The 46,119-nt window shown below is 42.8% G+C and carries 42 protein-coding genes; 20 read left to right on the forward strand and 22 right to left on the reverse strand.

The genetic code is table 11. From position 1 onward, the window contains the following. The 8 genes from H6G83_RS29565 to H6G83_RS29600 all read left to right on the forward strand — a co-directional run. On the forward strand, window positions 1-1,664 hold a 1,664-nt coding region (locus H6G83_RS29565; RefSeq protein ID WP_190478761.1), incomplete at its 5' end, for a hypothetical protein. 31 nt (window positions 1,665-1,695) lie between these two features. Then, window positions 1,696-2,208, forward strand: a complete 513-nt coding sequence (locus tag H6G83_RS29570; RefSeq protein WP_190478763.1) for a CIS tube protein — start codon at window positions 1,696-1,698, stop codon at window positions 2,206-2,208. Between the two features lie 42 nt (window positions 2,209-2,250). Beyond that, window positions 2,251-4,017: a VgrG-related protein gene (locus H6G83_RS29575; RefSeq protein WP_190478765.1), complete on the forward strand. Its 1,767-nt coding sequence runs from the start codon at window positions 2,251-2,253 to the stop codon at window positions 4,015-4,017. Between the two features lie 354 nt (window positions 4,018-4,371). Beyond that, window positions 4,372-4,884, forward strand: coding sequence for a PAAR domain-containing protein (locus H6G83_RS29580; RefSeq protein ID WP_190478767.1), 513 nt, complete (start codon window positions 4,372-4,374; stop codon window positions 4,882-4,884). A gap of 229 nt (window positions 4,885-5,113) precedes the next feature. Beyond that, the gene (locus tag H6G83_RS29585) at window positions 5,114-5,527 is read left to right on the forward strand and encodes a GPW/gp25 family protein (RefSeq protein ID WP_190478768.1); all 414 of its coding nucleotides are present in this window, start codon (window positions 5,114-5,116) and stop codon (window positions 5,525-5,527) included. Then, complete coding sequence (locus H6G83_RS29590; protein ID WP_190478770.1) at window positions 5,524-7,725, forward strand: putative baseplate assembly protein; 2,202 nt, start codon at window positions 5,524-5,526, stop codon at window positions 7,723-7,725. Before H6G83_RS29585 ends, H6G83_RS29590 begins: the two co-directional genes overlap by 4 nt. 220 nt (window positions 7,726-7,945) lie before the next feature. Continuing rightward, window positions 7,946-8,977 carry a phage tail protein gene (locus H6G83_RS29595; RefSeq protein ID WP_190478771.1) on the forward strand — a complete coding sequence of 344 codons (1,032 nt, stop codon included), beginning with the start codon at window positions 7,946-7,948 and terminating at the stop codon, window positions 8,975-8,977. A 337-nt stretch (window positions 8,978-9,314) separates the two neighbouring features. Then, the gene (locus H6G83_RS29600) at window positions 9,315-10,523 is read left to right on the forward strand and encodes a DUF4159 domain-containing protein (RefSeq protein ID WP_190478774.1); all 1,209 of its coding nucleotides are present in this window, start codon (window positions 9,315-9,317) and stop codon (window positions 10,521-10,523) included. 180 nt (window positions 10,524-10,703) lie between these two features. Here H6G83_RS29600 and H6G83_RS29605 read toward each other — a convergent pair whose 3' ends face one another. Further along, on the reverse strand, window positions 10,704-12,299 hold the full coding sequence (locus H6G83_RS29605; protein ID WP_190478775.1) for an acyl--CoA ligase family protein: 1,596 nt from the start codon (window positions 12,297-12,299) through the stop codon (window positions 10,704-10,706). 166 nt (window positions 12,300-12,465) lie between these two features. Between H6G83_RS29605 and H6G83_RS29610 the strand changes: the two genes are divergently transcribed. Then, window positions 12,466-13,632: a pyridoxal phosphate-dependent aminotransferase gene (locus H6G83_RS29610; RefSeq protein WP_190478777.1), complete on the forward strand. Its 1,167-nt coding sequence runs from the start codon at window positions 12,466-12,468 to the stop codon at window positions 13,630-13,632. A gap of 494 nt (window positions 13,633-14,126) precedes the next feature. On the opposite strand, the gene H6G83_RS29615 is transcribed toward H6G83_RS29610, so the two are convergent. From H6G83_RS29615 to H6G83_RS29625, 3 genes are read right to left on the reverse strand one after another with little or no spacing between them, the layout of a single operon-like run. After that, on the reverse strand, window positions 14,127-14,507 hold the full coding sequence (locus H6G83_RS29615; protein WP_190478779.1) for a helix-turn-helix domain-containing protein: 381 nt from the start codon (window positions 14,505-14,507) through the stop codon (window positions 14,127-14,129). A 13-nt stretch (window positions 14,508-14,520) separates the two neighbouring features. After that, a complete protein-coding gene (locus H6G83_RS29620; RefSeq protein ID WP_190478781.1) occupies window positions 14,521-14,814 on the reverse strand; it encodes a type II toxin-antitoxin system HigB family toxin in 294 nt (97 codons plus the stop codon). 14 nt (window positions 14,815-14,828) lie between these two features. Then, a complete protein-coding gene (locus H6G83_RS29625; protein ID WP_190478783.1) occupies window positions 14,829-16,016 on the reverse strand; it encodes a glycosyltransferase in 1,188 nt (395 codons plus the stop codon). Between the two features lie 391 nt (window positions 16,017-16,407). Here H6G83_RS29625 and H6G83_RS29630 point away from each other — a divergent pair, with 391 nt between their 5' ends. Beyond that, window positions 16,408-17,082, forward strand: coding sequence for a carbonic anhydrase (locus H6G83_RS29630; protein WP_190478785.1), 675 nt, complete (start codon window positions 16,408-16,410; stop codon window positions 17,080-17,082). A 443-nt stretch (window positions 17,083-17,525) separates the two neighbouring features. Here the strand turns inward: H6G83_RS29630 and H6G83_RS29635 are convergent, their stop codons facing one another. From H6G83_RS29635 to H6G83_RS29665, 8 genes are all read right to left on the reverse strand, one after another. Continuing rightward, window positions 17,526-19,595: an FHA domain-containing protein gene (locus tag H6G83_RS29635; protein WP_190478787.1), complete on the reverse strand. Its 2,070-nt coding sequence runs from the start codon at window positions 19,593-19,595 to the stop codon at window positions 17,526-17,528. Continuing rightward, window positions 19,592-19,774 (reverse strand): DUF6760 family protein, encoded by a 183-nt coding sequence (locus H6G83_RS36305; RefSeq protein WP_313937384.1) that lies wholly within the window; start codon window positions 19,772-19,774, stop codon window positions 19,592-19,594. The genes H6G83_RS29635 and H6G83_RS36305 overlap by 4 nt, the downstream gene beginning before the upstream one ends. Further along, window positions 19,738-20,121, reverse strand: a complete 384-nt coding sequence (locus H6G83_RS29640; RefSeq protein WP_190478789.1) for a phage tail assembly protein — start codon at window positions 20,119-20,121, stop codon at window positions 19,738-19,740. The genes H6G83_RS36305 and H6G83_RS29640 overlap by 37 nt, the downstream gene beginning before the upstream one ends. 90 nt (window positions 20,122-20,211) lie before the next feature. After that, complete coding sequence (locus H6G83_RS29645) at window positions 20,212-20,568, reverse strand: hypothetical protein (protein ID WP_190478840.1); 357 nt, start codon at window positions 20,566-20,568, stop codon at window positions 20,212-20,214. 141 nt (window positions 20,569-20,709) lie between these two features. Further along, window positions 20,710-21,201, reverse strand: coding sequence for a phage tail protein (locus tag H6G83_RS29650; protein ID WP_190478791.1), 492 nt, complete (start codon window positions 21,199-21,201; stop codon window positions 20,710-20,712). Between the two features lie 124 nt (window positions 21,202-21,325). Beyond that, entirely contained in the window at window positions 21,326-21,781 is a 456-nt protein-coding gene (locus H6G83_RS29655; RefSeq protein ID WP_190478793.1) for a phage tail protein, read from the reverse strand. A 59-nt stretch (window positions 21,782-21,840) separates the two neighbouring features. Beyond that, window positions 21,841-23,502, reverse strand: coding sequence for a phage tail sheath family protein (locus H6G83_RS29660; RefSeq protein ID WP_190478795.1), 1,662 nt, complete (start codon window positions 23,500-23,502; stop codon window positions 21,841-21,843). A 15-nt stretch (window positions 23,503-23,517) separates the two neighbouring features. Beyond that, a complete protein-coding gene (locus H6G83_RS29665; protein ID WP_190478797.1) occupies window positions 23,518-24,357 on the reverse strand; it encodes a Pvc16 family protein in 840 nt (279 codons plus the stop codon). A 27-nt stretch (window positions 24,358-24,384) separates the two neighbouring features. On the opposite strand from H6G83_RS29665, the gene H6G83_RS29670 reads away from it, so the two are divergent. After that, complete coding sequence (locus tag H6G83_RS29670) at window positions 24,385-24,639, forward strand: hypothetical protein (protein ID WP_190478800.1); 255 nt, start codon at window positions 24,385-24,387, stop codon at window positions 24,637-24,639. A gap of 346 nt (window positions 24,640-24,985) precedes the next feature. Here the strand turns inward: H6G83_RS29670 and H6G83_RS29675 are convergent, their stop codons facing one another. Beyond that, window positions 24,986-26,956, reverse strand: coding sequence for a serine/threonine protein kinase (locus H6G83_RS29675; RefSeq protein ID WP_190478801.1), 1,971 nt, complete (start codon window positions 26,954-26,956; stop codon window positions 24,986-24,988). Between the two features lie 501 nt (window positions 26,957-27,457). On the opposite strand from H6G83_RS29675, the gene H6G83_RS29680 reads away from it, so the two are divergent. The 5 genes from H6G83_RS29680 to H6G83_RS29700 all read left to right on the forward strand — a co-directional run bounded on the left by H6G83_RS29680 (window position 27,458) and on the right by H6G83_RS29700 (window position 32,201). Further along, complete coding sequence (locus H6G83_RS29680) at window positions 27,458-28,726, forward strand: DUF4255 domain-containing protein (protein ID WP_190478803.1); 1,269 nt, start codon at window positions 27,458-27,460, stop codon at window positions 28,724-28,726. Beyond that, window positions 28,723-30,711: an ATP-binding protein gene (locus tag H6G83_RS29685; protein ID WP_190478805.1), complete on the forward strand. Its 1,989-nt coding sequence runs from the start codon at window positions 28,723-28,725 to the stop codon at window positions 30,709-30,711. The genes H6G83_RS29680 and H6G83_RS29685 overlap by 4 nt, the downstream gene beginning before the upstream one ends. A 360-nt stretch (window positions 30,712-31,071) precedes the next feature. After that, complete coding sequence (locus tag H6G83_RS29690) at window positions 31,072-31,218, forward strand: hypothetical protein (RefSeq protein ID WP_190478808.1); 147 nt, start codon at window positions 31,072-31,074, stop codon at window positions 31,216-31,218. A 174-nt stretch (window positions 31,219-31,392) separates the two neighbouring features. After that, window positions 31,393-31,869: a hypothetical protein gene (locus H6G83_RS29695; protein WP_190478810.1), complete on the forward strand. Its 477-nt coding sequence runs from the start codon at window positions 31,393-31,395 to the stop codon at window positions 31,867-31,869. A gap of 56 nt (window positions 31,870-31,925) precedes the next feature. Then, on the forward strand, window positions 31,926-32,201 hold the full coding sequence (locus H6G83_RS29700; RefSeq protein WP_190478812.1) for a hypothetical protein: 276 nt from the start codon (window positions 31,926-31,928) through the stop codon (window positions 32,199-32,201). A 43-nt stretch (window positions 32,202-32,244) separates the two neighbouring features. On the opposite strand, the gene H6G83_RS29705 is transcribed toward H6G83_RS29700, so the two are convergent. Beyond that, window positions 32,245-32,388 carry a hypothetical protein gene (locus H6G83_RS29705; protein WP_190478814.1) on the reverse strand — a complete coding sequence of 48 codons (144 nt, stop codon included), beginning with the start codon at window positions 32,386-32,388 and terminating at the stop codon, window positions 32,245-32,247. On the opposite strand from H6G83_RS29705, the gene H6G83_RS29710 reads away from it, so the two are divergent. The 3 genes from H6G83_RS29710 to H6G83_RS29720 all read left to right on the forward strand — a co-directional run bounded on the left by H6G83_RS29710 (window position 32,382) and on the right by H6G83_RS29720 (window position 35,383). Next, window positions 32,382-32,927, forward strand: coding sequence for a HEAT repeat domain-containing protein (locus H6G83_RS29710; protein WP_190478816.1), 546 nt, complete (start codon window positions 32,382-32,384; stop codon window positions 32,925-32,927). The genes H6G83_RS29705 and H6G83_RS29710 overlap by 7 nt on opposite strands. Before the next feature lie 117 nt (window positions 32,928-33,044). Beyond that, complete coding sequence (locus H6G83_RS29715; RefSeq protein ID WP_190478817.1) at window positions 33,045-33,512, forward strand: hypothetical protein; 468 nt, start codon at window positions 33,045-33,047, stop codon at window positions 33,510-33,512. Between the two features lie 626 nt (window positions 33,513-34,138). Then, window positions 34,139-35,383 (forward strand): hypothetical protein, encoded by a 1,245-nt coding sequence (locus tag H6G83_RS29720; protein ID WP_190478819.1) that lies wholly within the window; start codon window positions 34,139-34,141, stop codon window positions 35,381-35,383. Window positions 35,384-35,512: 129 nt separating this feature from the next. Here H6G83_RS29720 and secA read toward each other — a convergent pair whose 3' ends face one another. The 8 genes from secA to surE form a co-directional block, all read right to left on the reverse strand. Continuing rightward, the gene (gene secA / locus H6G83_RS29725; protein ID WP_190478822.1) at window positions 35,513-38,305 is read right to left on the reverse strand and encodes a preprotein translocase subunit SecA; all 2,793 of its coding nucleotides are present in this window, start codon (window positions 38,303-38,305) and stop codon (window positions 35,513-35,515) included. 403 nt (window positions 38,306-38,708) lie between these two features. Then, window positions 38,709-39,251, reverse strand: a complete 543-nt coding sequence (locus H6G83_RS29730; protein WP_190478824.1) for a cytochrome C — start codon at window positions 39,249-39,251, stop codon at window positions 38,709-38,711. 56 nt (window positions 39,252-39,307) lie between these two features. Next, entirely contained in the window at window positions 39,308-39,673 is a 366-nt protein-coding gene (locus tag H6G83_RS29735) for a type II toxin-antitoxin system RelE family toxin (RefSeq protein WP_190478826.1), read from the reverse strand. Beyond that, on the reverse strand, window positions 39,663-39,920 hold the full coding sequence (locus tag H6G83_RS29740; RefSeq protein WP_190478828.1) for a type II toxin-antitoxin system RelN family antitoxin: 258 nt from the start codon (window positions 39,918-39,920) through the stop codon (window positions 39,663-39,665). The genes H6G83_RS29735 and H6G83_RS29740 overlap by 11 nt, the downstream gene beginning before the upstream one ends. Window positions 39,921-39,955: 35 nt before the next feature. Further along, the gene (locus H6G83_RS29745; RefSeq protein ID WP_190478829.1) at window positions 39,956-40,864 is read right to left on the reverse strand and encodes an AAA family ATPase; all 909 of its coding nucleotides are present in this window, start codon (window positions 40,862-40,864) and stop codon (window positions 39,956-39,958) included. A gap of 422 nt (window positions 40,865-41,286) precedes the next feature. Further along, on the reverse strand, window positions 41,287-42,375 hold the full coding sequence (locus H6G83_RS29750; protein ID WP_190478831.1) for a bifunctional riboflavin kinase/FAD synthetase: 1,089 nt from the start codon (window positions 42,373-42,375) through the stop codon (window positions 41,287-41,289). A gap of 303 nt (window positions 42,376-42,678) precedes the next feature. Continuing rightward, window positions 42,679-43,575 (reverse strand): MBL fold metallo-hydrolase, encoded by an 897-nt coding sequence (locus tag H6G83_RS29755; protein ID WP_190478834.1) that lies wholly within the window; start codon window positions 43,573-43,575, stop codon window positions 42,679-42,681. Window positions 43,576-43,958: 383 nt separating this feature from the next. Continuing rightward, window positions 43,959-44,756: a 5'/3'-nucleotidase SurE gene (gene surE / locus H6G83_RS29760; RefSeq protein ID WP_190478836.1), complete on the reverse strand. Its 798-nt coding sequence runs from the start codon at window positions 44,754-44,756 to the stop codon at window positions 43,959-43,961. A gap of 228 nt (window positions 44,757-44,984) precedes the next feature. On the opposite strand from surE, the gene pheS reads away from it, so the two are divergent. Continuing rightward, entirely contained in the window at window positions 44,985-45,977 is a 993-nt protein-coding gene (pheS, locus tag H6G83_RS29765; RefSeq protein ID WP_190478838.1) for a phenylalanine--tRNA ligase subunit alpha, read from the forward strand. The last annotated feature ends 142 nt before the right edge of the window (window positions 45,978-46,119 follow it).

Here is a 46,119-nt window from a genome sequence, read left to right on the forward strand (position 1 = left end):
CTGAGGAAGATACCACATCAGAATTAACCAATATTCAACCTAAAATAACCTCAAATACAGCACCAGAAATTGAAGAGACTCAGCCAACAGAATTGGCAGAAATTCCGCCTGTGTCTACATCAACCTTATCACCACAATCTGAGGAAGATACCACATCAGAATTAACCAATATTCAACCTAAAATAACCTCAAATACAGCACCAGAAATTGAAGAGACTCAGCCAACAGAATTGGCAGAAATTCCGCCTGTGGCTACATCAACTTTATCACCACAATCTGAGGAAGCATTCACACCAGAGTTAACGAATATTCAATCTAAAATAACCTCAACCACAACACCAGAAATTGAAGAGACTCAGCCAACAGAATTGGCAGAAATTATGCCTGTGGCTACATCAACCTTATCACCACAATCTGAGGAAGCATTCACACCAGAGTTAACGAATATTCAATCTAAAATAACCTCAGCCACAACACCAGAAATTGAAGAGAATCAGCCAACAGAATTGGCGGAAATTCAGCCTGGAGTTCCAACACAAGATGCAAATATAATTGAACCAGAGACTGCTGATATACCATTAGCAGATGTCACTGATAAATTGCCGATTCTCCCCAAGATTACTAACAATGAACAAGCGATTCCATCACAGTCGAGTTTAGTATTCAATAACCTTGATTTATCAAACGCCAATACTTTAGATATATCAGAAGATACATCTTCTGCAAACAATGTTGACATTGAGCCAGCCGCTATCTTAAATAATTTACCAGCACCTAAAGGTTATGCTACTGGTGGTCAAGTTACCGCTACCTCGGTAGAAAATCATCAACCTGTAGCACCTTCTGATACTGTACCTGCGATGTTGACACCTGGAGAATTTGTCATCAACGCTAAAGACGCACAAAGAAATCTCCAGATTCTTCAGCATATCAACACTGGAGGTTCACCAGAGGAGGTGATATCGCCTAGTTTGGAGGTAACTACTGTCCAAAAACAGGAAAGCAACTCGTTACCATCTACGACTTTAGTCGATTCTTTTGGGGGGACTCCATTACAACGCCAAAGTGCTGAAACGGATACATTTCCAGAACCGACTCCTTTGAGTTCTCCTTCCTTGGGTGTGGAAGTCGGGAAACAAAGGCGATCGCTTCTCAACCATCCCCAAGATACAATAGACAACACAACTCATGTTTCTCCATCCTCACCCCATTACTCATCGCCTTCCCTGATTTTCCGCAAGACTCATTCAACTCCCAACAGCCAAACCCCCTCTCAATGGTCTAGTGTGGAAGAATTATTAAATTCTCATCATGATGAGTTGACTAACTTTAACTTTGGTGGTGTAGAGAATAACTGGCAAAATTCCCCATCTTCTCAGTTTGCATCATCCTCAACGCCATCACCAATTTTTGCCCAGCGACTTCCTTCACCCCAAGGTTTTGCTAACGGGGGAGAAGTTATCGCACCCGATATCTCAAGGGATATTGCACCTGTTACTGAGACTATACAAAATCCTTACGCATCTTCACCAACAGAGGGAAATGATGACAAGGATGATGGAAAACTTGAGGCTTTAGCCCAGGAGATTTATTCCAGATTAAGACAAAGAATCGAAATAGAAAAAGAACGTCAAGGCATATATGTAGGTCGTCTACCTTGGTAAAGTATTTAATAATTTTAGGAGCAATATTTTCATGGCAAACCAAAATCTTGTAAAAGCAAAACTCGTAGCTTATAACGGTGAAGCTCCAGATATTGAATTAATGTTTAATCCTACTGATATTAGCTTTTCCCGAACTGTAAGTTGGTCAAGTAGTGAAGGGAATAGAGGAACTACTTTACTCCCTAAAGTTAACTTTTCTGGTGTTGAACCTTACAAATTTACTTTAAAACAATTAGTTTTTGATACTTATGAAACTAAAGAATCAGTAATGAAGAAGTACATAGACACGATAAAGAAGGGCGTAGAAACTATTAATGGTTCCCCAGACCAACGTCCACCAGTTTACATATTCACCTGGGGAAGTGAATATTTTTATTGTGTTATCACCAGTTTAACTTACACATTGAATATGTTTTTGAATGATGGCACTCCAGTCAGGGCAATAGTAGAAATAGCCTTACAGGAAGTAGATAAAAATAATATGCCTGGGGGACGAGAATCAGCTTCTCAAGGGGCGCAGCGTACAGAAGACACTAGAGTCTAAATAGGATTAGCAAGAAAAATTTATAAAATCAAGTAAATTATTATGCCAGACCGTAGCCTTTATTTAAGTGAACCTAAAATTCAGATAGAGGGACAAGATGCTTCTCCTGAATTAATGAAGGATTTATTACAAATAACTGTAGAAGAAAGCCTTCATTTACCTGCAATGTTTACGTTGGTAATACATAATAGTTATCTTAGCACAGTTAACCGTGCAGAATACAAAGAGTGGCGACACGACAAGTTATTTAAGATTGGTAATCAAATAAAAATAGGGTTTATTTCTAGTACCACTCAAGATAGTAATTTTAAGAAAAAATCGGATAAAAATTTAATTGAAGGAGAAATTACAGGTATAGAAGCTCACTTTAATGAAAAAACAGAAGCCCCTATTATTGTGCGGGGTTATGATATATCTCATCGCCTGCATAGAGGGCGTTATAATCGCTCATTCCTCAACCAAATGGATAGCGATATCGTCAGAAAAATAGCTGGAGAAGTCGGTATACCCACAGGTAAGATAGACTCTAGTGGGGTGAAGCATGAATATGTCTTTCAAGAAAACCAAACTAATATGGAGTTTTTGAGGGAACGGGCGGCGCGTATTGGGTATGAACTATTTATTGAGGATGGAAAATTAAATTTTTGTCAGCCACAAAGTAAAAATTCTCTGGATTTGAAATGGCTAGATCAAATTAGTAAATTTAGCGTCCGCGTTACTAATGCGGAACAAGTAACTTCTGTAGAAGTGCGGAGTTGGGATTATACTAAAAAACAATTGATTACTACAGAAGCTAAATCAGAAAAAGTAATTACGGAAACGGGAAATGGGAAAGGAAGCGAAACTAGTACAGCATTTAAAGGTAAGCCTCCTAGCCCGAAAATGATAGTTGTAGATCAACCTGTGGCGACAGAGAACGAAGCCAAAAAGATGGCTCAGGCTTTGTGTGATGAACTCGGAGGAGAATTTGTCTACGCCGATGCTCAAGCCTATGGAAACCCGGAAATTCGTCCAGGGCGGATAATTAATCTACAAGGGATGGGCGATCGCTACAATGGTAAATACTATGTTACCGAAACCCGCCACTTTTACAGTCAGCGAATCCATACAACAGATTTTAGTGTGCGGGGCTTACGTCCAGGCAACTTATTTTCTACCCTATCCACACAAAAACACCTGCAACCAGGGCAAACATTTCTAGTAGGAATTGTCACCAATAATAAAGACCCCAAAGGTTTGGGAAGAGTAAAAGTTAAGTTTCCCACCCTCACCGAAAAAGATGAAAGTGACTGGGCGAGAGTAGTCGCAATAGGTGCAGGCCCTAATCGTGGTTTTGATTGTTTACCAGAAGTCAACGATGAAGTTTTAGTATGTTTTGAACACGGCGATATCCATCGTCCTTTTGTACTTGGTGGTGTGTGGAACGGTAAAGACGCACCACCGGAAAAAGTAAACGATTCAGTTACGAAAGCTGTACGATTACGTACCTTTAAAACTCGTACAGGTCACACCTTACAGTATATCGAAGAAGATAAAGGAGGCAGTAAAGCAGGTATCCGTTTAGAAACGACTAATGGTCACAAAATATATCTCAATGATAGTGATAAATTCATAGAGATTAAAACCACTGGTGGTCATACCATTAAAATGGATGACAAAAGTAAATCAATTACGATAGAAACCACAGGTGGACATAGCATCAAAATGAACGATGGAGGTAATTCAGTTGCTATTAAATCAACAGGCAATCTCGATATTAACGCTACTGGTGTAATTACCATCAAAGGTTCCTTAATTAAACTCAATTAATTTCATTAACAATTCAAAATTCAAAATTCAAAATTCAAAATTAAAGACATTTTTAGGACTTACGCAACTGGCAGATTTTTTCTGTAGGGTGTGTGACGCTCTTAAAATATTTGAATGTAGTAATGAGACTTGTAGCGTCACGCACCAACCACCAATTGTGACACTTGCGTAAGTCCTGATTTTCAGTCGGGGATTTAAACCCCGAATGAAACTGATACCACGTATAGACGTAGGGGTCTTAAACCCTTTTATTTACGATAAAATCTCCGCGCCCCTCTGGGTTAAAAAAGTTTTTCTTTGAGGACTAAAGTCCTCACTACAAACTCACTCTTTTGTCTGGATCATGATTTAATTATGTCCAAAGCAGCCGCCAGAATTACCGATAACGTAGCCCATCCCCTACCCCCAGTATTAACAGGAGGCCCCGGTAGCCCTAACGTACTCATTGGCAATTTACCAGCATGGCGGGGGATACCTGCAACCGCCGTTCCCGCTTTACAATCTGCCAAACAAGCATCTGATATCGCTATCCAAACAGCTGAAGCTGCGACCAAAGCCGCAGCAGGTACTCCCGGCGCACCCGCCGCCCTAGCGGCTGAACAAACCGCCAAAGCCACAGCCGCCACCACCATGAGTAGCATGATATCTGCTGCTGCTGCTGCCTCTGCCCCCTCTATGGCGGATATTCATCAATGTGCTACTCCCTTACCTATCCCTCCCCACGGGCCTGGTGTGGTAATTGATGGTAGTAAAACAGTCTTAATTAATGGTTTACCCGCCTGTCGCATGGGTGACACCATTCTGGAAGCATTGGGGCCTACTAATAAAATTATGAAAGGAGATTTTACGGTTTTGATTGGTGGTTGATGGGACTGGGGATTATCAAATATAGTTCGACTTTTGGCGAATAGGCGTGGGCTTGGTGTATCTGTATCTTTTTAATAGATGTCATAGCTCATATAGGAAGCCGATTTGATTTCTGTATCCCTTAAGGGAGCGTAGTGGGCAATGCCCACCAAAACCATGATACGGTGGGCTGTCCCCTGTCCCCTGTCCCCTGTCCCCTGCTATATATCTTTCTTAATTTTTAATTAATATGGTTTATGGTCAGCGAAAAGATTATCTAGGAACTGGTTGGGCTTTTCCCTTGCAGTTGAGTTTGCAAGGGGGAATTAAAACCAGTAGTGAAGAGCAAAAAGTTAGAGAGTCTATTTGGATTATTCTGCGGACGGGAGTTGGTGAGCGCGTTTATCGACCTAATTTTGGTTCGCGCTTGTCGGAGTTGGCGTTTGCACCATTGAATACTGATACTCTGTTGCGAATTCGTCTCTACGTCTTGGAAGCTTTGGAGGTGTGGGAACCACGCATTATTGTTGATGAAGTTCTGACCGAACCCGATCCTATACGTGGCAGAGTGAACATCATCATCAATTATCGGTTGAAGGATTTTGCTGATATCTATAACTTTGTTTATCCATTCTATTTGCTGGCGGCTGGAGAGGAACTGTGAAATTCGACTTTTTGCCACAATTACCTTCTTCTAACTTAGACGATCGCACTTTCGATGACTTGGTAGAAGAAAGCATCATGCGTATCCCTCGCTACTGTCCCGAATGGACAGACCATAACCTTAGCGACCCTGGAATCACGCTGATTGAGTTATTTGCTTGGTTAACTGACCAAATGTTACTCAGGTTTAACCAAGTACCCCGAAAAAATTATGTAGCTTTTTTAGAATTACTCGGTATTCGTCTCCAACCACCAGCCCCAGCACATACAGAATTAACCTTTTATTTAAGTTCTGACCTACCCGAAGCCTACACCATTCCCGCAGGTCTGGAAGCTTCCACGGTACGGACTGAAACCACCCCAGCTATTACCTTTAGTACTGATTCTCCCCTGATCATCGGTAAACCGCAGATTCAGCACTTTTTAACTTCTCAAACCACCGAAGATATTCCCCAATCTCTGCGCGAAAGGCTGGCTAATGTCTGGACTCGTCAACCCAATGGCTTGTGGGCGGGGAGTGAACAACCTATATATAGTCAACAACCCCAACCGGGAAATTGTTTTTATTTAGTGATAAATTCTGATGATTCCTTGGATGGGAATGTGTTAGAAATTACCTTCCAAGGTGCAGCAGCCACCCCCACAGGAATTAACCCTAATCAACCGCCCCGCACTTGGGAAGCCTGGGATGGAGAAAATTGGCAACCAGTCTTATTAAAGGAAGCCGACGACTATACCAAGGGTTTCAGCTTTTATGAAATTGAACAACAGGGTACTAATCCCGCCCAAGGTGCTGATGTGCGCCTGCATTTACCGCAGACTTGGCCAGTAACTACCTTCACCGTATATCGCGGTCGCTGGCTACGCTGTCGCTTGACTCCCCCAGGCGCAAATCAAGAAGGTTACAACCGTCCGCCACAAATCACTGGGTTAGCGGTGCGGTCAATTGGTGGGACTGTCAGGGCTACCCACAGCACCCTGATTCAAGATGAACGGTTGGGAATTAGTAATGGTAAACCAGGACAGAGTTTTCAGTTACTGATGCCACCAGTGTTAGAACGGCGCGAAAATGAGTATATCGTGGTCACTCCCCCTGGTGGTTTACCGCAAACTTGGCAGGAAGTGAGGGATTTTGCCGACTCTAGCCCCCAAGACCTGCATTACACCCTTGATTCCATCACCGGAACTGTGCAGTTTGGGCCGTTGATTCGTGAACCTGGACAACTCAAACGCCAAACGAAAGTGCGATCGCGCATTCAAGAATCCACCAATACAGATGAAACCGTTGTCCAAGCTAGTGACCTAGATAACGCCCAAGAACATCAATACGGGGCTGTACCGCCCAGGGGTGCAGAAATTAGAATGTTAGCCTATCGTACTGGTGGCGGTAGGGAAGGTAATGTGCAAAGTGGCTCAATTCAGTTTTTAAAGTCTGCCTATCCCTATGTAGCTAGTGTAATTAATTACCAGCCAGCGATTAACGGTGCAGATGGAGAATCTTTAGAACAGGCGGTGATAAGAGCGCCGCGCATCTTGCGTACCCGCGATCGCGCCATTACAGCCGAAGATTTTGAGATATTAGCACAACAAGGTGGTGCAGGTGCGATCGCCAGAGTACGTTGTTTACCCGCCAGCGCCACTAGACAAGCCGGCACAGTCGGTTTACTCATTGTCCCCTATGCCAATACAGATGGCATTGAACTAGGCGAAGGTATCGCCCCACAACAGTTTGCCATCAGTCCAGCGCTACAAGAACAAGTCCTTAAATATTTGGATGAGCGAAGATTACTAGGAGTACAAGTACAACTACAAGAACCAGAATACGTAGGCGTTTCTGTACAAGCCGAGGTAGTTTTAGAACCTGCCTATAATAACCCTCTAGCCAGAACAGAAATTTTACGTAACCTGAGAATGACTCTGTATAAATATTTAAATCCTCTCACGGGCGGTATGGAGGGTAAAGGCTGGCCTTTTGGAAGACCCGTCTACATATCAGAGATTATGGTTTTACTGCAACAAACCCCTGGTGTGCGACATTTAGAGTCAGTGTTACTATTTGCCATCCGCAAGCAAGGGGATACATGGAGAAGACAATCTTCACCAGAACAAATAATAGACCCTGGCAGTCAAGGTTTAATCTGTTCTTGGGCTGATACGAGTCTGCGTTCCAGTCATGATATCCAAATTAGCAATCGTTAAACAGTTATCAGTTATCAGTTATCAGTTAACAGGTGACAGGTGACAGGTGACAGGTGACAGGTGACAGGTGACAGGTGACAGTTGTTATTCTCCTCTGCTCCTCTGCTCCTCTGCTCCGTTCCCCTCCTGGGAGGGGCTAGGGGTGGGTTGCTCCTCTGCTCCCCTGCTCCCCCATCTCCCCCCACTCCCCCATCTCCCCCCACTCCCCAGGTGACATCCTATGGTGCAAAGTCGTTCTAGTCCTGCTGTTCGCATTAACTTAACTCCGATGCAAATACCGGAGGCTGTACCCGGCGCAGGGTTAGCATTTACCAAGCCGGACAGCATGGATGCAACAGCCCAGAGTTTGGTTCTGCATCCAGGGGAACCTAGTGAGATGATTGTGCAAGTGCAGAACTTAGAACAACGTCCTATTAGGGTGAGTATAAAGGTTGAAGGTAACTTTCCTGTTGATTGGTGTCAAATTGGTACAGAAGGTCGGGAAATCCCACCAAGAGGACAGATGGATGCTGTTCTCTATTTCACTGTTCCCGCTAGCTTTTTTGAGGATCAACAGGCGATTATCCCTGGACAAAAAGATAAATTAAACCTTGACTTTCGCAGCTTAGTGGCGATCGCAATTGACTCAGGAACAGACGCAGAACAAATCCAGCACAGCGATTATTTTAATTTATATGTCCGCCCCCACAGTGCCTACATGGAATTTTTGCCCGTTTTATATCGGGAAGTAGACTTTATTGGTCGCTTCATGAAGATATTTGAACAGGCTTATCAACCAGCCATTGATAGTTTTAACGTCATGTGGGCAAACCTTGACCCATTGACAGCACCAAAAGCATTATTACCATTTTTAGCGCACTGGGTAGGGTGGCAAATAGATTCCGTTTGGGATTTAGATCAACAACGCCGTTTAATTCGCCGTGCAGTTGAACTTTATCGTTGGCGAGGAACTCGTAAAGGGTTACGGTTATATTTGCATCTTTATACAGGCTTACCTTTAGATGAGGATATAGCTAACGAAACTGACAAACATATTAGTATTACCGAACCTTTCGGCCCTAGTTTTATTTTAGGAACAGCACAATTAGGTAGTGCAGTTTTAGCAGGTGGTCAAGCATATAATTTTCGAGTTTGCTTGCGTCCTCACCATCCTAATATACACCTTAATGAGCAATTAATTCGCCGAATTATTGATCAAGAAAAACCCGCTTTTTGTACTTATGAATTAATTATAGAAAATTTCTCGAATTAATATTCACTCTTCAATTTTCACCAGTGAACAGTAAACAGTTATCAGTTAAATAGGAAAGTGAAACACCACACCTATTGGTAAAAAGCGTATTTTGGCGCTTCTTATTCCCTTATATCTTGCACCTTCTCAATAAGCATATGGTGGGCAATGCCCACCCTACGAAATAATAAGGGTTTTAGGCTTTGATTTTCGCAATAATCTAATGGTGCAAGATATGAGTTCCCCACAATAAGCCTCTTCACTGATAACTGATAACTGATAACTGATAACTGACAACTGATAACTGATAACTGATAACTGACAACTGATAACTGATAACTGATAACTGATAACTGATATGACTCACCCATTCCCACCCCCACAAATTCAACCTTTTGAACGTCTCAATCCTTCCGATGGTTTACTCATCAATGCTGAACGTTGGAGTAAAGCTCATGAATATCATCGTCAACGGCAAAACACATACTTTCAAAGCTTACACCAACCGGGGATTGTCTGTGGTTTAGGCGTTCGCCCAATTCCTGCACCCCGTCAAACAGGCGCTGAATACCGAGATGGACGCTGGGTACAAATTCAGCCTGGAATTGCTATTGATGTCATGGGAAATTTAATTGTTGTTTCCCCTCAAGCATATCGTGACGTTGACATTAATTTAGAAGTAGCTACTTCTGAACCAGTGATGATTTACTTAGTAGTTAGCTATGTAGATCCTGATGAACTGCGGAATAGACAGCAGAGAGATATTGTCCAAGAAACTTATCGTATTGACCAAAAAATCTCTACACCAGAAGCTTCAGAAATAGAAATTTGTCGCATCTGGTTAGAACCAGGACAAACTACAATTAGTCAACCAGCCGATGCGTTTTATCCAGGGTATAACAATATTGATTTACGTTATCGCCGCCATGCACAAGCACGTCCTCAAGCCTTAGTGAGAATAGCACAAGTTTCTCGCACTGATGATGGTGAATATGCTCGCAATTTCTTCAACCTTGCCTACTTACTTCAATCAGTTGAACCTTTATATTCACACTTGCGCGGTGCTGATGAACCGAGTGAAGTCTCCCTATCAGAAAATATCCAAGAATACGATTTACTCTATCTGACAGGTAAACAATCTTTATCCTTAAATAGTTTTGAGTTTGAATCACTCAAAAATTATTTAAATTTAGGCGGAATATTATTAGTTGATGCACCAACAGATGCTAATGCTTTAATTGACAGTACCCACGCCTTAGCACAGCAATTAGAAACTCCTTTACGACCATTAACTGAATTACAAAGGAGTCATCCTTTAAGAACTAAACCTTTCCTATTTGCAGCTTTACCTATTATCAATCAACAATTAATTCAATTATTTTTAGGTGGAGGCATAATTTTAGTAGTTGGTGATTTAGCCTCTGCTTGGGGAGTAGATAGGGAATTTAATTTACCCAGGTTAACTATTCGCACAGCCCAAGAATTAGGAATTAATATACTCAACTATGCTTGGAAGCGGCGACAATTTCTAGGTTTACAACAAGAGGATAATTCGGGACAGTGGTAGTATTTCTAGGGCGCTGCACTGTCCACCATATTACAGGAGAGATGGGGGAGATGAGGGAGATGAGGGAGTGGGGGGAGATGGGGGAGTTGGGGGAGTTGGGGGGAGCAGAGGAGAATAACAACTGTCCCCTGTCACCTGTCACCTGTCCCCTGTCACCTGTCCCCTGTCCCCTGTCCCCTGTCACCTCGTATGTCCAGCCCATTCTTTGGCACGAAGGAGATATTTTTGGATTTTGCCTGTGCTGGTTTTGGGGAGGGTGGTAAATTCGACGGTAAGCGGACATTTAAAGTTGGCAATTTGACTGCGGCAAAAGGTGATTAATTCTTGTGCTGTGACTGTTGCACCTTCTTTGAGGGTGACGAAAGCTTTTGGGACTTCGCCGCGTTTTTCGTGGGGAACGGCGATGACGGCGCATTCTAAGACGGCTTCGTGGCGGTAAAGGCATTGTTCAACTTCAATGCTGGATACGTTTTCACCGTTGGTAATGATGATATCTTTGATGCGATCGCGCACTTCAATATAACCATCAGGATGCACTACGGCTAAGTCTCCACTGTGGAACCATCCCCCATGAAATGCTTTGGCGGTATATTCTGGGTCATTATAATATCCCGTCATCACCATATTGCCCCGCATCACTACTTCACCCATCGTTAACCCATCCTTCGGCACATCCTGCATATTTTTATCTACAACTCGCAAACCATCTCCGGTAATATAAGGTACACCTTGGCGGGCGATGAGTCGGGATTTTTCGGCAATGCTTAAATCATCCCATTCTGACTGATATTCACAAACTGTATAGGGGCCGTAAACTTCCGTTAAGCCGTAAACATGAATGATTTTTGCGCCAATTTGGGAGATTTTTTCTATCAGTGTGGGTGATGGTGGTGCGCCTGCTGTGGTAATTGTCAGGGGTGTTGTTAATTGTTGCGGACAATCGGCATAATTAAGCAGAGAAATTAAAATTACTGGCGCGGCGTTTAAGTGAGTTACGCTTTCTTGTTGAATTAACTGCCAAACTTTTGCGGGGTGGAATTTGCGTAAACATATATGAGTTCCTCCAATGGCGGTGACAGCCCAGGTAAAACACCAGCCGTTACAATGGAACATGGGCAATGTCCAAAGATAAACTGATGTGGGTGTTAAGTTAGTTTCAATAATTTCGCCTAAAGAGTTGAGATAAGCACCACGGTGAGAGTACATCACGCCTTTAGGTTTGCCGGATGTGCCACTGGTATAGTTAATCGTAATTGTTTCTAATTCGTCTGTAACTGCCCAAGGTAGAGGTTCGGGACTACCAGTGTTAAGAAATGCTTCGTAATCTTCACCATCTACCGATGTAAAACCGGGAACATCTGCAATATTAATAATATATTTTACTGTTTTTAAACTATCTTGAATGGGGCGAATAATATCGGCTAATTCTGTATCTAAAAACAAAAATTTTGCACCACAATCATTCAAAATATAAGCGAGTTCTTGAGAAGTTAAGCGAGTATTTATAGATACTAAAACGCCACCAGCTAAGGGGACGGCAAAATGGGCTTCTAGCATGGGGGGAATATTAAAACAAAAAAAGGCGACGCGATCGCCAACTTCCATTCCCGTATCCTGTAAGGCACTAGCTAAACGGTGAATCCTGGCGGCAAATTGACTATAGGTAAAGCGTTGTTCACCATAAATAATCGCAGTTTTATTCGGGTAAACTTGACGGTTGCGCTCAATGAATGTTAAGGGTGTGAGGATGCTGTGGTAAACTGATTGAATGTTCATAGATTACCTGCCAGTTAGTATTCTTAATAACCTGCATTTAAGCAAAAAAGCGGAAAAAATCCAAATTTTGCTAAATCTCACAACTAAATAATTTAGAAAAAACAAATCTCTGTAGGATTTCTGGGATATTCTAAAATAGGTAAGAGATTTGCCGAAGTAAGTAAGAATGAAACTGGCAGCAAGAGTAAGTCAGGTAACACCTTCCTTAACCTTAGCGATCGCAGCGAAAGCTAAGGCGATGAAGGCAGAGGGTATAGACGTTTGTAGTTTTAGCGCTGGTGAACCCGATTTTGATACCCCAGCGCATATCAAAGCAGCAGCCGCTAAGGCTTTGGATGAAGGCAAAACCAAGTATGGCCCCGCAGCCGGAGAACCAAAGTTAAAAGAAGCGATCGCCCGCAAGTTGCAAAAGGATAATAATCTGGATTACAAGCCAGAAAATGTCATTGTCACCAACGGCGGTAAGCATTCGCTATATAACTTGATTGTGGCGTTAATTGACCCAGGTGATGAGGTAATTATCCCTTCTCCCTACTGGTTGAGTTATCCCGAAATGGTGACTTTGGTAGGCGGGAAATCGGTAATTGTCCCCACCGATGCTTCCACGGGTTATAAAATTACTCCCGAACAATTGCGAAAAGCTATCACTCCCAAAACCAAGTTATTTGTCCTCAACTCCCCATCTAACCCTACTGGGATGGTGTATACACCAGAGGAAATCAAAGCTTTGGCGGAGGTAGTAGTTGATGCAGATATATATGTTGTCTCCGATGAGATTTACGAAAAAATTCTCTACGATGGCGCACAGCATATCAGCATCGGTTCGCTAGGGAAGGAAATTTTTGACCGTACCTTGATTAGTAACGGCTTTGCTAAAGCTTATTCTATGACGGGGTGGCGAATCGGTTATTTAGCCGGGCCATGGGAAATTATCAAAGCTGCTAGCACCATTCAAGGGCATAGTACATCAAATGTATGTACCTTTGCACAATATGGAGCGATCGCTGCTTTGGAAGATTCCCAAGATTGTGTTGAGGAAATGCGCCTAGCCTTCGCTAAACGCCGTCAGGTAATGCTAGACGGACTCAACTCCATCCCCGGCTTGAGTACCGCCAAACCAGACGGTGCATTTTATCTATTCCCCGACATCAGCAAAACAGGCTTAAAATCTCTAGAATTTTGTGATGCTTTGATTGAAGAACATCAGGTTGCAGTCATTCCAGGGATAGCCTTTGGTGCTGATAACAACATCCGCCTTTCTTACGCCACCGATTTGGCGACAATTGAGAAAGGTTTGGAGAGGTTGGAGAAATTTGTGCGTTCTAGGATTTAAGCCTCAACTAAAAATTCCATACATTCTCTTGTGGGGTGGGCATCTTGCCCGCCCTCTATTTTAGCGTGAGTTCGATGAACCTCTCCCTCCCAACCTCCCTCTCCTAAAAGGCGTTCGCGTAGCGTCTCCGTCAGGAGAGGGAGGAGAAACGAAAAAATACCTCACCCCCAACCCCTCTCCTCGAAGGAGCGAAAAGTCTGTAGCTTGCTTCTCTAACGAGACGCTACGCGAACCCGTAGGGTGCGCCGGCTTCCGGCGTACAGAACTTTTCAAGACAGAGGGGTTGGGGGTGAGGTCAAAACAACGCTTGTCGAACTCACGTTATTTTAGCTTTTTTTTATTTAACCGCAAAAGACAAGAAGTAGAAATTTATCACCCTGGACAAGAGGTATAAGTTTTAAAATTCCCGCAAACTCTTTCCGGGGAAAATGTATTATCTGGATTTGTAATTAATCTGTAACGAATCTGGCAAGAAAATTAGCTTTACATTTCAATCAAGCAGACTTTTCTATCAAGGGATAAGGTTGAATCAAAATCTCTGCGGGAATTCCTAATTGTTGGTGTAAACTCCGAATTACTTCCAAAGTTAACGCCTGTTTACGATGTAAAATATTAGTGATTTCCGTTTCGTTACCAATAATAGACTCTAAATCATTTATAGATAACCCACGGGATTCAATATAATATAAAATTGCCTCAATAGGATCTGGTGCTGCTATAGGGTAATGTTTTTGTTCGTATGCTTCCACAAGTGTAGTTAGAACTTCTAACCTGTCGGACTCCGGTGTATTTAATTCTGCATCAAACAATCTTTCAATTTCATCAAGTGCGGCACGATAATCAGATTCGGTGCGAATTGGACGGGGTTCAAGCATAGGTAATACTATCTCAAATACTTGCTGCATCTACGTTATCGTATTCTTGATGAGTTCCGATAAAACGGATAAAAATAATTTTAATTTCATAACGAATATGAACAATTAGGCGGTAATCATTGCCTTTGATATTAAAAACAACTCGATTATTAGCAATAATACTGGCATTGCGATAAATGCTTTTAATATCTGCCGGACTATTCCAGTCTGCACGAGATGCTTCATCAAACCAAGCTTTCAAGGGCTGTTCCGCATCAGGATACACTTCCCAAAACTTACTTAATGTACTACGGGCAATGATTCTCATAATACCACAATCTCCTAAACCAAACCCATTTCTCGCAATCCTTGACGCAGGCGTATGGCTTCTTCTGGGTTGGTTTGTTCATGGAGAATAATGGCATTTTTAAAAGCTGTGATACTACCTTGGACATTGCCAGCTTTTAACTGTACTACCCCTAAATTTTGGTAAGCTTCTGCATAGTTGGGTTTTAATTTAATGGCTTTTTGATAACAGGCGATCGCTTCTGTAAATAAGCCCATTGCTTTGCAGATCATCCCCAAGTTATAATGTCCTATGGCAAAGTTGGAGTCAATTTTTAAAGCGGTTTCGTAGATTTTTTTCGCCCCAGTTAAATCTCCCGCAGCCTTAAGTAAACTGCCCAAATTGTTATATGCTCCTAATTTGAGCATGGGGTAAATTGGTAATTTAATAGCGGTTTGATAGTGCGTAATTGCCTGTTGGGGATTGTTGAGGCGGTTGTAAGCAATGCCTAAATGATAGTTGAGTTCGTAGAGAATTTCGTATTCTTCCTGACAAGCAGCAATACCTCGCTTTAATAACTCCATCCCTTGCTCAATTTTCCCAACCTCTACATACAACGCCCCTAATTTACTGCAAACATAGGGATCATGGGGATGGGTGGCGAGAAACCCTTCCATTGTCGCTTGTGCTTTGGCGTATTTGTTATTTTGGGCGATCGCAATTTTTTGATAACCTGCATGAAGAATTGCTACCCCTTCTAAATAGCCGATTTGCCACTGGGGTTCTTTCTGGAGAAGAGTAGCAACGCTATCATCAACTAAAGCATGATAAGGACGTTCAAAGCGAATTTCTGGATGATTGCGAAATAGGCGGGAAACCAGAGAATAGGGAGATTGTTCTGCACCAACTTCTTGACGCACTAGGTTAACAAGTAAATATTCTTCTCTGGTGAGTGCATTTTTTAAATAAGGTACAATAGCTGGTGTGAGCGTTTCATCAGCATCCAAAACTAACACCCAATCACCAGTAACATATTTTAATGCGGCATTGCGGGCTTTACTGAAATCGTTGCACCAGACAAAATCATAAACCTTTGCACCAAATTCTCTGGCAACATCAGGAGTGCGATCGCTAGATCCTGTATCTAGTACTATCATTTCATCGACTACATTCGCAACACTGCTCAGGCACTTCGGCAGTGTTTTAGCCTCGTTTTTCACAATCATACATAGACTAAGTTTCATAGTGACAAATAATTCTAGCTGTTAATTTAGTTACTAAATCATGACATTAACTGTTTATTTTATTGACAATACTAATGTTAACTAGTTTTGACTGATTAGGTAGGGTTCAACATCTGCCAATAAAAGTGTAAATCTTATATTTGTTATGGCAAGTACACATCAACTACATATTTTATTCACAATACTCGATTAAATTAACTGGTGGGAGTTTACGATTCGTTACAAAAAAGTAATAGTATTTTAATATACAAGTTTTGCTTGTTGCTATTGAGAAGAACTGTATATCTGGATTCAGAATTCACATTACTGAGTCTGGATGCGTAAACTACATACATGACGCTGAAGAATAACAGCAGTGATGATGTTTTATTCTAGTGAGGAGAATTAAACCGTGCCGATTAAACGTATAATTGATGGGCTAAATGAGTTTCAAGACAATTATTTTGTTGCTCATCGTGAGTTATTTGAGCATTTGTCACATGGGCAAAATCCTGAAGTATTGTTTATAACTTGCTCAGATTCAAGAATAGACCCATTCTTAATTACACAAAGCCAACCAGGTGATTTATTTGTTATCCGTAATGTAGGTAATATTATACCACCCTATGGCAGGTTCAATAGTGCTGAAGCTGCGGGTATAGAATACGCTATTGAAGCTTTAGGTATTAAAGATGTTGTGGTTTGTGGACATTCTCATTGTGGTGCAATGAAAGGATTACTACAAATAGGTAATCTTGCTCAACAAATGCCTTCAGTTTATGAATGGTTAAGATATCATGGTGAACCTACCCGCCGCCTTGTGTTAGATAACTACAAAGGTTATCCACATGAGAAACTGTTAAAAATTGCTATTGAGCAAAACGTCCTTACACAGATAGAGAATTTAGAAACTTATCCTGTAATTCGTTCCAAACTGCACAGCAATCAACTTACACTTCATGCTTGGATTTATGAAATTGAAAGTGGAGAAGTGTTTGCATACTCTGGTGAAGATGGTAAATTTAGAGTTCTGGAAAACCGCCCGTTTCCTGTGCCAACTCCTTTAATTGTTACACACGCCACTTAAAAATAATATTGAATATTTAATAGTTTGATTAGCATTTAATGCTGAAAATACATAGTGTTTATAGTTGATTTGGGAAATTTATGTATGTTTGGTGCTGCACTGCCTATCTTACAAAAAATTAACCCAAGTTACTATTTAATAGGTTGATTATATTAAGCGATCGCACTGATTATTTCGTAGGGTGGGGAGTGCATCGCCACGTACTTCCACTCAAAGTTGCAAGACTTGAGCCTCCCACTAGCGCGACTACGCGCCAGCAAAATATACAGCACATTTTATCTGAGTGAGGTACACAAGGGCGGGCAAGATGCCCACCCCACAATAATTTTACAATTTATATCTGTACCTCATTGACCAGCAATTCGCTGTAGAAGGAACACTTTTTTTCTTCCCCTATACCCCTACACCCTTACACCCTTGTGTTTCTTGATGAGTTAATATTCTTACTCTGCGGTGTGTTTTAGATAATGTACAATTGCCTCTGCTGTTTTCAAATTAGTCGCTACTAACACCTGATTGATATTACATATTCTCAACAGAGTTTCTTCATTGGTTGGACTAGGCGCAGGTGTGAGAAAATCTCTTAAGAAAATCACTGCGGACACATCTCCAGAATTTAGCAGCAAATTAATCTTTTGATATCCTCCAGATGTTGGTGAGGGAATTTCTTCACTAACAGTAATACCAGCCTGTTGCTTTAAAACTTCGCTAACAGATGGCCAGCTAAGTGTCAGACTTTGAGAGAAAAATTCTTGATTCTGAGCAACCAACTCTGCTAGTTCTGATTTTTTGCTTTCGTGAGCAATAAGCACTATATTTTTTTGTATCATCTGACTTGGTTCGCTTAGAGTATCTGCTTCTAAATTTTCAACAGTCTGGACTTCTTCAGTTTCTGCAACTTCTTCTGGTGTTTGCTCAACTAATTCAGGTGTATCACTTACTTCTTCTGTAGCAATAGCGGCTTCTGGTGCTAAAGTTTCTACCTCAGAACTAACATCTGTTGTGATAGCTTCCTCACCGATTTCTTCTGTAGAAATAGCAGCTTCTGGTGCTAAAGTTTCTGCCTCAGTAACATCGGCTGTGATGACTTCTTCACCGACTTCTTCTGTAGAAATTGTCGCTTCTGGTTCTGAAGTTTCTACATTAGAACTAACATCGGCTGTGATGACTTCTTCACCGACTTCTTCTGTAGAAATAGTTGCTTCTGGTTCTGAAGTTTCTACATTAGAACTAACATCGGCTGTGATGACTTCTTCACCGACTTCTTCTGTAGAAATAGTTGCTTCTGGTTCTGAAGTTTCTACATTAGAACTAACATCGGCTGTGATGACTTCTTCACCGACTTCTTCTGTAGAAATAGTTGCTTCTGGTTCTGAGGTTTCTACATTAGAACTAACATCGGCTGTGATAGCTTCCTCTTCTGCTTCTTCTGTAGAAATAGCAGCTTCTGGTTCTGAGGTTTCTGCGTCAGAACTAACATCGGCTGTGATAACTTCTTCACCGACTTCTTCTGTAGAAATAGCAGCTTCTGGTTCTGAGGTTTCTACATTACCATCATCAGATATTCCTACATCCACATTGTCTTCACTATCAATTAAGGATGATGGAATCGCTATATCACGAGGCTGTACAGTGGTGTATTCTTGTAATATAGGTGTAGATAAATCTACATCTTCAGCACTAATAGTTAATGATGGCTGAATGTCTATGTCCCTTGGTTGTACAGTGGTGTATTCTTGTAATATAGGTGTACTTAAATCTACATCTTGACTATCATCACTTGTAGACAAATCATCGATTGATGACGATGTTTGGATGAGATCACGAGGCTGTACAAAGGTTCTTTCTTCCGCAATTGCAAAACCTAAATCTACATTTTCCTGACTTTCACTTATCTCCGGTTCTTCGGTTGCAATATCTTGTGGTTGTACAAAAGTTCTTGCGTCTGCAATAGGACTTGCAGACGCAGTAATTACTGCTTGTTCTTCTGAAAATACAGCATCATATAGTTCAGAATTGTCTGATGCTGCAACTGCAACTTCCTCTGGCGTTTGGCTGATAACTTCTGCTGGAGATTCACCAACTACCTCTGGTACTTGATTATTGCTGCTAACATTCAGATTATCTGATATCGGTCTAGAAAACAGAGCCGGATCTATCACCCTAAATACTGTTTCTGGTAATTGTTCAGCCGCAGGTGTCATATCTTCCATCGTCAGAATGTAATCTCCGATTTGGATAGAATCCCCATGCTTTAAAATATATGGCTGATTTTTTTCAGCTAAATTGTTGTTGATGATTGAACCATTTCTACTACCAGTGTCGCAGTAATAGTAACTACTACTCTGGACAAAAAACTTACCATGTACGCGGCTGACATCTGGACTGTCTAAAGGTAAATCGCAATCAGGAGAGCGACCTATGACACATTCTCCTTTGAGTGTAGTTGCTACTAGTAAATCGAGTTCATTTACCTCATTTTGTGTGGGTAAATATTTGATTTTGACTTTCATATTAATTTTTGGTTAATTTTATTAATTTCTGTTACCCATCGCTGGCGGTAACTGTGTTCTAAATTTAAAATATCATCTTGTGACCAATGAAAATGATAAGCAATAAAAGCTACCTCCTCATATAAAGTATCAGAGGGGTAGCTTATGACTCCCCCGCTAGTTCTAGCTCCACAGAAAATTGAGTATTACAGTGAGGACATTGGGCGGGAATATGTGTATCACCTTGCTGGTTAATGCGATTGAAGAATTCCCTTAAATAGGCAATGTCATGTAATAGCAATCCTTCGAGAACATCGGGGCTAACAGTGTTGAAACTCCCTAAACGTGTGATGACACGGGATAACATGACCAAAGCACCGTAAGCGGGGGTTTCTTTTACTTTGCGTTCTTGTTGTACCAAAATTTCATCTTTGGCGGTGGCTAAACGCATTTTGCCTTGACGATGTACGCGGTTTTGGCTATCAATCAAACCTCGCGGAAGAGTAAAGTCAAATTCGGTGCAGAGATGATCTTGTTTACGAGACATAGATAGCTTGGGTGGCAAAATTCATAGATATCAGAGGTATAAGGTTTGTAGTAAGGACTAAAGTCCTCTCTACGAGACGCTGCGCGAACACTACGAACTCGAACGTTGTAGGATTGGTTCAGGGGAAGTTCCTTTTTCCTGTGGTGAGGAAGTTTCACCATCCAAGCCATTGATATGACGGTAAAAGTCTTGGAGATAGTTTAAATCTTGGGCGAAAAAGTTTTCTGCGATCGCCGGACTCACTTCCGATAAAGCACCTAAGCGAGTAATCACACGCGACAAAATAATAATCGTAGCATAAGCCGGATTCGCCTTCACACGAGGATCACGCAAAGGCGCTATTTCATCTATAGCTGTTGATAACCGCATAACACCTTGGCGGTGCAGATTACCTTCTGAGTCAAGATAACCTTTAGGGAGGGTAAATTCAAACTCGGTAGGGAACATAGGTGGGGAAGGGGGAAAGGGGAAAGGGGAGATGAGAGAGAAATAATTAACAACTGTCACCTGTCACCTGTCACCTGTCACCTGTCACCTGTCATCTGTCAACTGATAACTGATAACTGATAACTGATAACTGATAACTGACTATTTCACCCTCTTAAATTCCTCGAAAGCAACTTCGACTTCTTCGATTTCTAGGTCGCTACTACGAGCATTGACATCGGCAATTTTATAACTAGCAGGCCAAGCACCAGCTAATTCAAACCTTGCTTGTTCTACGCCTGCTTGGTCATAGATACTCAAAGAGGCATTTTTGCGTTGTTCAGCCCATTTGCCTTCTTGAACGGCTTCAAACCATTTCCAGATAGTTTGAGAATTGGTCATACCTCTCTTGAGAGTGATATTACCACTTTTCACATTTCCGGGAATTTTGGTTCTGACGACTTGACCTTTGTCTGATTTACCCCATTTATTTGAGGTGACTTCAGCAATTTCGATCGCATCTTGAGTTCTTTTAAAGCCTTGACATTCCAAGAAAAACCCATCTACATTATCTTGCTGACCATCTAGTGTCAACGCTAAATAGAACTTATGGGCTGTCAGAATTTCGGGAACTTGACCTGCTGTTTTTGGCACGGTTTTAGCGAGGGGTGAGGGACTGGGGACTGGGAGGAGATGAGGGAGAAACCCACCCCTAGCCCCTCCCAGGAGGGGAAAGGGAGAAAAACTATCAACTGTTGACTAATGACTAATGACTAAATTATTTGACACGTTTAACGCCTTCGTGAACTAATTCAATAGTTTCATTAGCCATATCTCCACCAGATGCAGTTAAGGTAGGGCCAGTATATTTACAGGGATAACAATTGACTATGTTCCATCTTGCTTTTTCACTGCCTTGCTGGTCGTAAGCAACTACTGAACCAGTTTTACGGTTCTGCGACCACTGTCTGGGGTCGCCCATGTCTTCGTTACATTTTTGATACCATTGGTACAGGTCTATATCATCAGTAGCTATAACCTTCAGTGTAATATTTGTAAATTTCACAACTGTTGGTGTCGCCTGCCGCATAATTTTACCAGACTTAGATGAACCGTGAACATCCTGCGCTGGCGTACTTTCAACCCCTAGACCACTAATTTCTTTGATGAATTTATCAGTGATTCCATCGGCTTCAAAGTAAAATTTACACGCCGTTAAAAATTCTCCTGCCATACTGGTTTAAACTCCTGTGCAATAAGTGGTATAAAGTACGTTCGCCCTGGGGTATGCTGTTACTGTTCATCTTCGATGCCGTTCCACTGGCTGACGCGGAAGATGACAAATTCCGCAGGTCTGACAGGACAAACTCCAATCTCAATATATAAACGACCTAAAATTCTGGTTTCTGGTGGGTTGAGTTCTTCGTCACACTTGACGTAGAATGCTTGCTGTGGCGTAGCTCCAAACAATGCACCTTCGCGCCAGATTCTTTCTAGGAAGTTGCTGACGGTGCGTCTCACACGCGCCCATAAATCTTCGTCGTTGGGTTCAAATACTACCCATTGAGTACCTAGTTCAATGGATTTTTCAATATAACTAATCAAACGGCGAACACTGATATAACGCCACTCGGTTTTATCTGGTTCAACGAGGGTTCTAGCGCCCCAGATGCGGATACCACGATTGGGGAAGGTGCGAATACAGTTAATTCCCAAGGGGTTTAATAGTTCTTGTTCGCGGAAGTTGGTTTCATAACCTAAACCAATTACGCCTCTGGGTACTTCGTTGGCGGGGGCTTTATAAACGCCTCTGGTTTCATCGGTACGCGCCCAAACTCCCATCATGTGACCGCAGGGAGGAATGAGAATGGGATTACCGCGATCGCGTGGATTGGCAACTTTGATCCAAGGATAATACAAAGCGGCAAACATGGAACGGCGGTTAAATCTATTCAACCATTCCACTACCTGTTGAGGTTTGGCACATTCTGGAGGTGCATCAAGTAACACCATACGATTAGGTGGATTAGGAATATCACCACTGGCTGAACCTTCGCACATACTGATCATCAGTTCCATGATGCCGTGGACTTGATCAATATTTAAAACTTGTGCCTGATATGCTCGCATTAAGTCAGGACAAGCCAGCATGGTGATTTCATCAATCTCAAAAATCCCTCTTACCCCTGTGCGATCGTCGCGTACCCCTTCCAAATCGCTGTACAATCTATCAACTGAAGCGGGGACAATTGGCGGCGCTAGTTCGTATTGTCCATTTGTCGGACGGCGAGATAGAGGCTGTCCACTTTGAGAAATGTCTTCTGCAATCACATACATAGAGTTTCTCAAAGCTGCGACTGCATAAGTGGAAATTGCGGCGGGCGCTTCACGGTTCATGGTTAAGTTCTCGTACTGTTCGAGAATTTCATCACCACGGCGAATCTGCACAGTAAAATACTCACCAGTATTCGGAGGAGCATCTCCTTCTGTCCCTTCTGGTAAAGCACGAGGGCCTCCATCAATAACCAATACATTGATTGCGCCACCGGCTGCTTGTTCAGGGCGTAAGGACAAGCGCAGAGCTGGACGATTGCCTCTACCATTAATTCTTAAGGTGGCGGGTTCTGGGGTTGGTGGCTTGGGTGCGCCTGGTAACTGAGTACCAATGCTAGTCACCCAACAACGACCACCACCATTCATAAAGTAGCCATAGACAGCGAAAGGTAAGTAGGCGTTAAAGTCGGTGAAGCCATCGGAATTAGGACGAGCAAAATAGTTGAGATATTGCGTCCAATTGGTGACTAACATGGGCTTGAATAACTCAGCCCCATCACGAATATCTTCTGTAAAACCGACAAAACCAGCGATCGCCGTACTCACACCTTCAATTGGTCGGCTCCCACGGTCAATTTCTTCAATATAGACACCAGGGGCAAAGTAATCAAGTCTAGCCATAAAAGCAACCTAAATTTATTCAGGAGTTAGTAAGATTTCTTTGAAGGTATAACTTGGGCTATCAACCAAGACATTGACATTCACAGGTAAATAGCCTGGACAATTGACTGTTAAAACATAATTGCCTATACGCAAGTCTTCAAAAAAGAAAATTCCCTCATCATTGCTGACTACAGATTTTTCAGTCCTTAAGACAGCAATTTTTGCATCGACTAAAGGCTGATTAGCTACCGCACTTTTCACAATTCCGGCGATCGCTACTCGTTTGGTAGCAACTGAGCCATTACCATGAGGATGAGATTGATTTTGTAAATTGAAAATTCTTTCCGTAACCAGTGGAACAGGAGTCGCCTGTGGCTCGAAGGGTATTGTCACCATCAGATACAAGCCAGCACGCAAAGGTACATTCAGCGCGCTCCATAAAGAGCCAATCTCAATCGCTGGGTCAAGAGCAACCGTCATAGACAAATTGCCATAACCCCGCAATTCGGGAACTAAAAAATCCTCTTGCAGAGAGCGATGACGCAGCAGCACATTCAAAGCTTCAGTTAACAAGTGATGCTCACCTAAAGCAGTTCTATCCCAAGCTGTTAATAATATAGAGACATCAAACCAACTAGGCGACCAATTGACCGTCGCAGGTTGTAGACTATTGTTCAACTTGCGATCCACTTGTCTACCAGAATGCTGTATTTGTTTACTCTCACGTAAGTCGTAAACATACAAATTGAGAGTCGGCCCTGCACCCTCTTCCCGGCGATGACTAGGATGATTAAAGTCAATTTGCTCGGTACTGCTAAGTGAGGTTCCTCCAGCGAGAATTTCTGCTAATGTTTGAACAACAAAGATAAGCATGAAAGTGTGGGCTGGTAGCTAATCCAGATGTCTCTAGAATATTGGATGAGCCGTTTAAAGGTAATTAGACTTTTGTCGATAATTTTGGCAGGTGACAGTTGTCCTGACTTTTCACGGGATCTGGAAGACCTCTCTCCAAACCTCTCTCCTACAAGGAGAGAGGCTTTGATTTCTCCCCCTTCCCTTGTAGGCTATCCATTACCCGGATCTATCTCAACATTTGTGAGAGTATTCACTCACGTTTTTTCTAACCCTGATTTGTTCGTTGTTGATTCTCAATAAAAACATGGTTTTAGCGAGAAGATAAGGTGCGAATTTGTCAAGCCCCATGAAAAACTGAGTTGGCAAGATGCTTCCTAAGCAAGGGTTTTAAGATTGTAAAGAAAGATGTGGGTAATGGATAGCCAACAAGGAGAGAGGCTTTGATTTCTCCCCCTTCCCTTGTAGGGAAGGGGGCTGGGGGGTTAGGTCTGACGGAGCGCTTTTCCACATAACGTGAAAAGTCAGGTCAGTTGTCAGTTGTCAGTTGACAGTTGACAGTGATAATTAGTTTTTCTCCTCTGCTGGGTTCCCCTCCTGGGAGGGGCTAGGGGTGGGTTGCTCCTCTGCTCCCCCATCTCCCCAGCCCTTAATTTTGCCTTGAGTTCGGTACAGTAGGCGAATCTGAAGAATTTGGCTTTGGTTGTAAGGAAAATATGAACATTCCTAAAAAGAAAGCTAGGATAACTGCTAACCCAATCAATAGATTCCGCCCAAGCATGGGAGAATTTTTTGGTTCCACCTCTTTGTTTGCCCTTGGTTGAAAGATTGTGTTATCTGATGTGTTGTTACTAGTTTGAGAATCAGTAGGTCTTGGTTGATATAAAGTATTGTCCGAGTCGTTGGTTGGCTGATTGTTGTTTTGCCAATTTACTTGGTTTTGACGATATTTTTGCTCGGATGAAGGACGTAGTTGGAAAATTGTCCCGTCGGGTTCTTCTGGTTCTGTTGGTTGTAAAGGTGGGGGAACTGTGTCGTGATTTCCCCCTGGACTGGGTGAAGGACGTAGTTGGAAAATTGTCCCGTCTGGTTCTTCTGGGTTAATTGGTTGTAGCGGTGGGGGAACTGTGTCGTGATTTCCCCCTGAACTGGATGAAGGACGTAGTTGGAAAATTGTCCCGTCGGGTTCTTCTGGTTCTGTTGGTTGTAGCGGTGGGGGAACTGTGTCGTGATTTCCCCCTGGACTGGGTGAAGGACGCATTTGGAACATTGTCCCGTCTGGTTCCTCTGGGTTAATTGGCTGTAGCGGTCGAGGAACTGTGTCGTGATTTCCCCCTGGACTGGGTGAAGGACGCATTTGGAACATCGTTCCGTCTGGTTCTTCTGGGTTAATTGGTTGTAGCGGTCGAGGAACTGTTTCGTTGTTCAACCCTTGATTATAAACAGGTTGGTTTGGTTCCTGTGGATACACAGGTCGAGGGACTGTTTCGTTGTTCAACCCTTGATTATAGACAGGTTGGTTTGGTTCCTGTGGATACACAGGTCGAGGGACTGTTTCGTTGTTCAACCCTTGATTGTAAGCTTGGTTTGGTTCCTGTGGATATACTGGTCGGGGAACTGTTTCCTGACCGAAATTTGGTTGGGGGTGAGGAAGATTTGGTTGTGGCTGTGCATTGGTGTTATCTGTGGGAGCGAGGCTTGCTGCTTGCAAAGCTTGGTTGAGTTCTGCTACCGATGCAAAGCGATTATTGGGGTTTTTGTGTAGACATTTTAGCACTACAGCTTCGATTTCGGGCGATAATTGCTCGCATCCGGGTTGCGATCGCAATGGTGTCGGTGGTTCATAAGCATGAGCTAAAACCCAGGAAGCTTCACTAATATTATTACCCTTCGTACTGAAGCCAAAGGGATCGGCGGCACTTAACATTTCATACAGGATGATTCCTAAACTATAAATATCTGCCCTGATGTCTAGGTTCTGCTTGTTTTGGATCTGCTCAGGTGCAGCGTAGCGGAATGTGCCGATAAATGTACTAGTTAGACTTGTCTGGTCGGAAGAGTCACTACGGATTTTAGCTACACCAAAGTCTAAAATCTTCACCCACTCTCCCAAATCTGTAGGTACAAGGAAGATATTATCGGGTTTGAGGTCACGATGGACTACTTGAATATGTTCATTGCTACCATCTTTTTGCAGCGTCACCCCTTGATGCGCCAACTGCAAGCCCTGACAAACTTGCGAGATAATTTTGACAGTTCGTTCTACAGATAAGCGGTGTTCTCGCAGCAGCAATTGTCGCAATGTTTGACCGCGCAAATATTCCATGACATAAAAGGGATATCCCTCTGGTGTCACTCCACAATCACTAATTCTCACAATGTGGTCACTTTGCAAAGCCGCACAAATCGCTACCTCTCGCTCAAAGCGCTTTCTCATCTCTTGGGAAGCTACCAGCGTATCTTTGAGTAATTTCAATACTACCTGCTGCCCAACACGGGTATCCGTTGCTAATAAGACTTCTCCCATACCACCGGCTGCTAATGGTTTGTCTATCCGGTATCGCTGGTTATCACCTACATAGCGCCCATGCCAATAATTTGAAGAAGGTTGGGAGTTCATCTGATGGCAGCCATCCTATGTTTAATTTCAGATTTTAAGTTGTTAGCAGAAAAAATAATAATTATGACAAATATTGAATCGTCAATACTTGATATGATAGTGATTAATATAATTAAGTTGCACTGAATTTGATTTTCATCTCATATCTTTACCTAAGTCAAGCCAAATATATCGTTTTGATAAGAAGATTTAATAAATAATCAAAATTTTTACTTGAGAAAATTACCGAGAGATTGACCAAGAGTAAGTTATCCAATTTGCTCTAATTAAGTTTTTCTCTGTGTTTTTGCGTGCTGGTGTGTTTTTGAGCAGGATTGGCGATCGCATTTTCCCATCTATAATTTGATCTACCCTGGGACTAATTACTGGCAAGTCTAAGTATAAATTTATCAGAAAATTACGGTTGTTGCTAGGAGAGTGAATGTTAAATTTTTAGCAAAAAGCCTGAAGAAAATTTGGTGGAACCTATGATTAATCTGTGCAGGTGTCTGAGGGATGATGATGAGTAACGCGCTCTCTATAGTTGCTGTAACAGCAGTACTGAAAGACTTGCTAGAGAATGGTTTAGTCAATGACTCTATTACTGCTAGTGTGGGTGATGTGTTGGTTACTGCCCTACCACCAGACTTAATTAAAGTGGGAACTGATGAGCGATCGCAACTCAACTTTTTTCTGTATCATGTAACGCAGAATCGCAACGTTGACTGGGTATCTCCAGAATTTCGTAGCAAGCACTCACGAACCAATAAAACTCAGCGTTCTCTCAATCCACCCTTAGCTTTAGACTTGCACTATCTATTAACCGCTTATGGCGCTAAAGATTTCCAAGCCGAACTGTTGCTAGGATATGCCATGCAACTACTGCACACAACCACCGTTATCACCTCAGAATTAATCGAAAATGCCTTAAAAAATGCCTCCACAAGCAATACTACCAGTTTGATTTCACAAGCTTTAGCTGGCGTGTCTATACCTAAGTTAGCTGAACAAATTGGGCAAATTAAGCTTTCGCCAGAATTTTTGAGCATGGAAGATAATTCTAAAATCTGGTCTTCCTTACAAACTCACTATCGACCTTCAGCTAGTTATTTAGCTTCGATGGTGTTAATAGACAGCCATGAGTCAAATCAATCAGAAGGTGGTTATACAGGATGGAGTGAACCAACTATTGAGCAAGTTACCACACCCACACAAACACAGTCATTAATTTTTGCAGGTAGTACCGTAATTATTCGCGGTAAACGCTTACGTGGTGATGTTACTCGTATCCGACTGGGTAACAGGGAAAAATTATTAGTACCTGAAGATATCAAAGAAACACAAATTAGCTTGAAGTTACCTGATGATTTGTCTGCGGGAATGCAAGCTATACAAGTTGTGCATTTAACTATGGGTAATGGTGGACACAGAGAAAATCTCACATCGAATGTAGCCGCCTTGATTATACATCCCAAAATTTCCGTATCATTGCATCAAGTAATAGATAGCAGCGTAGATTTACGCTCAGTAGAAATCACAGTTAAGTTTCATCCCAAACTGGGGAAAACCCAGCGAGTAGTTTTATTACTTAATGAAATATCCAGTCTAAATAATTTAGCACAATCTATTGTTGTACCGTCACCAGATGAAGATACCGATGTGATGAATATTGTTGTGAACAATATTAAACCGGGGAATTATCTTGTCAGAGTACAGGTAGACGGTGTAGCCAGTCAATTAGAAATGAATCAAACAGGGGAATACTATTCGCCACAGGTAACAATTCCATGAATGGGACAACAAATAATCATCATTGGTATGAGGAGAATGAGCGCTACTTATCTGCAGCTTTAGGCGTAGTACGCGATGCAATTGAAAGATACGCGCAAAAAATGTCGTTATCTGAATCTCCAGAACAACAGAATAGAAAACAAGTTTTAGCAGATACAAAGGCTGCTATGACAAAACCACCCCTATTAGAGCGGTTATGTCAGCTATTCGAGTTAACCGAGTTTGAGCGGGATGTACTGCTGATGTGCGCCTGTATGGAGTTTTATGGTGACTTTGGGAATATATGTGGTTTAGCTCAGGGAGATACACAAAGGGCCTATCCTACTCTAAGTTTAGCCCTAGCAGCATTACCTAACCCCCATTGGGATGCGATCGCCCCTAATGCTAACTTACGGTATTGGCGGTTAATTGAATTGGCTGAGGGTAGAGCGTTAACTCTTAGCCCCCTGCGGATTGATGAAAGAATCTTGCACTATTTGATAGGTGGAGAATATATTGATGAAAGATTAGCAGGTCTTGTCGAACCTTTACCAGAAGCTGGGGAATTAGTCCCATCCCAACAGCAACTAGCCCAGCAAATAGTAGCAGTTTGGATGCAGTCATCCCCAACAAACAAGTTGCCAGTTTTACAGTTATGTGGTATTGAGCCGACGAGTAAACGAGCGATCGCCGCCAAAGTTTGTAAAATGGTGGGTGTAGCGCTGCATATCATGCCCGTTCAAGTTGTGCCATCTGCACCCGCAGAGATGGAAACCCTGCTGCGAGTGTGGGAGCGAGAGTCATTTTTAAGTAACAGTGCCTTACTTGTAGACTGTGACAAAATTGACATGGCAGATTTAACCCGTACCCATACCATTGGACGTTTTCTAGAACGCATCAGTGGTTTAGCCTTTGTCACAAGCAGGGAAAGAATACCAATACAGCAACGCCCCATAGTCAGCTTTGATATTCACAAACCCACCATCGAAGAACAAAGCCTACTCTGGCAAAGTAGTTTAGCCCAGATCCAACCCCAATTAAATGGGCAAGTGAAAAAATTAGCCACCCAATTCAACCTCAGTCCTAACACCATCCGCGCGGCTTGTGCAGAAGTTTTAGGACAATTAACTGGAGGACAGGAACAAGATATCGGTCAAATTCTCTGGGATGCTTGTCGTAAACAAGCCCGTCCTCACCTAGATGAACTAGCCCAACGCATTCCCCCCACATCCACTTGGGAGGATTTAGTATTACCCCCAGCCCAAGCAGAAATGCTACGAGAAATCGCCGCCCATGTGCGTCAACGTGCTACTGTGTATCAAAATTGGGGATTTGCTGCGAAAAATAGTCGTGGGCTAGGTATTAGCGCCTTATTTGCTGGGGCTAGCGGTACAGGGAAAACCCTAGCGGCGGAAGTGTTAGCCCAGGAATTGCACCTCGACCTTTACCGGATCGATTTGTCCTCGGTAGTGAGTAAATATATAGGTGAAACTGAGAAAAATCTACGTCGCGTATTTGATGCTGCCGAAGAAGGCGGAGTTATTCTATTATTTGACGAAGCAGACGCTTTATTTGGTAAGCGTAGCGAAGTTAAAGATAGCCATGACCGTTACGCCAACATCGAAGTTAGCTATCTGCTGCAACGGATGGAAAGCTATCCAGGCTTGGCAATTATGACAACCAACCTCAAGAGTTCTATAGATACAGCCTTCCAGCGACGTATTCGTTTTGTCGTGCAGTTTCCCTTCCCCGATGCAACTCAACGTGCGGAAATTTGGCGACGAGTTTACCCAGCTGATACCCCGACAGATGGTTTAGATGCGAAGAAGTTGGCACAGTTAAGTGTGGCAGGGGGTAATATTCGTAACATAGCCTTAAATGCCGCTTTCCTTGCTGCTGATGCTGATGAACCTGTGCAGATGAAGCACTTATTACGGGCGGCGCGGACAGAATACGCCAAGTTAGAGAAATCCTTGACAGAAGCAGAAATTGGCGGTTGGGTTTGAGAGTTAGGAATGTTAGGGGGGGGAAAGAAGCTTTTGCCTATCCTCTAAAAATTCTCCAAAGGTTGCCTAACAAATAGGATAATTAACCAAGCGATCGCCGATTCTACAGATTGCGTATTTCCCTAGAAGCGATCGCTCTCGATGTGAGTAAACTTAGACTTTAGTCGATAGCGATCGCCGCCTAACAAATTATAAAATCATCTAAACAAAGATAAGCCCCGTCTGGGCTATTAATGGAGAGATGAGCGATCGCCGCCAATGTTCATAAACTTAGACTTTAGTCGAGAGCGATCGCACCCCAACAAGCTGTAAAATTAACTGACAAAATATGCTTCATTACAGCTATGAATGGAGGGAGAAATGAGGGAACATAAGTTTGGATGCAAGAAAGCAAACTCATCAGATGTTTCCCAACCATCGCTCGTCTCGCCTTCAACTCCCACGCTAGCAAATCCTGTGCGGGGCTTTGGTTTGCCTACAAATAATCAACTATCAAGCCAACAATAAGAATTACAGTCTGCTGATGAATTATCTTTAAAACAACAACTCATCCAAGAAAAGCCCCGTGGACAAGACATTAGTCGCATATCTTTTCGTCGTCCCCAAGCAAAGCTGACGGTAGGAGAACCAGGGGATAAGTATGAGCAGGAAGCTGACATAATTGCTCGTCGAGTCATGGCAATGTCAGCGCATACTCTACAACGGCAGATAGCACCAGGAGAACTGCAAACCAAACCTACAGTAGCAGCAATAACTCCCATAGCCCAACAGACTGGCAATATACAACGTCAACAAATACCTCTTCAACCAGGGCCTTGGAATCCGCCGAAAAATCAACCCATACCTTTCTACATAGGCAATGAAGCACATTCGGGCATTGCCGCTCAATACTTAGCTAATCATTCAGGAGATGTTGTATTTACAAACTTTATAACAATATCGACAATTTTAAATACTTTCCGAAGGATGGGGTTGAATCCTCAGATTTCTGCTTTAGCCCAAAGCGATCTTAACTTGAAGCCAGATATTCTCAACGCTTCGCGCCGTCACCTTTATGAAATTAAGCCAGAGTCATCTCAAAACCTAGCTCTAAGTGAAGCTCAGATATACGCTAGAATCTTCGCCAGCGCTGGCATAACCTATCACAAATCGAGCTAAACACTGCTGTATACGAACTGATTCGTTATATTGATGAGACATTAGAACCTGACTCAATGGCAGTTTGGGCATTAACTAAGAGCTACGAGTCGCGCATCTTGCCACACTTAATTGCTCTTCTAGACAGAGTTGTTAATGATACCAATCAAGAAAATTTAACTTACCAAACTTTACTAGGAATAATTAATATTGGTATTCCGTCTAGCTATCAGGATGTGTCTCTAGCAACGATTCGCAAAGCATCTGAGCATGGACATGGCAGAGTACAGGAGACGGCAACAAGATATTTAGAAAATTACTCACAAAATATTCACAAGAATGAATCAAGTTGAGCGGAAATGCCTAACTGAAAGTTGTGTGGGAAGACTCATTCGATTAACGGGCGATCGCAGGCGATCTTCGTAAAGCCAATTGGATTGCAAGTCGAGTAATGGGAATGGTTCTTCCAGGTAAACTTAATACTTCTACTATCAAGCCTGTAAAAGAATCTTTACGGCTAATTAGAGATGAGTATGTCAAAACAAGAAAAAATAGTTGCTTCTTTAATAAAGTATGTTAGTCCTTTGAGTCCGTTTATTTCTATCGAAGAGTTTGAAAAACAAAGACAACAATGGTATCTACAAATTGATGCTGATGATGTGGATATTTTATTGAATCTGCTAGTTGAGGGGCCGAGTCAGACTAAATTTGATATACAAGATATAGAAGAAGTTGGTATAATTGCCTCTGAGGCGATTTCAGCATTTGCACATAAAACAGGGATTAACCTGTTACCGAAAATATTATCGAGATTAAATGAATTTACCAAACTTTTACATATTATTCAACTACTAGGAAGGCTGGGTAATAAAGACGCATTGCCAATTCTTGTTTTGTTGTATAAAACTAAAAAATTAAGTTGTGCTGAAACAATTTATTTGTTTTGGTCAATAGGTCAAACAAGAAGCCCAGAGGCTGTTGAAGTACTGAGAGAAATGAAAGAAAGTCTCTCAGATAATCTGGAATTAAAGGAAAAAATTGATGTTGTGCTAAATGAAATTGCTCAGGGTAACTTGTAGGGTGCTAAGTATAATGCAAGGTTAGCGATAAAACAACGGCTGCAAATTTCCAAAAAGGCTGACTCATCCGCTACTGTCTTAGAAGAGGCTCAGTTTCAACTGAATACTTTACAAAGAATGAATAATCAGGAAATTCAAGCAATATTACATCCGTTATTAGGACAAAAAACTTGGGGTGTTTCTCTAGGATGCGGTAGCTTTCTCACATTAGAATTTGGGCAACCGTTACCACCTAGTGATGAGAATCAAAAAATTCATGGAGAATGGCACTTATGGCTTTATAACTGTGCATGGCGAGTAGAAGAAGATGAAAAAATTCTCGCAGCCTCTGGAGATGAACGAGATCAGATGGAAACGGCAGTTCATCGTTTAGACAATCTAACCTTGCATTCTATTGAACTATTATCCCCTGCCTGTGATGCGGTTTTTACCTTTGAACAGCAGGTAATACTAAGAGTGTTTGCAATTTACTCTCAAGATTATGAGCATTGGTTGCTTTATACTCCAGATGGTAATGTCCTTTCTGTTGGGCCTGGGAGTCATTGCTCCTATGAGAGTAGTAGAGCAATTCCTGCTGGAGATTAATATTACTTAACGACTTCCTCCCCAAAGTTGGTAACTCGACTATGGCGCGAGATATGAAGTTGGGGTAGAGTTGGAAAAGACTAGACTAAAGTCTAACTAATCCCTCCCATAGCTGGATGAGATAATATTTTATCAGTTAAGACGAGAAGCCCAAAACTCTGTCTCTTTAGAGCAGAGATGTAAGGCGAACGGCAATTTTAATTGCCGTGTTTATGGTAAAATTGACAATAGTGGCAGGGTAATCAACCACAATAAAAACCCATTTGCTGCCTAACAAGCAGACGCTGAACCTTGACAACTGAATCTAGGAGGTTCTACTTCAGAGTTCTAGTATCACCTGGAAGTAGGTAAAAGATTCACAGGTACTAGACGAACAGCATTGTACAGAAGCGATTAATCGCGTCTCTACCAAACAAATTTTGCACTCATGCAACTAGGGTAGGGCATACCCGAAGTTAACGCTTGGGGAGAGAACCACCTCTAGTCCTAGATACCGCAAGGAGTCTAGGCTAAGTGGACTCGTGGAACCAAGAATCTCCTGACTTTTTACAAAAATGAGCGATAGCGAAATTTTTGTAGTCAGGAGAGTGTCAAATTGATTACCTTGTTGATTTGTGAGGTTAGCGATGAAACAACGGCAGCAAATTCTCAAAAAGGGTGACTCATCCGCTACTGTGTCACAAGAGGCTCAGTTTCAATCGCAGCCATTAAAGCAGAAAACACAACAGCCGACAAATACGCCGCTTTCACAAACGGAAGTGGAAAATCAAGAGTTTCAACAACACAAACTTGAGGCGACAAGATTATCAATTCAAGCTAAACATGGCACTATCACCCCAGAGGGACAGACACAACTGACTTTGCTACAAGCCAAGATGAATGATGTGCTGCAAAGACGAGTTCAACAAAGTGCTGGGTTTGGTCATAATCTGGAGAAAATCGCCCTGCATCATCCTGATAGAATACCAACTGTGCAACCAAAGTTGGCGATCGCACAACCAGGGGACAAATACGAGCAGCAAGCAGATCAAGTTGCAGCCACCGTAGTTAACCAAATTAATCAAACAACTATCCAAAAACAAGGCACAACTAGCCAAAATCAACAAGCCAATGTGGAAGCAGCAAATAACAGCGCCGCCGACCCAAAACAAACATTCCTCAGTAATTATGCAGTAGCTAAAGAATTGGTTCAAGGGATAGATGAGACTTTACCACAGGAAAAAATTCTTGACCAACTCTTAAATAATTTTAAGAATATATCATTCAAATACACAATGACTTACAAACAAGGTATAACTCTGTTAAAAGGAACCAGAGAAGGTGATTGTAGGACATTGGCGGAAGCTTTTCAAACAGTAGCACAAGAATATTTTGGTATTCAAAATGTCACAATTGCACAAATCAAGAAGCCTTTCTTAAGTGAAGCACCTGATACTATTTACCAAGGCAGAAAACGCAATTGTGATAACGGTAAACGGTGGTTTTTCCAAAATCATTATTGGGCTAGTTGGAACAACAAAGTATATGATGTTTTATTCCTCAGCAATAAACGCCCAGAAGTAGACATGGCAAGGCAAGAAAGCCCGCTAAAGTCAATGTTTATGCCAGAGGGAGAATATTTTGAAACCGAGAAGGGTAAAGTTGTCTATCCCCGTGGTTATGAATATTTAACTGTTGAATTGGGGATGTTTGAAAAGTTGAAAAACTTTGTGAATAACCTTGGTAGATGGTTAGCCAGGGATATGAGTTCAATTATCAATGAAATCAAGAAATTGTTAAGTAGGGGTGGCAACAACAACAGTGATTTTGAATCTTTAATGAGAGACGTGCAGAACAACAGAATGAATGAAATTAATTCAAATAATCGTTGACAGGTGACAGTTGACAGGTTATTTCCACTCATTAACCCTCCGCGCCCCTCTGCGTTAAACAACAAAGACGCTAAAAACACTTTGCGTTTTAGCGCCTTTGCGTGAAACATAATTATCTGTGATACTCAGTTACACCATCTCAGAAGAAGTTTGCACCACAGGCTGAGGCTGAGGCTGGAACATGAACAACGAATAAACCACATCTCGACGGATATTCACCATCATATCCAAGAACAACTCATAACCCTCACTCTTATACTCAATGAGCGGGTCTTTCTGCCCATAACCACGCAAACCTACAGACTCGCGCAAAGCATCCATCTGTTGCAAGTGTTCCCGCCACAGGGTATCAATACGCTGCAAGATAAAGAAACGTTCAGCTTGCCGCATCAAACCCGGCTGAATTTGGTCAATTTGAGCTTCCTTTAGGTCGTAAGCGATGCGTACCTGTTCATGGAGGAACGCCTTAATCTCACTCACACCCATGTCCTCTAATTGACTCGCCTGCATATCCGATAACAGATAGACAAACTCCTTGACCTTATCCACCAACTTATCTAATTCCCATTCTTCCGAGGGCAAATCAGCGTTAATGTAGTAGTCAACGATTTCATCCATCGTTTTTTCAGCGTATTTAATTACCTGTTCCTTCAGGTCTTGACCTTCAAGTACGCGGCGACGTTCGGCGTAGATAGCGCGACGTTGGTTATTCATTACCTCGTCGTACTCAAATACTTGCTTACGGATGTCGTAGTAGTAGGTTTCAACTTTCTTTTGTGCGCCTTCCAAACTGCGAGTTAACATCCCCGACTCAATGGGCATATCATCTTCTACATTGAAGGCTTCCATTAAACCTGCGACGCGATCGCCACCAAAGATCCGCAGTAAGTTATCCTCTAAACTGAGGAAAAATCTCGTTGAACCAGGGTCGCCTTGTCGTCCGGCGCGTCCCCGCAACTGGTTATCTATCCGCCGTGACTCATGGCGTTCTGTACCAATTACGTGTAAACCACCCCGTGATACTACCTCATCATGTTCGCTGCTGGTAAATTCTTCATACTCTTGCTTAATGCGCTTGTAAGCATCACGCATTTTCTGAATTACTGGGTCGTCGGTGGGGGCTTTTTCGGCTGCTACTGCGATCTTATCTTCTGCTTCCAGTTCTGGTAAAGAGCGATCGCCATATTCCCGCACCGCAAAATCGACTGCTTCTTTTAACAGTTGTTCTGCTTCCTTCGACAGTTGAGTGGGGAATATTTCCGGTGAAGCCTTCCAAGTCTTTACCTTTCTCCCTGGAACAAAGCCTTGACCTGCACCATGTCCTGCTGGTAAACCAGATGCCCTTTGTACAGCAAATACATCTTCATCATCTGGGCGGACAATGCGCGGCATCAAGTATTCCCGCAACTTCAACCGCGCCATGTATTCAGAGTTACCACCCAGGATGATATCTGTACCCCGTCCCGCCATGTTGGTGGCGATGGTGACAGCGCCCCTACGTCCGGCTTGGGCGACAATTTCCGCTTCCCGTTCCACGTTTTCGGGACGGGCGTTGAGTAGTTCGTGGGGAATACCTTGTTCTCTTAGGAGTTGACTGAGGTATTCGGATTTTTCCACACTGGTAGTACCTACAAGCACAGGTCTACCGAGTTCGTGCATCTCCGCACATTCTCGCGCGATCGCCTGCCATTTGCCTACCTCTTTCTTAAATACCAAGTCAGACATATCTTCCCGTTTTCTGACTCTGTTGGTAGGAATTATGGTTACTTCCAGCTTATAAATTTTTTCAAACTCAGCTTCTTCCGTCTTCGCCGTTCCCGTCATCCCCCCTAACTTGGGATACAATAAGAACAAGTTTTGATAGGTAATTGTCGCGAGAGTTTGGGTTTCTGGCTGAATATCTACGTGTTCCTTCGCTTCAATTGCTTGGTGTAAACCATCACTCCAGCGTCTTCCCGGTAACACCCGTCCGGTAAATTCATCCACAATTACCACTTCCCCATTGCGGACGATATAGTTAACGTCCTTGAGGAAAAGTTCTTTAGCCTTAATAGCGTTGAAAATAAAGTGCGCCCAAGGGTCTTCCGGGTCAAATAAATCTTTTACGCCTAACAGTTCTTCCGCTTCTGCGAAACCTTCATCACTCAGCAGTACGTTACGAGCTTTTTCATCAACCTCGTAATGTTCATCTTTTTGCAGCGTCAGAGCAATTTCCGCCGCTTGGATGTATTTTTCCGTAGGTCTTTCTACCTGACCAGAAATAATTAGCGGTGTCCGCGCTTCATCAATGAGAATTGAATCTACCTCGTCAATTACGCAATAGTTAAACGGACGCTGTACCACCTCAGCCATTGAGGTAGCCATATTATCCCGTAGGTAGTCAAAACCCACTTCACTATTAGTCACGTAAGTAATATCACAATCGTAATTTTTCTTACGTTCTGTGGGAGTCATGCTGGCTTGAATTAGCCCCACACTCAAACCCAGGAAACGATGCACCTGTCCCATCCATTCCGCGTCCCGACGAGCCAGGTAATCGTTTACAGTAATTACGTGAACACCCTTACCAGTCAGAGCATTGAGATAACTAGGTAAGGTAGCCACTAGGGTTTTACCTTCACCAGTTTTCATTTCTGCGATTTGCCCAGAGTGGAGAATGACACCACCCAAAAGCTGAACATCAAAGTGCCGCAACCCTAAGACTCGCCGTCCTGCCTCTCTTACCACAGCAAAGGCTTCTGGCAGGATATCATCTAAAGTTTCGCCTTTGGCAAGTCGCTGTTTAAACTCTGCTGTTTTACCTTTTAAATCTTCATCAGACAGAACTTTAATCTCTTCTTCCAAGAGATTAATTTCCGTAATGTACGGTTGGTATTTTTTGAGCTTCCGAGCGTTGGGATCGCCCAACAAGAGTTTTAGCATGGCAAGTTACAGAACTAAATCGAGGGGATGGGAATGAGAGGGAATTGGCTATTGAATATAAGAATTTAACCCTATCCAAACATTTTGGTTATGGATGGATATGCAATGAAAATTAACTCAACAACAGAAATGTTGATTTAGCCAGTTTACTAAACGAGCGTTTTTATTCGCAGTTTAAAATTGAGACTGTTCTAATAGTATCATTTCACCCCCCAATGAGGCAGAGAACGCCGATCCTTGGTAAGTAGGAATATCCGATGGGGGAAAGAGGGGAAGGGGGAAGGGGGAAAGAGGGGAAAGGGGAAGGGGGAAAGGGGAAAGGGGAAGGGAAGAAGCCTTTAACCTCTCTCAACTGTCAACTGATAACTGATAACTGATAACTGATAACTGTCAACTGATCCCTCTACTTCTCCCATTCAGCACTGAGGCGACGGTAATTATACTCACTTGCACCGGGATGGCAGGTGACACAACTATTTAACTGCACGGGGCGAGGTAATTTTACTTTGGGGTGCAATGCTTTAAAATAACGAGAATTTGTAAGGCGATAGGGGATTTCTTCGTCTGGTAGCTGGGGACGGGAAAAGGTGGAAAGATATCGCCAAACTAGGGCGCGTGGTGGGTCGATTAAGGGTTTGAGTTGTACGCCATAATGCTGTGAATCTTGTAGGAGGTTGCGCCAAGTTTCGCTGGGTAAAACCGCAGGTGGGATACCAATGTGACAAGTAGCACAATTTTCTAAATAAAGTTCTTGACCCAGTTGTTGTCCTGGGGGGATGACATCAACAGTGCCAATTTCTGCTGTGGGTGTAGCACTGTGGGCGCTTGTGGCTAAGGCTAACAACCAACCCATAGCTAAACTCCAGGTGAGAATAATCACAATTAAACCTAGAGGTCGGCGTTTGAGTGAGCGAGTACGGGACTTCTTTCTTACCAGATTTGACATTCCTCACATTCCCAGATACGTAGATGTGGCACTTGTTGCTTTATCATAAGACGTACCTAAGTTGACTCACCATAAAAGTCAGCCATAATCTCTCGCAGTTCATTTAAACCGATATCTTCTCTGTCAGACTTAGAATAAATTGCTAGTAGCAAGATACTTGTCGGGGACTCAACTTGATATATCAGCCTGTATCCCGCACTTTTACCTTTTTGAATGTTACTGTTGCGGACTCTCACCTTGTAAACAATGTATTCCTCGCCAAAACCTGCAATTCTGTCTCCGGCAAAGTTCCCTTGCTGTAATTGCTCGATAATTGGTTGAACATCAGAGCGAATATTGCGAAATCTTTTAGATAGTTCGCGTAAGCTTTTTTGATATTCAGGAGTTAAATCGATGAATACCAATGGCTGTTCATTCGGCATCAATTCCCTCCCACATTTGGGATAGGGGTATACGTTTTCCCTCTTTAGCTTCTTGTAATGACCTCCTCAAGCTGGCTTTAATTTCTTCAATCGGGGTATCATCAGGGTCAATCTCTTCTGTTTCCTCCTGTTCGGGAACTAAGACAATTACCCGCACTTGATGAGGGTAAGTTGTGCCTTGAATTGGCTGGTCTAGAATGAGATTGCCCTGAGAATCAATTTTGCCAGTAACTTCGATCGCCTTCATGACCATCACCTCATTTTGTAGGCGATCCTAACAGATTAAGGTATGGGGAGCGATCGCAATAATCTATCAACTATACTTCTGGCATTACGTCCGCCTCTGGGAATTAAGCGATGGCAAAGCACATAAGGCGCTAAAAATTTTACATCGTCAGGAATAGCATAGTCACGCCCTAACAAAAATGCTAATGCTTGGGTAGCTTTTTGCAGGGCGACAGTCCCCCTTGGACTCACACCCAAGGTAATTTCTTCATCTTGGCGTGTAGCCCGAACCAATTCCAGAATGTATTGCTGTAAAACAGTTTCTACTTTGACTTGAGAACACAATTCTCGTAATTGTGATACCTCTGCCAAGGTCATACAAGGTTGTAAATCACCCACCTTGACACCATGTTGGAGATTTTGCAACATTTGTAATTCTTCATCTGCCCCAGGATAACCCAAGCTTAAGGACAACATAAACCTGTCCATTTGGGCTTCTGGGAGGGGAAATGTACCTTGATATTCAACGGGGTTCTGGGTAGCAATGACGAAGAAAGGGTAAGGAACTGGCCGGGTAACTCCGTCAACAGTCACCTGATGTTCTTCCATCACTTCCAGCAAAGCCGACTGGGTGCGGGGGGTGGCGCGGTTGATTTCGTCTGCTAGCACAATATTGGCAAACACTGGCCCAGCCATAAAACTAAATTCGCCGCTTTTGGGGTTCCAGATGTTAGTCCCTGTGATATCTGTGGGTAGTAAATCAGGAGTACATTGTAGCCTTTGGAATGTGCCATCCAGTGAACGGGCTAGGGACTTGGCTAAAAGAGTTTTGCCTACTCCAGGGACATCTTCTAGTAAGGCATGACCACCACCTAAAAGTGCCACTAAAACTAAACGTATGGCTTCAGTTTTGCCAACAATGGTAAGGTTCAGATTTTGGGTTAAAGCGTCAATTTTTTCTCTCATGCAATACAGAGGATGGTGATGGGGCTATAACTGACATCTTGCACCTTCTCAATAAGCTAGTGGCGATGCACTCCCCACCCTACGAAATCATAAGGGTTTCAAGCTCAGATTTTCGCAATAACAGAGTGGTGCAAGATATGAGATAAGAAACTGGAATGGAGAATAACCTATGCCCTATTCCCCATTCCTGTATTTACAGTGTTCCCACTTAATCAATGCAAAATTCACATTTTGTCAGTTATCAGTTGTCAGTTATCAGTTATCAGTTATCAGTTGTCAGTTGTCAGTTATCAGTTGTCAGTTGTCAGTTGTCAGTTGTCAGTTATCAGTTATCAGTTGTCAGTTGTTAAAGGCTTCTTCCTTTCCCCTTTCCCCTTTCCCCTTCCCCCTTTCCCCCTTCCCCTTTCCCCTTTCCCCCTTCCCTACACCCTAATTAAAACTTGTCTAGCGACAGTACAATCTTGTTGAATTTGCGCTTTTAAGGCATCTAGGGAGGGAAATTTTTGTTCTGGGCGTAGAAATTCTATTAGCTGCACCGCTAATTGTTTACCATATAAATCTCCAGACCAATCGAGCAGATGCACTTCTACTGATGAATATGTACCATTGACTGTGGGGCGGTTGCCAATATTCATCACTCCTAAAATTTCTGGTGGTAAATTTGCATCTGGTGTTTGTGCCAAGATTTTGACACGAACGGCGTAAACTCCTTGACGGGGAATGAACTTATCTTTTGGTAGTTCCAGGTTGGCTGTAGGGACACCGATGGTTCTACCGAGTTGTTTACCTTCAACCACCAAGCCGATGAGGGTGTAGGGTCTTCCTAAGAAGCGGTTGGCATTTTTGAGGTCGCCTGTTTCTAAAGCTTGACGAATTAGTGAGGTACTAATGGGGGCATCCTCTAGAGTTTCAAAACTACCACAGTTGCTATCTCGCGGAAATTGTCCTTGGGGAGTTTTTAAGGGTACTATGGTAACAGGAATTTGGTATTTTGCGGCAATTAACTGCAAATCCCTGGCAGTACCACGACGCTCTTTGCCGAAACAAAAATCTTGCCCGACGCTAATGTGCTGACAGCGTAGTTGTTGCACCAGAATTTTTTCCACAAACTCTTCCGGCGACAAAGCTGTTAATTCTTTGTCAAAGGGTAGCACTACTAGTTGGTCTACCCCAAGCGATCGCAATTGTTGTACTTTCTCATCTAAGGGAGTTAACCAAGTCCGGGGTTGTCCGGTAAAAAACTCTTGGGGATGAGGGCGAAAAGTGACAACTGTTGAGTATATCCGTTCTTGTGGTGTTGCTGAAGGGCTGCGGGTTGGGGCTAATGGGTCATTCCCAGCCTCTCCCCTTGTTTGTCCGCTCCTTGTTGGCTGTAAAACTGGTTGAATGACTCTTTGATGGCCAAGATGCACTCCATCAAATTTACCAAGAGCAACAGCCGTTGGCGTAAGAACCAGTTCGTTTCCAGAAGCAACCCACACAGAACACCCATTTTGAGACAGATTTAGCACTTGGATTTTGGGATTTGAGGTTTATTTAACTATCAGTTAGTTGCACAATACCATATACCAATTTGGGATTTTAGATTTGGAATTTTGCGGAAAGTTGCGTGGGCGGCTATGCCGACTTGTTCGCGCAGCGTCTCGGAGAGAGCAAACTTTCCAAGACAGATTCAAAACCTTGATTCATAGTCTATTTCAGCAATTTGAAACAAGGCTACCTATCGCAAACATGGTATTACAGGTACAATCTAGGGCTGATAGTTCCTTATCACCAATCTAATCTAAAATCTACAATTACTCCGATGGCAAATTTTAACCTAAAAAATTACTAACCCGAAAAGATTCTGATAAGGGAACTGACACAGGAACCTGAAGTACCATTCCTTCCCTTGCCATAATTGCGCCAGAAAACTTGGCGAATGCTTGTGCGCCTACCTGATCTAAAAAATTATCATCATGGGCAGGGTCATGATGATAAATGACTAATGTTTTGACATTAGCCGCTTTTGCTAATTTGACAGCCTCTTGCCAAGTCGAATGTCCCCAGCCAATTTTCGGCGATGTGGGAGAATGATATTCTTCGTCGGTGTAGGTGGAATCATAAATCAGGATGTCGGCATTGCGAGCTAACTGTAGGACATTTTCATCCAATTTATCGGGAAAATGTTCTGTATCGGTGATATAAACCGCCGCACCACCGCGCCAGTTAACTCGATAACCTACAGCTTCACCTGGATGGTTGAGCGGTGCTGTTTCGATAGTAATCTCATGGAGATGGATGGGTTTTCCTGGCTCCACATCGTGAAATTGCAGGTTAGCTTGCATGATTTGCAAAGGTACGGGAAAATTAGGATGGAGCATTTGATCGTTGAGCCGTTGTTCTACAGTCGAACCATCAGGAGCGATCGCACCATAAATATGAAAATCATTCCCTTTAACAAACCCAGGCACGAAAAAGGGAAACCCCTGCATATGATCCCAGTGGGAATGAGTGAAAAACAGATGCGCCTCTATAGGCATTTGACGCAATAAAGATTGACCCAAAACGTGCAGTCCTGTACCGCCATCGAAAATTAAGCGTTTACCTGCTACCTGCATCTCCACACAAGGAGTATTGCCACCGTAGCGGACTGTATTTGGCCCTGGACAGGGGATGCTACCACGAACTCCCCAAAATTGCACAGTAAATTGGTTCTCTATCCTTGACATGGGTATTGTTTGCTGGACTGAGCGGGCATAAACACAAGTGTGTAGCTTGTTTTGTCGAATCTATGCTGTTTTACCGTATAGAGATAGAGAATAAGGTTGTTGGTAGAACAGCATACATTGTTTTCGGTAGACCATGTTAACTAGGTGAGGTAACACAAGGCTCCTACCTCATTATTCCCAAAATTGATGTATCAGTAATATCAAGAAGGCTCATAACTTTATAGCCTAAATTTTCTTGTGTTGGGGATTGGGGATTGGGGATTGGGGATTGGGGATTGGGGAGTGTAGGTTTTAATGAAGGAATTAGCTATGACTTAATAACAACCAAAGACAGAATAATCATTCCTTACACCCCTATACCCTTGCACCCCTACACCCCTAATTTACGACAAGGAGAAATTCCAATCAGATAATTTATCTAGTCCGGTGGCGTAGGTAAGGTTGTATTGTAATGGCGTGATGCTGATGTAGTTATTACGCACTACATGAACATCAATGGGTACTTGTTGGGGCAGGTTTAAACCTTCTGGGGGTTCGACTTCTTCTAAAACCTCTCCAGTTAACCAGTAGTAAGTTTTCCCACGAGGGTCAATACGCTTGTCGAAAACGTCAACATAACGCCGTACCCCTTGGCGAGTGAGTTTAACGCCAGCAATTTCTTCCCATTGCACAGCCGGGATATTCACGTTCAGTAACATCAAATCGGGGATGGGTTTGACCGCTAGTTTTTCTACTAGGATGGTGGCAAACTTCGCCGCAGGTTGAAAGTCTCTGACAAGGTGGCTGGTTAAGCTAAAAGCAATGCTGGGGATACCTTCAATCATGCCTTCCATCGCCGCAGACACCGTACCAGAATACAAGATTTCCGTTCCTAAATTCGCACCTTGATTAATTCCAGAGAGAACTAAATCAGGGGGAGAATCTAATAAAGCCCAAAGTGCCAATTTCACACAGTCGGAGGGAGTACCATCACAAGCCCAAGCTTTGATGCTGGGATGAAAAATTGACTCGACAATTTCGGCGCGAATAGGTTGGTGTAAAGTCAGTCCATGACCAGTAGCCGATCGCTCTCTATCTGGACAGACTACAGTTACATCATGGCCAGCCTCAGCTAAAGCGTTAGCTAGAGTACGAATACCCAATGCGGAAATGCCGTCATCATTGCTAATTAGTAGTTTCATGGTTATTAGTCAATAGTCCATAGTCAATAGTCCATAGTCAACAGTCAACAGTCAACAGTTAAAGATTCGACCATAAAAGATACTCCTATTGCCGATCGCCTCTAAACTGGTAAAAAGAGCTATGCTTTTAACCCTTGTCTTGGGTTAATTAATGGCATACTACTAAAGTTATTTGTCGAATAGTCCAAAACTGTGGACTATTGACTATTGACTATGGACTATTGACTAATGACTAGCAACTTAGAAGCTCAACTTTTAGCATTGCGGCAGGAAGGAGAAGAGGCGATCGCCGCCGCCAATACCCTCGAACGTCTGGAGGAACTCAGAGTCAATTATCTGGGTAAGAAAGGGCAACTGGGGGCGTTGCTGCGGAGTATGGGGCAGATGAGTGCGGAGGAACGGCCGAAAATCGGAGCGATCGCCAACACGGTCAAGGAAGCCCTACAAGCTAGTTTAGACCAGCAACGCGCTACTCTGGAATCTGCCCAAATTCAGGCGCAGTTAGACGCGGAAACGCTTGATGTCACTATGCCGGGTATTTACCGTCCCCAAGGGCGTATTCATCCCCTAAATGGTATTATCGACCGGGCGCTAGATGTCTTTGTCGGCTTGGGTTACACGGTGGCGCAAGGGTATGAGATGGAGACAGATTACTACAATTTTGAAGCTCTTAATACCCCGCCAGACCACCCCGCCCGTGATATGCAGGATACCTTCTACCTGCCAGATGGTAATCTCTTACGGACTCATACCTCATCTGTACAAATTCGTTACATGGAAAAAGAGGAACCACCAGTAAGAATTGTGGCTCCAGGGCGAGTTTATCGGCGCGATAATGTGGATGCTACCCACTCGGCAGTTTTCCATCAAATTGAACTGTTAGCTATTGATGAAGGGTTAACTTTTACCGACCTCAAAGGCACTATTAAGGTGTTCTTACAAGCGATGTTTGGTGAGTTACCAATTCGTTTCCGCGCCAGTTATTTCCCCTTCACCGAACCCTCGGCTGAGGTTGATTTGCAGTGGAATGGGCGCTGGCTAGAGGTGATGGGTTGCGGAATGGTCGATCCCAACGTGATGAAAGCTGTAGGTTATGACCCAGAAATTTACACTGGCTTTGCTGCTGGTTTTGGCGTAGAACGTTTCGCAATGGTATTACACCAAATCGATGATATTCGTCGTTTGTATGCTAGTGATTTACGCTTTTTAAGGCAGTTTTAAAAATTGGTAATTGGTAATTGGTAATTGGTAATTGGTAATTGGTAATTGGTAATTGGTAATTGGTAATTGGTAATTGGTAATTGGTAATTGGTAATTGGTAATTGGTAATTGGTAATTGGTAATTGGTAATTGGTAATTGGTA

This window comes from Anabaena azotica FACHB-119 (assembly GCF_014697625.1).
Lineage (GTDB): Bacteria > Cyanobacteriota > Cyanobacteriia > Cyanobacteriales > Nostocaceae > Trichormus > Trichormus azoticus_A.

What these genes read in the sequence shown, in the direction of transcription:
- H6G83_RS29720 (WP_190478819.1), top strand. Translation starts at nt 34,139, where the DNA reads ATGAAACAACGGCAGCAAATTCTCAAAAAGGGTGACTCATCCGCTACT.
- H6G83_RS29690 (WP_190478808.1), top strand. Translation starts at nt 31,072, where the DNA reads ATGAGGGAACATAAGTTTGGATGCAAGAAAGCAAACTCATCAGATGTT.
- H6G83_RS29605 (WP_190478775.1), bottom strand. Translation starts at nt 12,299, where the DNA reads ATGAACATTCAATCAGTTTACCACAGCATCCTCACACCCTTAACATTC.
- H6G83_RS29730 (WP_190478824.1), bottom strand. Translation starts at nt 39,251, where the DNA reads ATGTCAAATCTGGTAAGAAAGAAGTCCCGTACTCGCTCACTCAAACGC.
- H6G83_RS29670 (WP_190478800.1), top strand. Translation starts at nt 24,385, where the DNA reads ATGTCTCTAGAATATTGGATGAGCCGTTTAAAGGTAATTAGACTTTTG.
- H6G83_RS29735 (WP_190478826.1), bottom strand. Translation starts at nt 39,673, where the DNA reads ATGCCGAATGAACAGCCATTGGTATTCATCGATTTAACTCCTGAATAT.
- H6G83_RS29715 (WP_190478817.1), top strand. Translation starts at nt 33,045, where the DNA reads ATGAATAATCAGGAAATTCAAGCAATATTACATCCGTTATTAGGACAA.
- H6G83_RS29710 (WP_190478816.1), top strand. Translation starts at nt 32,382, where the DNA reads ATGTCAAAACAAGAAAAAATAGTTGCTTCTTTAATAAAGTATGTTAGT.
- H6G83_RS29700 (WP_190478812.1), top strand. Translation starts at nt 31,926, where the DNA reads ATGGCAGTTTGGGCATTAACTAAGAGCTACGAGTCGCGCATCTTGCCA.
- H6G83_RS29575 (WP_190478765.1), top strand. Translation starts at nt 2,251, where the DNA reads ATGCCAGACCGTAGCCTTTATTTAAGTGAACCTAAAATTCAGATAGAG.
- H6G83_RS29570 (WP_190478763.1), top strand. Translation starts at nt 1,696, where the DNA reads ATGGCAAACCAAAATCTTGTAAAAGCAAAACTCGTAGCTTATAACGGT.
- H6G83_RS29610 (WP_190478777.1), top strand. Translation starts at nt 12,466, where the DNA reads ATGAAACTGGCAGCAAGAGTAAGTCAGGTAACACCTTCCTTAACCTTA.
- H6G83_RS29655 (WP_190478793.1), bottom strand. Translation starts at nt 21,781, where the DNA reads ATGGCAGGAGAATTTTTAACGGCGTGTAAATTTTACTTTGAAGCCGAT.
- pheS (WP_190478838.1), top strand. Translation starts at nt 44,985, where the DNA reads ATGACTAGCAACTTAGAAGCTCAACTTTTAGCATTGCGGCAGGAAGGA.
- H6G83_RS29585 (WP_190478768.1), top strand. Translation starts at nt 5,114, where the DNA reads ATGGTTTATGGTCAGCGAAAAGATTATCTAGGAACTGGTTGGGCTTTT.
- H6G83_RS29660 (WP_190478795.1), bottom strand. Translation starts at nt 23,502, where the DNA reads ATGGCTAGACTTGATTACTTTGCCCCTGGTGTCTATATTGAAGAAATT.
- H6G83_RS29675 (WP_190478801.1), bottom strand. Translation starts at nt 26,956, where the DNA reads ATGAACTCCCAACCTTCTTCAAATTATTGGCATGGGCGCTATGTAGGT.
- surE (WP_190478836.1), bottom strand. Translation starts at nt 44,756, where the DNA reads ATGAAACTACTAATTAGCAATGATGACGGCATTTCCGCATTGGGTATT.
- H6G83_RS29615 (WP_190478779.1), bottom strand. Translation starts at nt 14,507, where the DNA reads ATGCTTGAACCCCGTCCAATTCGCACCGAATCTGATTATCGTGCCGCA.
- H6G83_RS29595 (WP_190478771.1), top strand. Translation starts at nt 7,946, where the DNA reads ATGGTGCAAAGTCGTTCTAGTCCTGCTGTTCGCATTAACTTAACTCCG.
- H6G83_RS29580 (WP_190478767.1), top strand. Translation starts at nt 4,372, where the DNA reads ATGTCCAAAGCAGCCGCCAGAATTACCGATAACGTAGCCCATCCCCTA.
- H6G83_RS29665 (WP_190478797.1), bottom strand. Translation starts at nt 24,357, where the DNA reads ATGCTTATCTTTGTTGTTCAAACATTAGCAGAAATTCTCGCTGGAGGA.
- H6G83_RS29620 (WP_190478781.1), bottom strand. Translation starts at nt 14,814, where the DNA reads ATGAGAATCATTGCCCGTAGTACATTAAGTAAGTTTTGGGAAGTGTAT.
- H6G83_RS29745 (WP_190478829.1), bottom strand. Translation starts at nt 40,864, where the DNA reads ATGAGAGAAAAAATTGACGCTTTAACCCAAAATCTGAACCTTACCATT.
- H6G83_RS29625 (WP_190478783.1), bottom strand. Translation starts at nt 16,016, where the DNA reads ATGAAACTTAGTCTATGTATGATTGTGAAAAACGAGGCTAAAACACTG.
- H6G83_RS29600 (WP_190478774.1), top strand. Translation starts at nt 9,315, where the DNA reads ATGACTCACCCATTCCCACCCCCACAAATTCAACCTTTTGAACGTCTC.
- H6G83_RS29635 (WP_190478787.1), bottom strand. Translation starts at nt 19,595, where the DNA reads ATGAAAGTCAAAATCAAATATTTACCCACACAAAATGAGGTAAATGAA.
- H6G83_RS29640 (WP_190478789.1), bottom strand. Translation starts at nt 20,121, where the DNA reads ATGTCTCGTAAACAAGATCATCTCTGCACCGAATTTGACTTTACTCTT.
- H6G83_RS29695 (WP_190478810.1), top strand. Translation starts at nt 31,393, where the DNA reads ATGTCAGCGCATACTCTACAACGGCAGATAGCACCAGGAGAACTGCAA.
- H6G83_RS29740 (WP_190478828.1), bottom strand. Translation starts at nt 39,920, where the DNA reads ATGAAGGCGATCGAAGTTACTGGCAAAATTGATTCTCAGGGCAATCTC.
- H6G83_RS29645 (WP_190478840.1), bottom strand. Translation starts at nt 20,568, where the DNA reads ATGTTCCCTACCGAGTTTGAATTTACCCTCCCTAAAGGTTATCTTGAC.
- H6G83_RS29680 (WP_190478803.1), top strand. Translation starts at nt 27,458, where the DNA reads ATGAGTAACGCGCTCTCTATAGTTGCTGTAACAGCAGTACTGAAAGAC.
- secA (WP_190478822.1), bottom strand. Translation starts at nt 38,305, where the DNA reads ATGCTAAAACTCTTGTTGGGCGATCCCAACGCTCGGAAGCTCAAAAAA.
- H6G83_RS29685 (WP_190478805.1), top strand. Translation starts at nt 28,723, where the DNA reads ATGAATGGGACAACAAATAATCATCATTGGTATGAGGAGAATGAGCGC.
- H6G83_RS29755 (WP_190478834.1), bottom strand. Translation starts at nt 43,575, where the DNA reads ATGTCAAGGATAGAGAACCAATTTACTGTGCAATTTTGGGGAGTTCGT.